Source organism: Kitasatospora sp. NPDC059599, from assembly GCF_042735125.1.
In the GTDB taxonomy this organism is placed as follows: Bacteria; Actinomycetota; Actinomycetes; order Streptomycetales; family Streptomycetaceae; genus Kitasatospora.
The window spans coordinates 57016-114183 of the sequence record NZ_JBHWCL010000009.1 but is presented as its reverse complement, the minus strand read 5'-3'; the positions used below and the strand labels follow the sequence as shown (position 1 = coordinate 114183).

The window sequence follows — 57168 nt, the reverse complement described above, 5'->3', positions numbered from 1 at the left end:
CGCGAGCCGCGGTACCGGGGCGGTGTCGGGCGCGGCCATGGCGGTCGCCGGACACACGGCGGCCAGCAGCGCGGCCGCGGCGGCGCCCGCGCCGAGCCTCCACGAGGCCGCGCGTCGGGTGGCGGTGCGGGACGCCCCGGGGTGGCGCGGACCGGGGGCGGAGCCGGTGGGAGGGGAGGTGCGAGTCACGCGAGAGCCCTTTCGTCAACGGGCCGGGCGGTCGTCCGCGCTCCTCGGTCGCGGCGCACCCCCGGCTCGTCCGACGGTTCCGCACCCCGCTGGCAATGCGCTGGCAGACCGCTGGCACCCCCGGGCAGACCCCTGGCAGACGACTGGCAGACCCCGGGCGGCGGGTCTGACGCCGTCCGGAAACGCGCCGGCAGCGCCCGTCGAACCGGGAGGTGTGGCGGCGGATCTGCCCGGCGCGGGGTCCGGTTCTCATCCCTGGCCGTTCGATCCACCGCGGTGTAACGTTTTGATCAAGCAGTCGTGGTTCCGAAGTTCTCGCCCGCGGTTACGTGCCGTGGGCGTTCTTGCTGTTCAGCGCGTCTCCGGACCAAGGCGATCACCTCCGGGCCCGCACCAGTGGAGCCCGATCAGTGCCCACGAAGGAGAAGCGCATGGCTACCGGCACGGTGAAGTGGTTCAACGCCGAGAAGGGCTTCGGCTTCATCGAGCAGGACGGCGGCGGGCCCGACGTCTTCGCTCACTACTCGAACATCGACGCCCAGGGCTTCCGTGAACTCCAGGAAGGCCAGAAGGTGGCCTTCGACGTCGTGCAGGGCCAGAGAGGCCTGCAGGCGGAGCACATCCGCCCTGCCTGACCCCGCGCACACGAACGGGCGCCCCGCACACACCCGTGCGCGGGGCGCCCGTCCGTCTCCACCGGCACGGAGGCCGCGTACCGCTTCCTCCGCGGCTCCCGGGTGCAGGGCGGTCAGCTCCACGTTCCGGACCTGCCGGACCTGCCGGACCTGCCGGACCTGCCGGGTCCGACGTGCCGGGTCCCGCTACGACGGCCGGCCGGCCGCCTCGGGACCGGCCGGCCTGGTGAGGAAGTGCTGCCGCACCCGGTCGGTGACGACCCGCCGCAGTGTCGGCTGCACCACCTCCGAGGTCGGGAGCGCCTCCCAGCTCGTGTACGGCCACCACCGATCGTGCGCGGCCAGCAGCATCCGTTCGCCGCCGGCGAGGTCACCCTCGACGGCGTACCAGCCGGCGAGCCACAGGCAGAGGTAGTACTGCTCCGGGAGTTCGCCGAGCGACCCGACCAGCGCGCGGCCGCGGGCGAAGTCGTTGGTTTGGGCGATCGCCTCCCAGGCGACCCGCTTCTCCCGCGGCTCCAGCGCCGCGAAGTCGCGGTCCAGCAGCCACTCGCCGATCACGCCCTCCCGGGGGACGAGCGGCCCGCCCCAGTCGTAGTGGCACGGCAGCAACTCCTCGACCGGCCGGTGATCGAGCTGCTCGGCCAGCCAGAGCAGCCGGTCCCGCAGGATCCGGCCTTCCGGGACGCGGTCGGCCGTGGCGCGCAGCCGGGGCTGTGCGGGCACGTCCGCGTACAGCTGGGCGACCAGGAACGCTTCGTCGAACGGCATGTCCTGGTCGCACAGGGCGCCGCCGCCCGGGCCTTGACGTCCGATCAGCAGCTCCGCCAGCTCGCCGGCCTCCGCGAAGCGGTCCTCCCAGCAGAGGATCTGGACGGCCGCCGCTCCGGCCTTCCACGCCGGGTCGGGTCGCGTGGCGGGATCGGTGGCCGATGCGAGCAGTTCGGGGAGCAGCTCCCGGTGTCCGCCGTGCCGCGCTCGGGAGATCAGACGTTCCGCAGATGTCACCGCACCACCCAAACACAGTCGGCTCCGGCCACCTGAAGCGCGTCCTCGGTGGCCGGCGTCCGAACCCGGCGGTCCTGCTCCGCGGGGGGTGCCGAGGCCGGGGGTCCGTCCGGTCGGACGGGCCCCGGACACCGGGATCAGCGCAGGACGCCGAGGTCCTTCGGGGTGGTGACGCCGTCGAAGGTCAGCAGGTGCCGGTCGGCGGGGACGGCGTACAGGTCGGGCTGTCCGTCGCCGTCGCCGTCACCCGGGGCGACCGGGGCGACCGGGGGCGGCACTCCGGTGACGGCCACTTCGGCGCTCCGAGCGGGGACCCCGAAGTCCGGCGGGACGGCATCGGTGCCTGATGAGAGGATCACCGGGGCGGTCTCCGGCCGCCCCCGTACGGCGCCGGGTGGCCCGGGCGGAGGACGATCGGTACACGGGAGCAGGGCACATCGTGCGGGGGCGCAACACGGAGCGGGACCGGATCGGGCGACTGCTGGCGGACGCCCGGCAGGGGACCGGCGGCGCGCTGCTGCTCCACGGCGAGGCCGGGATCGGCAAGACCGCCCTGCTCGACTGGGCCACCGGGCAGGCCGACGGCGCGCGCGTGCTGAGCGTCGAGGGCATCGAGTCGGAGATGGAGCTGGCCTACGGCGGGCTGCACCAGTTGTTCCTGCCCGTGCTGGACCTCGTCGACGCGCTGCCGGGGCCGCAGGCGGCCGCCCTGCGGGCGGTCTTCGGGCTGACGGCCGACGGCGTCCGCGACGGCTTCACCGTCGGCCTCGCCGTCCTCACGCTGCTGTCGGAGGCCGCCGCCGACGGCCCGCTGCTCTGCCTGGTCGACGACGCCCAGTGGGTCGACCAGCCCTCGGTGGACATGCTGACCTTCGCCGCCCGCCGACTTCGGGCGGAAGGCGTCGTGATGCTGTTCGCGGTCCGCGACGGGGCGCCGGGCGCGACCGTGAAGGGACTCCCCGGGCTGCTCGTCGAGGGACTGGAACGCACCGCCGCCGCCGAGCTGCTTCCGGGTCTTCCTCCGTACGTCGTGGACCGGGTGATCGAGGAGGCCGGCGGCAACCCGTTGGCCCTGATCGAGCTGTCGGCCTCGCTCACCCCGGCCCAACGTGCCGGTCGGATCGGCCCGTTGGCGCTGCCGGAGGCGGCCACCGGGAGGCCGAGCCGCATCCAGGACGGGTTCCTGGAGCAGATCCGGCGGCTGCCGGAGGCCACCCGGCAGGTGCTGCTGGTCGCCGCCGCCGACGACACCGGCAGTCTCGCCGTGGTGCTGCGGGCCGCCCGGGAGCCGGGCACGGCCCTGGACCATCTCGAACCCGCCGAACGGGCCGGGCTGGTGGTCCTGTCCGGGGAACTGCTGCGCTTCCGGCATCCGTTGGTGCGCTACGCCGCCTACCGGAGCGCCCCGCTCGCCCGGCGGATCGCCGCGCACCGGGCGCTCGCCGAGGCCCTGGGGGCGGTCGGCCAGGCCCACCGGCGGGCCTGGCACCTGGCCGCCGCGTCGACGGGACCGGACGAGCAGGTCGCCGAGGAACTGGAGCGGGTCGCCGAGTGGGCCGGGAACCGGCAGGCGATGGCGTCCGCGTCCGCCGCGTACGAACGCGCGGCGCAGCTCACCGCGGATCCGGACCGGCGGGCGCGCCGCCTGGTCCAGGCGGCCCGGAAGGCCGCCGACGCCGGCCAGGACGAGCGGTGCGGTGCGCTGGCCGACCAGGTGCGGCTGCCGCTGGCGGACCCGGGTGTGGCGGCGGACTTCGCGCGCGCCCGGGCGGTGGTCGAGCTGGGCTACCGCAGCCCGGACCGGGCCGCCCGGATCCTGCTCGACAGCGCCGACCCGACCGGTGTCGACCTGACCCGCGTCGACCCGACCGGTATCGACCCGACCCGCGTCGACCCGACCCGCGTCGACCCGACCGGTGCCGACCGCCCGGACGCGACGGCCTCACTGCTGACCGACGCGGTCCACGCGGCCTGGTCCGGCGGGAACGCCGCGCTGATCGAGGAGATCGCCTCCCGCGCCCCCGACCTGCCCGTACTGGCCGTGCCCGCCCGGCTGTTCGGCGGTGACGTGCCCGGCGCGCTCGACGCGCTGCGGCAGCTCGTGGAGCGCAGCCGGGACGCCGGCACCGGCGTGATGGACCGGCTGATGACCGGGATCTACTGTCAGCTGACGGGGGATCACCAGGCCGCGCGACAGGCCGCCGCCGGAGCGGTCGCCCACTGCCGGGAGCAGGGCATCAGCGGTTGGCTGCCCACCACGCTGGACCTGCTGGTCAGGGCGGAGCTGGCGCTCGGCCACCACGACGAGGCGACGGCCCGGGGCACCGAGGCGCTCGGGCTGGCCGAGTACTACGACCTCGCCCACCGGGCCGCCCACCTGCGCGCCGTCCTGGCGATGGCGGCGGCCCTCCGGGGCGAGGAGGAGCAGGTCCGTACGCTGACCGACGAGGCCCTGGCCTACGCCCGGCCGCGTGGCGTGGGCCGGGCCACGGCGGACGCCCGGTGGGCGCTGGGCCTGCTCGAACTCGGCCTGGGCCGGGCGGAAGCGGCCCTGGCGGAGTTGGAGGCGGCCCGGCGCGAGGTGGCCCATCCGCTGCTCTCGCTGCCCCTGCTGCCGGACCTGGTGGAGGCGGCCGTCCGGGCGGGCCGCCCGGAGCGGGCGGCGGACGCCGCGCGGCAGCTCGACGCGTGGGCCACCGCGCTGGGACGGCCCGCGCTCGCCGCCCTGGCCGCCCGGTGCCGGGCGCTGACCGGCCCCGACGGCGCGGCCGAGGAGCACTTCACCACGGCACTGGCCCTGCACGAGGGCGGCAGCGCGTTCGACCGGGCCCGTACCGCGCTGCTGTACGGGGAGTGGCTGCGTCGCCTGCGCCGCCGGATCGACGCCCGGGACCGGCTGCGCGCCGCCCGGGAGGACTTCGAACGGCTCGGTGCCCGGCCCTGGGCGGACCGGGCCAGGGCGGAGCTGGGCGCCGCCGGGGGAGAGACCGTGCTGACCACCCGCCAGGACGGGCCGATCAGCCTGCTCAGCCCGCAGGAGCGCGAGGTGGTCCGGCTGGCCGCGACCGGGGCGAGCAACCGGGAGATCGCCGCGCAGCTGTTCCTCAGCCCCCGCACGGTCGGGCACCACCTGTACCGGGCCTTCCCCAAGCTGGGCATCGGCTCCCGCACCGAACTGGCCGGCCTGCTGGCCTCGTGAGGCGGGCCGGGCCCGGCGCCGGGCCGGGGTTCAGGAGGCGGGGGCCGACTCCGGCGCCGACCAGATCAGCCGGGTCTGGGCGATCCGGTAGCCGGCCCGGGCGAAGGCGGCCGCCATCGGCGCGTTGTCGGTGTCCGTGGTGGCCGTGATCAGCTCCGCCCCCGCCTGCGCCTGCACCCGGGTGATCTCGGCCAGCACCTCGTCGACGTACCCCTGACCGCGCAGCTCGGGGACCACCCCGAGGTAGCCGACGTTGCGGTTGTACGGCGTCGCCGACGGGAGCGCCAGCCCGGCGACCTCGCCGTCGAGGGTGCGGGCCAGCCGCCACCACGAGCGCTCCCCGGGGCAGCCGAGGTAGAAGTCCATCTCCTCCCGGGCCGTGGCCTCGGCGCCCACCAGCGCGAGGGTGCGGCGGGTCTCGCCGTCCAGGCTGCCGACCGCGATCCGGCGGAAGACGTCGAGGAACTCCTCGTCCGTGCCCTCGGTGAAGACCAGCCGTCCGCCGGCGGTGGGCAGCCCGGCCTCCGGGGTCCACTCCAGGCGCAGCCGTTCCACCACGTCGGTGAGCCCGGCGGCCAGCGCGGCGTCGCGGCGCCAGTCGGTGGCGGCGACCACGGCCGGGTCCTCGCGCCGGCCCGGAGGCAGCGTCAGGTTGTAGAGCGGGGGCTTGGCCGCGCCCTGCTCGGCGAAGGCCCGCAGGCCGGCGCGGATCAGCCCGGCCCCGACCGCCGCCCGGTCGGCGACCGAGGGATCGACGTACAGGCAGTCCAGCGCGACGGGGTGCTCGCTGCTCGCCTGCCCCCACCACAGGGCGCGGGCCACCACCCGGCCGTCCTGCTCGGCGATCCAGGTCCACTCCGGGCGGTACATGCCCTCCCCGAGCTCCTCCAGGTAGCGGTCGGCGTCGATCCAGCCGACGGGCTCGTCCACCGTCACGGCGGTGACCCGGTCGAGGTCGGCTTCGGTGGTGGGGCGGAACAGCATCCGGGTCTCCTCGGTGTACGTGGTGACGGTGGCGCCGGTGTCGAAGACCCGGGAGTCGGTCAGGGTGAACCCGGTGGGGAGGAAGGGGGCCCGGGACAAGTCGAACCGGCCGTCGGGGCAGGCGATGTAGCCGTCGAGCGTGGTGTCGACGTAGGAGGTGAGCCGGCGCAAGGTCCTGCTTTCGTTCTGCTGCGGGGTGACGTCACCGACGCTACGGCGACGGCCGTCCGGCGGGCATCGGTCACCCCGACGTAATGTGACCGGTCACCGGCCCGCCGGTCACCGGTCATGGGGCGCCCACCGGCGGCCGCGCCGCCCTGCTCCGCGCCCCGGCGGCCTGACGCCCCCGGCCCGGCGGTCGGGCGGTCGGGCGGTCGGACGGTCGGACGGGCGGTCGGGCCCGACGCCTACCGCACCAGCGGAAGCGCGATCGCGAGCGCGACCCCGGCTCCGAGCACCGCGCACAGGACCGCGAGGCCGATGCCGACCCGCCGGACCCCGGCGAGGTCACGGCGGACGGCCTGCCGCAGGTCGGTCGGCATCGGCCGGGTGTGGAGCTGGGCGCGAGTCCGCCGGAGCAGGAAGCGCAGCACCTTCTGCGAGAACCCGGCGGGCCGGTGGTCGGCGTCGAGTGCGGCCCGCAGGGCGGGCCTGACCCGGTGCAGGACGCGCTGGGTGGAGCCCTGGCGCTCGGTCACCGGGGGCTCGCTCAGCACCAGCCGGAGGGCGGACTCGGTGGCCTTCCTCAGTGCGTGCGTGCCCTCCTCGGTCCTGATGAAGTCGTCCAGGAGGACGGAGTCCTCCCCCTTGAGCTGGTCGAGGTTGGCTTCCATCTGCTCGCCGTCGATCTCCCCGGCGAGGATGGCGGTGTGGAGCTCCTTCTCCCACCGCCGGCGCTCGGACGAGGAGTGCTCGATCAGGACGCGCAGGAGGTGGTGCGCCGCGTCGAGGCGTCCCCAGGTGAAGTCGGAGGCCCGCCAGGCCTCGTTGACGAAGGCGCCGAAGTGGTTGAGCCGCAGCCCGTACAGCTTGCGCGCGCCGATGTCGGCGTACTGGTCCTTCCAGAAGAGCGGACCGAGGTCGTCCGGGCCGAGCCGCAGGAACCTGAACCGTGGGGTGAGCGGCTCGACGACCCGGGAGACGGGGGCGAAGGCGTCGGTGAGCACCTCGACGGCCAGGCAGCAGGAGACCAGCTCCTCCGGCGTGTCCCAGCGGGTGTCGCCCATCAGCCGCAGGGCCTCGTGGTACGCGCGGGCGGCGGTCCGCACGGCCGCGCCGAGCGTCTCCGGGAGCTTCATCTCCTCGAAGACCCTGCAGACCTCGTCGGCGACGCCGACGTCGGAGTCCTGGGCGTGCGCGAGCTCGCAGAGGTCGGCCCGGACGGCATCCATCACCGCGAGGGTGATGCGCAGCTGCTCGCTGATCTCGCCCACCGTGGGGCGGAACCGGTCCTGCCGCTGCGGGCAGGCACGGACCCGGTCGTGCAGGGCGACCATCAGCAGCCGGATGACCCGCTCGGCCGGGCTGATCCCCCACCGCCAGTGGTCGTGGAAGGGCGTGGCGACGGCGTCCACGGGTTCGGCGCGGGCGGGCGGGAGCCAGCTGACGCACTGGTCCAGGACGCGTTCGGGGTTGGCCTGGGGCAGTGAGACCAGCGAGGTGGCACGCTGGGAGCTCGCCATCATCTGCCGGGCGTCCCAGATCACGGCTGCGGCCCGGCCGCGGCGGTACTCGTCGATGAGCGCGGAGGCGTGGTACAGCAGCTGATCGGCGAGTTCCCCGGCGCCCTGGCCGCTCAGGCGCTCGAACAGCCGGTCCTGGACGTCACCGACGCTGGTCCTCAGGCGGTTGGAGAGGTCCTCGGCGCTGGAACGGAGGTTGCTCTCGCGGGGGTAGGCCATCGCGTTCGTCGCGGCCTCGGTCCACAGGATGTCGTGACACGCCGTCTGGCCGATCTTCTCCTGCGGAACCAGTCCGGAGGAGGGGGCGACGTAGACCAGGATGCGCTCCACCTGACCGTCCATGCGGCGGGAACCGATGGCGTCCAGCACGGGCCGGAACGGCTCGTTGGTCAGCACCCCGCCGTCCATGACGCAACTGGTCGGGATGCCCTTGGGCTGCTCGCGGTACTCGCGCATCGGGAACTCGTGGACGGGGGCGAAGGCGACCGGGAACCCGGCGGTGGCGCGGGCGGCCTGCACCAGGGCGGAGTTCCGCTCGCCGATGTCGCCGGCGAAGTCCGTGCGCGGGCGCCTCTCGATCCGCCAGGCGCGGTCGGGCCCGCGCCGGTAGGTCAGCCACTGCGGGTCGTGCTGGAAGCGGTAGATCCGGCGGTGGTCCCGGACGTCGAACTCGCCGCCGTAGCCGTCGGCGTAGGTTTGCGGCCGGCCGTCCAGCGCGGTCGCGGTGAGGAAGAGCGTGACCGGCTCGGCCTGCCCGGAGTCCTGACCCATGTCCCGGACCACCTTGGCCAGGGTCTCCTCGATCACCTCGCCGCGCATCAGACTGCCGGAGGCGTCGGTGGCCAGCAGCCGGTCCAGCTCGGCCGCCTCGCGCCAGGTCTTGCGGAGGTCGGCCTGCCCGGCGCCGCGGCCGATCGAGGCGGCCAGCAGCATGCCGTTCAGCCCGCCGGCCGAGGTGCCGGCGATGACGTCGATCAGGACGCGCTTGCCCTTCTCCGCGGTGAGCCGCTGCCAGAGGAGGAACGACGACCGGTCCTTGAGGTCGACGGACTCCACGGGGTCGCCGCGGGAGGCCCGCCGCAGCAGGTCGAGCTCATGGGTCACACCGCCCATCCAGACGGCGAGGCTGACCCCGCCGTTGAGGACCAGGGCGAGGCGAACCTCTTCCGCGGTGCCGACCGTGTCGCTGCGCGTGTCTGCCATGGCGGACAGAATAGGGACCATCTGTCAACGAACTACCCGGCTGGCGCGTCGAACCGACCCCATCGGGTCACCGGACTGCTCCGATCGCCGCAGGTGGCGATCGGGGCGATAGGCCGGACGGGACCGGGAGGACCGGGAGATCAGGCGTTCCGCAGCTGCCACCGCACCACCCGAGCCCAGTCGGCTCCGGCCACCCGAAGCGCGTCCGCCGTGGGCGTCGCCCGACACCCCGGGCCCTCCGGTCGTCCACAGGGGCCGGACTGTCCGGAGATCGCTCCCCCCGCGGGGGGAGGCGGATCGTCCCGGCCGTCGATGCCGCACAGTGGCGGTCGGTGCGAGCTTCGAGGCATGACTGGTGATGGACGGACGTTGACGTGGTGGCAGGCATGGCCGCGGTGGGCCGGCCGGGCGACGGTGCTGTGGGCGAGGTCGAACGCTCACACCGCATCGACGCCGAGGAGTTCTACCGCATGCTCGCCGGTGTCGTCATCGACGACACCGGCGTCCTCAACGAGAAGCTCCGAGAATGGGAGGACTACTACAACTTCCAGACCGTTTCGTTCGGATCACATGCCGTCGGCTCCGGTCAGGACCGTGTACACCGGGCTACGGTCAGAGCTGCGGTTCATGCACTGGCCGGAAGGCCCGATCTGGATGCAGGGCGCGGCTCCTCGCCACAGGCCCTCCTGGCAAGGCAGCTCACATACGCGCAGGTCGTCGATCCGGTGCAGACGAAATCAGTTGACGGGGTCGGAAGAATGCCTGGCATGGGTACAGACATAAGTGGTTTCCTCGAATATCGGGCGCCGCAGGACACTCAGGAGCCGACCTGGTATACCGCACACGACCTCGGCTCCCTTTACGGGGGCCGTGACTACGATGCGTTCGGTTGTCTCTTCGGGGTCCGCAACTACGCGAACTTCCGTCCCTTGGCCGCGGGCCGGGGGCTGCCCGCCGACGCCTCGGCCACCGTGATTGCGCGGTTCGCGCAGCTGACCGAGTGGTACGGCGAGGACGGCTTTCACGGCGCCACATGGATCGCGTGGCACGAGGTGAAGGCGGTTGACTGGGACGAGCTCGCAGGGAAGCCTGACAGCCGGCTACACCAGTACCGCCAGACTCCGAACGGGCTCAGGATGACAGGCAAGGCTGCTTGGAGTCCTGCATTCGCCGACGCTGTCGGTCTTGAAAGAGGCGAAGACCGGGAGTGGCCTGAAGGAAGTGAGTGGCTCGTCGGGGACACGCTCTACAGATCGGTCACCATCCGCCGCAGAGACGCCGTCACCGAAACCGGCGAGTGGCAACCCGTCTGGAGAGCCATGAATGCACTCGCGGCACAGCACGGTGACGACAACGTGCGCCTCGTCGTGTGGTTCGACGACTGAGCGGGCTACTGGGGGTCTTTCATTCGGATCGCGGCTGCCTGTACATCGGCCGTGAATTTGCCTACATCGCAAGGGAGTTCGGCATCGGGCTCTCGGTCGGCGGTCCGCTGCTCCTGTGGTGGTGTGCTCCCTGGTGCCCGCCTGCTGCAGAACCTGATCCGCAGGCCCACCTCGTCGACGTTTCTGTGCGTGAGGCGGTCGGCTGCCGGGCTGTCTGCTGGAGGCTCGGGGTCTTCAGCAGGACACGGCGGCGGTGTTGGAGAGGCTGCCGCTTGATCCCCGTGCCGTCACCTGATGCGTCGTCGTCCCGCCGACGGGGCAGGAGACGGCGACGGTCATATCGATTGCCCCGGTCTCGTCGGCTTTGACGGGAGTCGTGTTTCCGCCCGAGGAGTCCGTGCCGTTTCCGAAGTGTGTCGTGGACTGGACCGTGACCTCGACGGATTCCAGGTTGGCGAAGTTCCTCCCTGAGACGCGGAGATCGTTGAACGGCCCCGGAAGGAAGGTCAGTTGAACATCGATGTGAGCCGTGGCGGGATGCCCGGGCTGTCCTTGCCCGCCGGGCACGGTGGCTTTGGGCTGCAGGGCGTTCAGGGTCTTGATGAGCTGGCTGACCAGCACCGGTTTCGGCAGGCCGAGTTCCTTCGCCAGGGCCCCGATGTTCCCGTCAGGGAAGTCGGGGAGCACTCCCTTGTGCCGGGCGTTGCTGATGGCGGCTCGCAGGCCGGACATGTCCCTCGATACCTCCTTGCTGGCTGCTCGTTCGGATAGGTGACTTCCGCTAGCGTGGGCTGACGAGGACCTGAACGAGACCCTGGCCGTCTGCCAGCGCGGTGAGCGCTTTGCCGACCACTGCGCCGAAGGCGCGTGCGGGTTCGGTGACCCGGCGGCAGTGGCCGCTGATCGAGGACGTGGTGAGGAGATCTCCAGGCCGGATCGGCGCGCTGTGGGCGTCGGCCATGCACCAGACCTTGCCCATCAGGGCGACGTGGGCGCTGTCCTCATGGCGGTCGAGGACGATCGCAGGCTTGGTCCCGCCGGCGCCGGACACGATGCCCGCGACCGCGTGGTCGTACTCTCGGTCGCACGGGTGGACCTCGCCGTCCGTGCCGAGTACGACGACGGCACCCGGAACCACGGAGCGGTCGGTCGTCGTGAGTGCTTCGGCGTAGTCGGCGCCGGTCAGTTCGAGTTCGCCGTTCACCTGGACTGTGCCGACGAATTGCGCGGCGAACGAGCCGCCCTCGGCGACCAGACCCGTTCCGAGTTTGCTGAGGGCCCGCACCCCGGCCTCGTGGTCGCACTGCCCGAGGACACCCGGGCCGAGGCCCGTATTCGTACCCACGACGCCGGCCCGGTGCTGGTCGGAGGTGAAGCCTTCGACGCCGTCGTGGCTGGTACTGACGCCCTTCACCCCGACACCGTCCGTGTTGACACCGATGACTCCACTGCGATCGACGTTCTTGCTGAAGCCCTCGACGCCGTCGTGGCTGGTACTGACGCCCTTCACCCCCACACCGTCCGTGTTGACGCCGATGACTCCACTGCGATCGACGTTCTGGCTGAAGCCCTCGACGCCGTCGGCGGTGGTGAGACCGTCCCCGCGAACGGCGGGGACTCCGGGGCCGTTCGACGTGCCTGAGACAGGGGTCGACATGTCCGTCTCCTCTCCGGCCTATTGCCGCAGGTTCTGGGATGACGGGTAGCTGGTCGTACCTCCAGTGTGACAAGGATGCAGTATGGCTGCCGCTCGGGCGGGTGCCGTGATGATGGGGTGACACCGACGGGGCACGGCGGACGCTGATGGACGCTCTGCCGGTATGGCAGCCGCTGGGCCCTGACCACTTGGCGCCTCTGGAGTGGGTGGCCGACCCCTGCTCTGGCCCTGCTGACCCCGGAACGGGGCCGTGAGCTGCCGTCCATTCCCAGGGGTGGGACAGGCGGGTGAGGCACCGAGCCGGTCGGTTCCGGGCCCCTGCCGAAAACGGCAATTCTGTGGTGTCCTGGAGATAGCCGAACATGAATGTGGAGAATCAGGGATCCACGTTCTACGCGAACCGGCTCGGACGCACAGTTGCGGTGACTGCACGAAGTCAGAACCCTGGACCGGCCTGGATTTACCTACTGTGCGTGATGGCGGGGGATCGGCGGAGCACCGAGGAATTATGATCATGTATCCGAAGAAGAGTGGAAGAACCTACCTGATGTTGACAGCGGCGGCCGCCATTGCGACGGTCACCATCCCTGCCGGGTCGGCATCGGCGCAATCCGCCCCGGCGCCGCCCTCGAACCTCAGGGTCACTCCGACGGCGAACAATACCTTTCTTCTCACATGGCAAGACAACTCGAACAATGAATCCGGCTTCGAGATCACCGACGGCATCTCGTTCCGCCTGGCCGGCGCGAATGCGACAGCAGACAACTGGCACGTCACTCCGAACACGTACAAGTGCTTCCGGGTTCGCGCGTACAACGCTGCCGGCGCTTCGGCGTGGTACCCGAGTGCCGCACCGTATTACGTGTGCGGAACAACACCTGCCTAGCGCCTCGCGCTCCGGTCGGCGGGCCACGCTGACCGGGTGTTCGGGCGCGGTTGTGGTCGACCGTGCCGTGTACGTGGCCGCTCCTTGCCGTGATCGCAGAGCCGTGAGCACCTGCTGGTGCGGGCGTCAGCGGTATGCCGGTGACGGCGAGCCGAGGTCCCGGTGTCCCATCAGAACGAAGTCGAGCAACCGCTCGTACCAGGAAATGGAGTTGGAGTCGGAGGGGAAGTGAGGGGAGGCGCCGCGCAGGCGCCGTCGTGACGACCGCCGACAAGCGGAAGGTGTCCTCACGACGCCGCCGGCCCCTGCCCGCGACGGAGCGAGTTCACACTTGCTCAGGGCATCCCGGTCGGATGCCCGTCGGCGCACCGGCTCGGCGGTCGCCGGCCGAACAATCGGCTTGCGGCGGGCGATGGCATTCGGACATGATCCTCCCCATGCGCGACCTCAACAGGAAGGGCGGCCACCGCCCGAGCAGGTGAGCCCCATCCGCCGTCGACGACCGGCGGCCGGCTCCCTCGCCACCACTCACCGGGCACCCGTAGCCGGCTCCGCCGCCACGGCCCGGCCGCCGCCCCTGTTCCGCGCGCCCTGCCACGGACAGCACCACGGTCGCGGCCGCGTGCACCACCGCGACCCGCGTGCGTGACCGTGCACGCGCCGGCGCCGCCGCCGGTCGCACCGGTGCCACGCACCCCGCCCCCGCACCCCGCACGCCCGTGGCCTGTGCCGGTCACCGCCCGCTGCCTCTGATCCCCGACGACGACACCGACCCACCCTGACAACCCGCCCCGGAGGAAACCCTGTGACGACGACCTCGCTCGACACCGCCTGGAGCCTCGTGGAGTCCGGTGACCCGGGCGCCGCGATGCGCGAACTGCGCTCGGTCGCACGCGACTTGCCGGCTGCCCAGGTGGCCCCGCTGGTCGAGCGGCTGGCCGCCGACGGCGGCTTCGACGACCTCGTCGAGGCCGCCCGCGCCCTGGCCGCCAAGCCCACCCACCCCGGCGCGCTCTACCAGTACGGCTACGCCTGCGTCGGGCGCGGCGCCGCCTTCCTCGCCGTCCCCGCCCTCACCGAGGCGCTGCGGGCGGCCGACGCACCGCCACGCGGCCTGCTCGCCAAGGTCCGCGGCCGCACCGACCAGCGGCTCCCGATCATCGCCGAACTCGCCATCGCCCTTGAGGACGAGGAGCGCCACGCCGAAGCCGCCGGCCTGCTGCGCGACCACGACGCGCTGCTCCGCGACTGGCCCGAACGCTACCTGCTCGCCTACAACACCCTGATGGCCGGCGACGCCACCGCGGCCCGCACCGCCTTCGACCGCCTGCCGGCCGAAGCCGGCCAGTGGCAACCGGCCGCCGACCGGCTGCGCCGCTCCCTCGACCGCGCCGCGTCCGTCGCCGCCACCGCGCAGCCCGGCGACCCCGACCCGCTCCACCACCAGGCCCTGCGCGCCTGGCACTTCACCCTCACCGGCGGCCTGCTCACCAGCCTGTCCCCGTACGGCTGGGACGCGGGCATGACCGGCCGCTACGCCTTCCTCCAGGACAGCTACGCGCTCTGCCGGCAAGGCCTGGAACGGCTGCGGCTGATCCTGGAGGCGACCGGGACACGCCCGCAGTCGGTCTCCCTGCTGCCCGGCCGCGCGGACCGCGCGCTCGGCCTGGCCGCCGCAGACCTGTTCGGCCTGCCCGCCCAGCCCTACCGCCCGGGCACGGCGAACACCGTGGTGGTGGCCTACGACCTGAGCGAGGCGGACGGCGACCTGCTCTCCCTCCTGAACGAACGCGCACCGGGCGAGGTGCTGTACGAGCACGCGACCTGCTGGACCGAGACGCCCGGCGTCACCGCCGACGTCTGCGGCGTGCTCGGCCAGACCGTCCTCGCGCCCTGGGAGCCGCTCGGCGGCGAGCCGGACGAGCGGACCGCCGAGGAACTGGCGGCCGACATCCGCACCGCCGACCCGACCCCGGACCCCGGCGACGGCGAGACCCCGGCCGACCCCGACGAGGCCCTGGCCGCCTTCGCCCGCGCGGTCGCCCCCCGCTGGCTGACCGGCCCCCGCGACCGCTGCCGCTCCGCCGGCCCGGTGCGCAGCTCCCGCTTCGCCTGAGCGACGGGAGGTCAGGCCTGGCAGCGGACGAGTGTCTGCCGGAGGCCTGGTGACGGCCCTGGTGTGACCGGGGCCGCCGCAGCCGAGCGGCGGCCCCGATCTGCCGGGCGGTGGTGCTGTGGGAGAGGCCGGGGGCGTGTCGGTCCGGCAGCCGTCCAGGACGAAGCCGCCCGCGACGCCGGGCCGATGGGGAGCCGTGGACGAATTTCGTGCGGGCCCGCTCGTCCGTTCCGGAGGTCGTCCGGCGCGCGTCAGTTCCACGGCTCCCGGTAGGGGTTCTCGCCCAGCAGCTTCGCCGCGGCCACGCAGAGGTCCTCGCCGTAGAGCTGGTTGCCGCCCCCTTCGGAGCCCCACAGGTCGGACGCGGCCTGGGCCACCGCGCGCCAGGAGTAGTCCTCATCGCATCGCCACGTGCGGATCTGATCAGCCATCTCCGGCGTGATCGTCGCCGGACCCACGGTGTCGTGTGTCATTCCGCCGACCCTAGGGACGTCGCAGGGACCGCGGCCACCGGATTACGCCCTCGTCTGCCCGTCCGTCGGTCCGCCCGTCGCACGGCCGCCCGCTCACCGTGATCCACCCGGCCGTCGCCGGCCCTTCAGTCCTGCTCGGGAAGCCGAGCGCTCCGGGTGACGGCGGATACCTGTGAGTGACGGCAGGTGGCGGTGGGTGACGGCGTCGTCGGTTCCCGGGGCAGTGTCGACGGCCGCCCCGCCGCCTCCCCACCCGACGGGGCCGGTCGGGGGACAAGCGTTACATTGGAGCGAAAAGAGGCACGATCGCCGACGGGGTGTGGCCGATGCACTCGATCACCGACTGGCTGCGCGGCCTGTCCGGCCCGGTCGTGTACGCGGTCATCGGTGGCATGGTCTTCGCCGAGGACGCCCTGTTCTTCAGCTTCTTCATCCCCGGCGAGACCGCTGCCGTCCTCGGCGGCTTCCTCGCCCACCAGGGCCGTGTCTCCCTCGGCTGGATGGTCCTGGTCGTGGTCTGCGCGGCCGTCCTCGGCGATTCCGCCGGCTACGAGATCGGCCGCCACCTCGGCCCGCCGATCCTTCGCACCCGCCCGCTGCGACGTCATGTCAAGCAGGTCGGCACGGCGCAGGACCTGATCCGTCGGCGTGGACCGGCCGCCGTCTTCGTGGGCCGGTTCGTCGCCTTCTTCCGGCCGCTGGTGCCCTCGCTGGCGGGGATGTCCCGTATGCCGTACCGCCGGTTCCTGCTCTACAACGCCCTCGGCGGGATCGCCTGGGGCGTCGGCTTCACCCTCCTCGGCTACTTCGCCGGGGCCGCCTACACCAGGGTGGAGGGCACGGTCGGCCGGGTCGCCGCGATCGCGATCGCCGTGATCATCGCTGCTGCCCTCCTGCTCTGGTACCTGCGGCGGCACCGCTCGCGGGGCAGTGAGCCGTCGGACGACGGCGACGGGCGGAATCCCTGAACCGTGCCGCCCCGACCGGCCGTACGGACGGAACGGTCCGTGCCGGGCCGACGGCCGTGGCTGCGACCTGTCCACCGTGCCGGGCGCCGTCGGCGTGCACCGGACCGGCGCCGTCACGGTCGTCAGGCGCTCCCGGCCCGCTTCCGGCCCGCTTCCGGCCCGCTCCCGGCCCCCGATCGGTCGCGTGCTGCTCCGCTCCGGCCGCCGCTGACCAGGCCAGCGGTGAAGTCCCGGGCCGCCCCGACACCGGGGGACTGGGCAGGCCCAGCGCGAGCGCCCCGCCCGCAGCGACGGCACCGCCCCCGCCCGGCGCGCCGCCCGTCTCCTCCGGGCGGCCGCGGGCCGGCAGCGGCCTGCGGGGCCGGTGCCCGTCGCGGAGGTGTTCCACGCCCTGGTCGTCGTCCACGGCGGGAGGCCGGGCATCGGCGGCGGAGGCCTGTGCCATCACTGGCCCCCGACCGTCGGCCACGCCGCCGCCCCGCCGGTACCTGGGCCGAACCCTCACCCTTCGAGCAGTTGTGGCCCGGTACCCGCGACGGCCGTCGCCGTCCGGGTCGGCTCCGCCCCGCCGTACCGCACGACCAGGAGTACGGCGACCGCCGTGCCCCACGCCGTGCCCCGCGCCACCCGCCGGCCCGCGACCCTCCGTGGCGCGGCGTGGCCGCAGGGTGAAGTGGACGAAGGCACGGGCAGGCACGGTGCCTCCACCGGGTTCGGTGTCGGGTATCGGGCGTCGGGCCGTCGGGTGGTCAGCTCCGGCCGACGTGATCGACCCGAGGCCGGGACGACCGGCTGCCCGCCCCCGTCCCCGTCCTACCCACCGGGCCCGCTTGGCCGTAGGTTGGGCCGATGACGGCCGAGTTCGAGACCTTCGCGCGCACCGCCACCGGCTTCACCCCCTACCCCTACCAGTCGGCGCTGGCCGCCGACGGACTGCCCACGCTGCTCGAAGCGCCCACCGGGGCCGGCAAGACCGTGGCCGCCGTGCTGCCGTGGCTGTACCGGCGGCTGATCGCCGAGCCGGGGGCCACGCCGCGTCGGCTGGTGTTCGTGCTGCCCCGGCACAGCCTCGCCGGGCAGGCCTTCGGCCGGATCGGGACGTGGCTGGAGCGGCTGGGCCTCACGGGTGAGGTGGGGCTGCACCTGCTCGCGGGCGCCGCGGCGCAGGAGGGCGGCTGGCGGCGGCGCCCCGAGCGCAGCGCGATCCTGGTCGGCACCCACGACATGGTGCTCAGCCGGGCGTTGATGCGCGGCTACGCGGACGCGCGGACGATGGCGCCGGTCTCGTACGCGCTGCTGCACACCGACGCCCAGTGGGTGTTCGACGAGGCGCACCTGCTCGGTCCGGGCCTGTCCACCGGCAGGCAACTCCAGCTCCTCAGAGACGAGTTGGGAACGGCGGCGGCGACCGGGACGATGTGGATGTCGTCGGTGCGGGGGCCGGGCGGTCTCGGCGGGAGGACGGTGCACGCACCGGACACGACCGGGACGGTGCGGCGCATCGGCCGTCTCGACCTCCCGCCCGGACGGTACGTCGCCGCCCTCGTCGAGGCCGTCACCGCCGCGCACGTGCCGGGCACCCGGACCGTCGTGGTGATCGACTCCCCGGCACGGGCGCGGGCCGTGCACGCCGGCCTGGCCGCCCGGGCGCGTGAGGCGCTGCTGCTGCACTCGCACTTCCGGGCCGCCGACCTCGACCGTGTCCTGGCCGCCGCCGAGGGCGGGAACGACCTCGTCCTCGTCGCCACCCCCGCCGTGGAGGCCGGGCTCGACCTTTCCAGCCGCACACTGGTCACCGAACTCGCGCCCTGGGCCTCGCTCGTGCAGCGCGCCGGTCGCTGCAACCGCCACGGCGAGCACCCGGACGGCGGCGACCTGCTGTGGTGCACGCCCCCCGAGGGCGGCGATGCGGCCACCGCGCGCTGGCTGACCGCCCACGAGGGCCGGGCCGTCACCCCCGGCGAGCTGCTGGCGGCCCGCGTCGACACGCCGCCCGCACTGGCCGTACCGCCCGCACCGGCTGGGCCAGGGCGCGAGGACCTTCTGGCCATCTTCGATTCACCTGCCGAGGACACCGTCGGCGGCACCGGCAAGGACACCGGCAAGGACACCGTCGGCGTGGACCATTGGATCTGCGACCCGTCGCAGACCGGCTCACTCCCGGCGCTGGTCGCCTGGCGCGCCTGGGACGCCGCCGGGCCGGGCGAGAGCGGGCCGGGCGGGGACGGGCCGGGCGAGGACGAGCCGGATCCGGGCGGCGCCGAACTCTGCCCGGTGCCGCTCGACGAACTCCGGCGGCTGCCCGCCGGGCGGGCCTGGCTGCGCGACACCCTGGACCGCCGGTGGCGCCCCGCGCGGCCGGGGGACCTGCGGCCCGGCGTCCGGCTGCTCCTGGACACCCGCACCGGCGGCTACCTCCCGGACCGCGGCTGGAGCCCGGAGAGTCCGGTCCCCGTGGCGTGCGAGGCCGCCGCCCCCGGGCGGCCCGCCTACGGCTGCACGGCCTGGGTCGGCCTCGACCAGCACCTCCAGGAGACCGCGCAGGAGGCGCAGTCGCTGCTCGCCGCGCTGCCCGCGCTGCCGACCGACCTGCGGGAGGCCGTCGTCGAGGCGGCCCGCTTCCACGACCTCGGCAAGTGCCACGACGCTTTCCAGGCCAAGCTGCGGGCCGGCCGCACCGACCCGCCCGGCGGTCTGCTCGCCAAGTCCAGGAACGGCGCAGACGCCGACCTCCTGCCGCCGTACCGCTCTCCGCGCCCCCACCTGCGGCACGAGTTCGTCAGCGCCCTCCTGCTCTGGCAGGGCGGCCATGACCCGCTCGTCACCTACCTCGCCGCCGCCCACCACGGCCACGTCCGGCTCACCGTGCGCCCGCGCGGCGACGAGGCCCCGCTGCTGCTCGGCGTCGCGGACGGCGACCGTACCCCGCCCGTCCGGCTGTCCACCGGCGAGCACTTCCCTGCCCGGACCCTGCACACCGCCGCCTTCCCGGCGGCCTGGACCGCGCAGGCCGTGTCCCTGCGTGACGCCCCCGGCCTCGGCCCGTTCCGCCTCGCCTTCCTCGAAACCCTGGTCCGCGTCGCCGACTGGCGCGCCAGCGCCCGCCATGACGGTCCCCTGGCCCCGGGGCCGGCCCCGGTGTCGGCCCCGGCGGGGTAGGCGGAAGCGGGGAGCAGGTCCTCGGCGGACGCCGCATGTCCGGTGCTGGAGCGCAGGCGACGGCGACCCTGGACGACGAGTGCATGTCCGCCGTGCCCGTCGAACCTCGCCCACTGAACGACTCCGAGCGAGCCGTACCGAGTCATGTCCGCTCGGCCGACTCCGTCGGCGCCGCGGCGCCGCGCGCCCGACTGGACCGAACCGAAGGGGGATCCGGCTCACGGCCGAGTGACGTCATGGCACCGGCACCGGCACCGGCACCACCGCTCGCCCGCTGCGCGCCCCGACATGCAGCACCCCCGAGGGGCTGCCCGGAAAGCCGTGCGCACCGACTCAGATGAAGGCGATGACGAGTACGACCGCCGCCAGCAGGAGGACCACCGTCAGCGCCGGCGCACCGGGGCGCCCGTCGGGGCCGGAAGTGACAGCGATCCACGAGACGAGGGGGACCGCCGGCGACAGGGTGGCCGCCAACCACCCCACCGTGCCGCTGGGAACCCCGGCGACCTCGGCCCACCAGACGGTCGTGAACATCACCACCAGCCAGGCGGTCGCGGTCAACACCACCCAGGCCGCGCGCGCGGTCCACCGCTCGACCCGGTCGGCCGCATGGAAGTTGGTGCGGGTCATCGTCAGGATCCGGGTCAGGTTCGCCACCGGACCATCCTGTCGAACAACACCGCCGGGTACCAGGACTCGACGTTCATCGCCGGCGGCGGTGGAGACCTGGGTAGCCACCCACCGAGACTGCCTTCGCATGCACGCCACCACGGCGATGACCGGGACCACGCCGTTGCCAACGACCGTCACGGCCGTCGTCGATCACCTGTCCCGCCGGGCACCCGGTCTGCTGCGCGTCCTGCGCGAGACGGATCCTGATCACGTCCTGCTCGACGGGACGCTCGCCGAGTGCGACCGGGTCGGCGACAGTCGGGCCGACTTCTCCCGGAAGCACCGCCGTCACGGCGTGAACGTGCAGGTTGTGGCCGATCCCACCGGCAAGGCTGTGGATCTCACCCGCCCTGCCCGGCCGCACCAACGACCTGACCGCGGCCCGCAGCCACCGCATCATCCGGATCTGCGAACGCCAGGGCGTTCCCGTGCTCGCCGACCGTGCCTACATCGGGGCCGGCCCCTGGGTAACCACACCCATCAGACGTCTTCCCGGCCAAGACCTCACCACAACCCAGCGGGCGATCAACCGAGCCCTGTCAGCGGCACGAGCACCGGTGGAACGAAGCATCGCGCGACTCAAGTCCTGGCAGATCCTCCGCCGGGCCCGCTGCAGCCCCAACCGGATGACTTTCATCGCCGCAGCCATCTTCACCTTGGAACGTCAATGCTGCTGAATCCCATTGCCGTTCCAGGGTGGGGACGGATTGGCCATGGCCGTCATCCGGTTGGGAGCCGTCTCACGACCAGACAAGTCGACCTTCGGTGAACCTACAGACCGGTGAGCTTCCATCGGCGATCCTCGTCAGCGTCTCCGCCACGGAGTCGAAATACTGGGCCATCGATTCGTACTCGCCCGTGACCGTGGGGTCACCCACGAACCAGCTGCCGACGCGCCCGTCCCGCACATCGACGAACTTTCCCATCCAGCCGTCCTGGTCCGACAGGAACGGGATCCACTCATTCCGCCAGAACGGGGAGTCCGGCTGGTCCGGAGGGTCGAATCCGCAGGACGTGGAGCGGTTCGCGTGGAGCCTCTCCATCGCCCGGATGCCCAGAAAGAAGCTTCCCTCGTCGGGGAACCCGTCGAAGCCGCAGCATGCCACTTCGTCGTCGACGTCTCCCTCGGGCAGATCCAGATTGTTCTGCAACAGCCACGTCCGCAGGTCCCCATGCAGGGAGATCCCCATCCGTTCCTCGGCTGCCGCGAGCATCTGCTCCGTAGCGGGCCCCGGCAGATCTGCGTGATCGGCCGGTGCGTGCTCCCGAAGAAGAGTCATCACACGCGACCAACTCTCAGTCACACTCATCGCCCTTTGCCCTCCGTCCTCTCTACAGGGATGTCTCCGCCCGACCACGCCACTGTGGGTTGGGAAGTATCGGCCGAAGAACCTTGCAGGGATGGTACTTCGAGCGTGTGTTCCTCCTCTCCCCATGATCATCTTCCCGTCCCGAAGTGCGGGGTCGGCCCCTCAGTGAAGTGACCGCCCGCGACTTTTCACAGACAACCCACTGTGTCCGGCGGGCCCAGCCGATGAGCTTCCAGGACTCAAGCGAGGGCCACGGCGTCACCCTGGGGTGGCGAAGCTGAAAACGCTCAGTCAGCCCTCCACGGAAAGTGAGCCAGAACCCGAGTTTCGACGTCACTGGGGTACTTGCGCGGGCAGCAGCGGGGTGCTCCCGCTGAAGGGGCCCTGGCCGATGCCGGGGTGCACGTGCTGGCGCGCGCCCTCGGCGGGCGACGGCACCGAATCTGACCGCCTCGGCGGCACGTATCAGGTGGTCGAGGCGATTGCTCGGGTGACGGCGGTGATCGCCGGGGTGGGGCGGCCGGGGAGTCGAGCCACGAGAACCCGGCGGATCTCGGGAGGTGCGCCTTCGACGTGCAGCAGGCTCACCCCGGGCGGCAGCACCGGCGAGAGCCGCGAGGGCACAGTTGTCACCCCGAAACCACTGGCAACCAGTTGGAGCTTCGTCAGCCAGTCGCGCGTGGAGTGGATGACGCGCGGCCGTCCGGGCAGGCCGGGCCAGACGCCGAGCAGTGGCTCGGCGTGCGACGCCGGGGTGGCGATCCACGGAGCGTCGACCAGTTCATCGACGTGCACCGTGGTACGGCCGGCGAACTCTCCGGTCGAAGAACCCGCCACGACCAGTTCGGTGTCCGCAACGGTCTCGACGTGCAGGCGCGGCGACTCGCCGTCCAAAGGCCGGTGGGGCGGACGGGACGTCAGTACGGCGAGGTCGATCGAGCCCGCGCGCAGTGCCCGGATCAGGGAGGGCGTGGTGCCCTCGGTGGTCGTGACCGTGATCTGCGGGTCGGTCGCCGCGAGGCGGGTGAGTGAGGGAGGCAGGATGGCCGCGCCCGCGCTCAGGAACAGCCCGAGCCGCACCAGTTCGGTCCGCGGGACGGTGCCGGTGAGGTCGCGCTCGGCCGCGGTCAGGCAGTCCAGGATCGTGCGAGCGTGGCGCAGCAGGGTCAGACCCGCGGGGGTGAGCCGCACTCCGTCCGGGCGGCGTTCGAACAGGGCGGTGCCCGCGCTTCGTTCGAGGGAGGCGGCCTGGCGCGAGACCGCAGACTGGGTGTAGCCGAGCCGGGTGGCTGCTGCGGTGAAGCTGCCGGACTCGGCGATCTGCCGCAGGACCCGCAGGCCTGTGCTGGAGATGTCCATGCGGCCTACGCATACCACGGATGCGTGATCGTCGCTTCCCGCATGTCCGCCGGGCTCCTAGGGTCGATCCCGTCGAGCACGGACGAACACGGAGGTCATCACGTGCGAGCAGCAGTTCTGACGCGGTTCGGCGCCCCGCTCACGGTGCGGGAGGTGCCCGACCCCGAGGCCGGCGGCGGTGAGGCGGTGGTCGAGGTCCTCGCCGCCAGCGTGGCGCCCTACGCGGCCGAGGTCTTCAGCGGCAAGCGGAACTACCCCCTGGTCCCTCCCGTCGTGCCCGGGATCGGCGGTGTGGGACGGGTCGTCCACGTGGGCCCGGACGCCACCCGGCTGCGCCCCGGCGATCTGGTGTGGTGCGACTGTACGGTGCGCTCGCGGGACGACGCCCTGACGCCCGACATCACGCTCCAGGGCTGGAGCTCTCGCGGTGAGGGCGGCGCGCGGCTCGCCCGGTACCTGCACGACGGATCGTTCGCCGAGCTCATGCGGGTTCCGACGGAGAACGTGTTCCCGCTGCCCGCGGCGGCGGGGGAGGACCCGGCCCGCTGGGCCGCGCTCGGCGTGCACGTCATCCCTTACGGCGGGCTGCTGGCCGGCGGGCTCGCAGCCGGTGAGACGCTGCTCGTCAGCGGGGCCACCGGCAACCTCGGCAGCAGTGCGGTCGCGGTCGCGCTCGCCATGGGGGCGGGCCGTGTGGTCGCCCCAGGCCGCAACCGGGCCGCGCTCGACCTGCTCGCCGACCGGTTCGGTCCGCTCGTGCGCCCAGTCCCGCTCACCGGGGACGAGGCCGGCGACCGCGCGGCGATGTCCGCGGCGGCCGACGGCCCGATCGACATGGCGATCGACCTGCTCCCGCCGAGCGCACCCAGCTTGGCAGCGCGCACGGCAGCCATGACCGTGCGCGAATACGGCCGCGTCGTCCTCATGGGCGGCATCGGCATGCTCGGTGGCGACGACCTCGCACTCCCGTATCCATGGATCATGCGCAACTCGATCACCGTACGCGGGCAGTGGATGTACCCGCGCACAGCGAACGTCGGCATCATCCGGCTCCTTGCCTCGGGCCGCCTCGACCTTGCCCCCGAACGGGTCCGGTCGTTCGACCTCGCTGCCGTCAACGACGCCATCACGTACGCCGCCGCGCACGCCAGCCCGTTCGACCGCACCAGCCTCACCCCATCGGCTCGCTGACAAGACCGACTGATCCCCACATGTCAGCACCACGCCCCCGCCATACAGCTATTGCCGTTTCTCGTGAACAACCACGAGTCTCAAGATCACCAACTGCTGCCCGCACGGACGAACAATCGCTGCTATGTGAAGCCGCCCCGGACGGCTCGCCCGGCGGGGAACCGGAGGCCTGACGCGTCCCCGGCCACACCGGCGGCGAGGGCACCACCGGGACCGCCCGGTCCGGCGAGCCGGACCGCCGGGCGACCTGGGTGCGGCGTCCGGTGAGGGCGGCCACCGTGCCGACCGCCGTCCCGGGCGCCCGGGACGGTGTGCGGTGTGTGGGGTGTGGTGTGACCCGCGGACCGTGATGTCAGACCCACTGCCTAGGCTGGGGCCAGGCCAGTGATCAAGGGGGCAGGACCGTGCGGATCGAACGTCACCAGGTGGACGCGGCGAGGGTGGAGAAGGCCCGTGAGGACTTCGTGAACCGGATCGGGAGGCAGGTCCACTCCTACTCCCGCGCCGGCCTGATGACCACCACCGAGTGGCAGCTGATCTCCGAGTCCTTCCTCGACTACCTCGGAGCCCTCTCCACGACCCGGCCCGACCTGGACTCCGCGGAGGCCAAGGCCGTCCTCAAGGACGCTGCCGAGGCCGCCGCCGGCGCCGTCACCTTCGCCGCCTACTACCCGCACGACCGCTTCCACGTCTTCCTCGACTACCCGAACTTCGGGATGAGCTACGACCCCGAGTACGGGCAGGAACGCGACCCCCGCCACCGGGTCACCGCCGGGGAGTGGCTCGACGCCTTCTGTCTCGCCATCGTCGCGGACAAGGTCTTCGCCCACGGCGAGGCCTTCTCCTGGGCCCGGCAGTTGATGCCCGACGGGCCGGTCACGCCCACCCGCGAGCTCGTCGACGGGTTCGCGGCGCACTTCTTCGAGGAGGTCGACTTCCCCGACCCCGCCGAAGCCGCCGCAGCCTCCAACGCCTCCGCAGCAACCGCAGCCCCCGCTGCCGGACCGCAGCCCGGCCTGCGGGCTCTGCGCGCCCTCACCGACGGGGACCGCGAGGCCTTCGACGCCGCCCTGCTCGTGCTTCTCCAGGACGGCCCGCACGGCACCGGACCCGACAGCCTCCTGCCGCTGGTCCCGATCGCCCTCGCCGCGCTCGCGTACCGCACCCACGGCTGGACCCCGGCGGTCGACACCGACTACCTCCCCCACGCCCTGGTCACCGGCTTCGAGACCCCCGGCCCGCGCGTCCACGGCCTCGGCCGCGACCCGCGCCCCGACGCCGTGGCCCGTCTCGCCGCAGGGCCCGTCGACCTCGACCGGCCGACCCCGGCCCGGCCGCTCAGCCCGGACAGCGAGGCACGGTTCGAACGGCGCACCCTGGAGGCCATCACGCCCAAGGAGGGCGAGCCGCTGGACGCGTGGGAGCTCACCGGCGCCCTGCGCTACCAGACGTACCTCCTCTCGGCGCGTGCCTCGGAGACCTCCGACGCCACCGACGCCCAGCTCGCCAACCTGCGGCTCGGTTCCGGCCTCGGGGCCGCCGCGTTCCGGGCCGCCCTCGCCGAGCCGGGCACCGAGGTCGAGGTGACGATCGACGGCCGCCCGCTCCGCTTCCCGGCCTGCCGGGACACGGACTTCGGCCCGGTCTTCTGGGAGACGGCCCTCTCGTACGCCCTGATCACCGGAAGCTCCGAGGACCTGGAGCCGCTCGTCCTGGCCGGCCCCACGATCGCCGCCGAGGACCGTTCCGCGTTCGCCTCGTACCGCACCGCCCTGCACGACCACCTGCGCGGCGCCGACCCGCTCCCGGCCACCGAACGGGCCCTGAAGGCGGTGGAGCGGGCCAGGGACCAGGGCTTCCTCCCGCCCCCGGTCGTCCTGTTCTCGCAGCTCGTCGAGGGCGACGAGACCAGCTTCAACCTCGCCCTGCTGGACGCCCTGGAAGCCCACCGCGACCACCACTGCGTCGCCGACCGGGCCACCGACACCACGGCCGCGCTCAGCCTCGACATCCTCGCCCTCGCCTGCCACGCCCGCCGCACCCGCGGCTGGGCCGTCCACGTCCGGTCGCCCTACCTCCCGCCGCGCCTGCTCGCGGCTGCCGGGCGTGCCTGAGGTCGACGGACGGCCGCTCCGTCGCCGTGGCGCCCCCGTGGTCGGGCCGGCCGCCGCGCTGCGCCCTGCTCGCGCTCCCGGAGCGCGGGCAGGGCGGGTGATCGGCTGAGGGCAGTGCCCTTGCCCCGGGTGTGCCGGGGTGGTGCGGTACCGGGGTGGTGCGGTCACTCGGCCGGGGGCGGGACGACCGGAGTGAGGATCAGAAGGCCCGCGGTTCCGACCGCGCGGGAGACGAAGTCGAGCTTCGCCTGGTAGACGGGGCCCATGGTGCGCACGGCCCAGAGGTCGTTGGCGTTGGCCCAGGAGACCTCGCGGGCCGAGGAGATGCTGAAGGAGGAGACGAAGTGCTTGAGGCTCTCGGCGTCCTTCGTGGCGAGCTTGACGACCTGTAGCTCGAAGTCGGCCCGGATCTCGGCCTCGACGCTTGCGAGCAGGTCGTTGACCTTCTCGTAGTCCTCGTGGACGGGTGGGGTCCGGGGCGAGGTGTGCCGCTCCTTGCAGGTCTCGACCACGGCCACGGCGAGGTCGTGGTTGATGTGCGCGTTCATTCCTGCCAGGGCGAACTGGATCGGCCAGATCGTCCGGTTGCCGCGCCGTTCGAAGAGCGGCTGCCAACAGGGCTCCACCGACCGTCCGGCCTTCGCGGCGTCGATGTCGGCGAGGTAGAGCCCGGCGAAGATCACGTCCATCCGCTCAAGGAACTCGCTGTCCTTGAAGGTGCCGGCGGTGACGTGCTCCTTGACCAGTTTCGTCACCTTCAGGTACACGCGGTTGAAGCAGGCGACGCCGTCGTGGGGGTCGAGTTCGGCGTCGATCTCCTCCATGCGGTCGATCACCGCGTCGATCGTTCCGGGCAGTTGAGTGGTCATGACGTCCTTCTTTCGCGACTCGGGGTGGCGTGGGCGTGCGCTTGTGCGCAGGGGAGGCCCCGTGGACGACAGGCCTCCCGTGCGCGGCCTGTCGGCTCGGGCCGGTTCGGGCCGTGACGTGGATGCCGCCGCGGGCGGTGGCACCGTCCGCGTGGGGGACTTCCTCGTGTTCGGCGACGTGGGCGGAGCCGGGCGCGGAGACCGTCGACCGGCGGTCGGAGACGCACCGCCCGGTGCTGAGCACCGGCCGGAGACGTGTCGGCCGGAGACGTGTCGGCCGGGGAGCAGCAGCCCGGCTGGTGAAGCGTTGCGATGCCGGCGGGGCGTTGCTCGCGGTACCCGGGCCCTTCCTGCCCGACGGGCGGGAACACGGCCCGGCGCGCATGCCTTCGGGGCAGCGCGGGCGGGCGGAACCGGCCCGCTGCTCACCACCGGTGTCGGCGGCCGACGGCCCGGAAGGTCCGCGCCCCGACGACATTGTCTGCATGCAATCTTGCGGATGTCCACGCGGAGAATCGCACTGCGTCACGGACCCCGGCCTGCGCGCGCCGGACCGGGACGTCGGCGGTGCCGCACCGCCGGGCCGCCGCGTGCGCCGTCGACACCGGCAGGCCGGGAGAGAAGGACACCGCCGCTGTCGAACCCGCCGCGTCGAGCGGAGCCGCGTGGGTGCCGCACCCGTCCGGGTGGCCGACGTACGGGGCGTGATCGACGCGCGGGGCGTGATCAGCGCTGGGGGAGGGGGCGGATCGTCGCGCTGTCCTGCCCGCTGACGAACGCCTTCTCGCCGACGACCACACGCACGGGGGTACGTCGATGCCACGGGCTCCCACGGGCCGGCCGCGTTCGTGACCCCCGCCCCCCGACGGCAGGACCGCTCCGGCGGAGGCCCCACCGCCTGCGCCGCCCCACCCGACGCCGAGTCCCGGGTCGGGCCGTTCATGAGAGGGTCCGGTGGCCCTCGACGGTCTGGATCATCGGCCACGGAGACACACGGACTCGGAGGTCTCCTCCGCCGTCCGCACGGCCTGGCGGTGGGTTGCGGCTGCCAATAGGAGGGCCGGACCGCCGGCGCTACCCGGCGAAGATGCCCAGCGCGTTGGGGACCGGTCGTTCCTGGCCGTGGTCGAGGTGGTTGCGCACCGTCAGTTCGCCGGTGGCGCGGTCGCGGGCGACGAGTGTGGCGGAGGCGCCGCCGTCCAGGTAGACGCCGTCCGGGCAGCCCAGATCGCGCACCGCTTCGGCGAGTTCCGTCAGCGTCAGGCCCGTCGAGGTGCCCTCGCGTCCGTCCGTGGACAGCAGCGTCAGTACCCGCCCGCCGTCCGCGAGGCCGACCGCGCTGCGCGGTTCGACGGCCGTGGTGTCCAACCCGGCCGGCGCCGCCCCGCCGCGCAGCAGCCGGTAGGCGCCCAGCGCGAAGCGGAAGGGTACCGGCTCGTCCGACGCGAGACGGTAGTCCACGGCGACCGGCGTGCCGACGGGCAGGCCCGCCAGCACGCGGGCACCCGCCTCGCGGCCGAGCAGCACCGTGCTCCCCGCGGGGATCGGACCGGTGCCCGGGGTGGCGGAGACCGCCGCCACCCTGCCCCGGCGGACCGTCACCTCCCACGTGTCCGCGGTGCAGGGGGCACTGCGGGACTCGTCGTTCCCGCACGCGGCGCGGGCCCGCGAGACCTCGCCCCAGTCGGAGGTGAACACACCGATCGAACCGACCGGGAGGGCGTACTGGTTCAGCCCGCCCAGCGGCCACACACGGCCCGCGGCCAGCAGATCGCCCCGCAGCACCAGGCGTCCCAGGCGGGCCACGCCGTCCACCCCGACCCCGAGCACGTCCTGGTCCGTGTCACCGGGCGGCGGCCACCATCCGAACCGCTGTGCCTGCGGCACCGCCGCTTTCAACGCCCGCCCCCGGTACACGGCAGGACCGGAGGCCGCCCCGGTGGCCGCCACACCCGGGTGCTGCTCCTCGCTGATGTCGAAGAAGTCCCCGTTCACCGCCGCCACCGCACCGTGCGCGCCGGCCAGCCGGGTCAGCGGGGCCCGGGCCGCCACCGCGCCGGGGAAGAGCAGGTCCGCCAGCACGCCGGGCCCGCGCAGGTCGGCGCGGACGGCGTACACCCGCGCGTCGCCGTGCGGGGTGCTCACCGTGAGCTCCCGGTACCCGACCCCGGGCGCGAGTTCCGCCCAGCCCGGGGCGGCCTCGGCACGAACCGGCGAGGCGACCAGACCCGCCGGGCCCACGGCCAGCACCAGGGCGACCGCACACCGCAGAACAGTCTTCATGCCCACCATGCTGACGACCCCCACCACGGCACCCCCGCAGCGCCGTCGGCGCGTCGCACCGCCGTCACGAGATGTGACGCGCCGACCCGTCATCCGTCCAGGACGTCCCTCCGGACGTTGCCGCCTCGGCCCGGATCCGGAACCACGTCCGCAACGACGCGGTCGCATGACGAAGGCCGTCGTGCGGAGTCGTGACCCACCCCGGCTCCCAGCCGTCGTGGTCGTGGAGCAGCAAGAGCAGCACCGGATGTCGATGGCCGCCGACGCCCTGCGCGACTCGACCCCGGCGAGACGGCGAGCAACGAGACGCACCAGGACGGCGGGTACCCGGCCGCGCAGTTCAGCCTCCGGGAGGCCGTCGGGGAGCCTTCCGGACGATCGTCGGCCTCAAGCCGCCGCTGGACGCGCTCGCCGCTCGGCTGGGCCCGAGCGTGCAGCGCAGTCGGGGGCAACTCGGCGAGGTGGACGCCGCGTTGTCCACGATCGACCGGCGGCACTTCGCGCTCGGCCCCATGCCGTACGGGCAGAGCGAGACCTGAGGGAGGCTGCAGACGGAGCCCACCGGGGACCGCTTTCCCGTGCACGGGAAAGCCGTTGGCCGGCGAGGCCTGCTTCAGGCGGGCCGGCCGCTGCCGTGGTACTGGGAGCCGTGTCCGGGCCGCCGCTGAACACCACGGGCGGTGTCCCGCCGGGCCTTCGCGGCGCGCGGGCACGGGTGACCGGTACCGGTCTCGGGCCTCCGGATTCCGGGAGTTCGCGCGGGTCCAGGTGGTGACAGGGACTGAAGCGACCGGGATTCGGGAGCGGGCTGCGCCCCGGATGGCCGGGGGCCGCTGGGTACCTGATCCGTCCTGGCTGAGTAGTCGCGCTCATGTGTGGTCCGGCTCGGCACGGTGGGATCGGTCCATGGACAACACCCCGGCCGTTCCCGCATCGTCACCGCACGACCGCCACGCGTGGAGGTTTCCGCTCGCCGCGACGGTGCTGCTGGCGCTCTGCCGGATCCTCTACTGGTTCTGCGTACTCGTGCGCGCGGTCGAGGTCGACCAGTGCGTGCCTCGGGGTTCCTGCGGGCGGGACTGGGGTCCGCAGTACGACGCCGCCTACGGCCTGATGGGCGCACAGGTGGCGCTCGTCGCGGCTGCCTGGGTCCTGCCGCCCCGGATGCGCTGGGCGCCGTGGCGCTTCGTCGCATCCGCGGTGAGCGTGATGTGTGGTCTGGCGTGCAGTGTGGTGATCCAGAACTTCGGCTGAGGGCGCGTCCCACCGCCTGGTCCGTCGGCCGTCGGCGTCCGGCCGCGGTGGTCTCGACCAGGAGCACCCGAGCAGGGGTGCCTGAGCGACACGCGCCGAGTAGCATGTGGCGCCACGGCAGAAGAGGGGTTGCGACCATGGGGGGCGGCGTGACGGAGTCCACGGGGTTCGGGTGTGCGGCGTGCTGCGCCGAGGACGCCGTGGTGGCGAGGGCGCACCACCAGAGTCACACCGGGGTCCGGGTCGAGCAGATGATCCAGGACGACTCGCATTTCATCGTCTCGGTCCAGCGCTGCGGCCTCTGCTCGCAGGCCTTCGTCAACGTGTTCACCGAGTACGTCGACTGGGTCGCCTCGCGGGACGCGCAGTACCGGACCGTGCTGCCGATCACCGACGCCGAAGCGGAGGAGCTGAAGACGGGGCGGTTGAGCCCGCACCGCGCCGGGGCCCTGGGGCACGGTCGCCGCCACCTGCAGAGCGACTGGCCGAGCGAGGCCGGCGAGCCGTCCGTGTACTGGGACAGTGGCGTGTTCGAGGTGCGCGAGGGGCGCTGACCCGGCCGGGCTCCGCGAGCCGGACGCCTGCACCCGGCCGGGCGGTCCGCTGGCGCTCCGGCGTCCGCGACGGTGAAGTCGGGTGCAAGGCGGCGGAGTTCGTCCGGAATCCCACCGGTGATGTCGGACGGACCGCGGATCCGACACCGTGGTGGGACGCCTCGGTGGTGGACCGCCGACGTCCGACCGGTGAGTTCCGGCGGTGGTGCGGTGCACTCTTCGACGAAGGAGCGCACCGTGCGCACGGTCATCGTCGTCCGGGGCAGGTCCTGCTCGGCGGACGAGCACTGCCTGCCCCGGGGACGGGAGCGGCCGGCGTGGGGGGACCGCTACGGGGTCGGAATGTAGTCGAAGCAGTCGGTGTACCAGCGCGGCTGGCTGTACGTCATCTCCCACAGGGCGCCACCGGTCTCCCTGCCGACGACGCCGTCGATGTCCAGCCGGCCGTGCGCCCGCTGGAAGTCCTCCACCAAGCCCTTGGTGGCGGGCCCGAACTTGCCGTCGACGGCGATGCTGTGCCCGAGTCCGGCCCGGTTGAGCAGGATCTGAACGCACTCGACCCCGTGACCGGAGGACCCGTACCGCAGGGTGGGGGCCATGTGGTCCGCCTGCGCGGTCCCGCTGAGGCCGATCACCGTCGTCACCGAGAGAGCCAGGACCGCGGCAACCCGCGCGGTCCTCGAACCGATCTTCACGTAGGACACCCACCCTTGAGTCTGCATCGAATGCGGTGATGGAGGCGCGACAGCGCCCACCACCGGCGCCCGTGGCCGCCGGCTGCGGGAGCGACGTCAGCCGGCAGACCCGGGCCGACGGAACCTCCGCCGTCCTGTCCGACCAGCGCCTGCGCTACGACGGCCAGGCGTACGGCGCCGCGCCCACCAAAGGCGACGTCACGCTCGCCCAGACGCTCAAGTCGCAGACCGGCAACAGCGCGGCCTTCCTGGACAACGCCTTCGCGTACGACGTCTACGGACGCACCCTGACCGCCACCACCCTGGCCTCCACCACGGTCGTCGACGTCACGGGCGCGACCGGCCCGGTCACCACCGCCTCGCCGGAGGCCCGGACCACCACCACGGCCTCCACCCCGGCCACCGGCCGACCCACCAGGACCGCGGTGACCACCCCGCCCGCCAAGGCCGGGGACGCCACCACCGCCCGGACCACCACCACCGACCACGACCTGCTGCGCGGCCTGACGACCGACACCCTCGACGCCGACAACCGCCGCACCGACATCCAGTACGACGCCCTCGGCCGCACCCTCAAGGTCTGGCAGCCCAACCGGTCGAAGACCGCCGGACAGGTCCCCAACCACGCGTTCGAGTACACCGTCGCGGAGGGCAGGATCGTCGCCGTCGCCGCCAAGACGCTCAACAGCGACGGAAGCCAGCAGACCGGCTACACGCTCTACGACGGACTCGGCCGCGCCCGGCAGAGCCAGGACCCGGCGGACAACGGCGGCCGCGTGCTGACCGACACCTTCTACGACGAGCGCGGCCAGGCCGTCCTCGGCTACACGCCGTACTACGCCACCGGCGCGCCGTCCACGACCCTGCGCGACGTCGACGACACCACCGGGGTGGAGACCCAGACCGCCACCGCCTACGACGGCCTCGGACGGGTCGTCAGCACCACGGCCCTCGCGGGCAACGGCGTCGGCACCCCGCTCTCCACCACGACCACCGAGTACGGCGGCGACCGGGTCACCGTCACCCCGCCCACCGGCGGCGCCCCCACCACCACCATCAGCGACGCGGCCGGCCGCACCACCGAACTGCGCCAGTACACGTCGGGGACCCCGACCGGCGCCTACGACACGACCGGCTACGGCTACGACCCCGCCGGCAAGCTCACCAGGCTGACCGACCCGGCCGGAACCACCTGGACCTGGCTCTACGACCAGCTCGGCCGGCCGACCAAGGCCGTCGACCCCGACAGCGGAACCACCGTCAAGACGTACGGCAACCGCGGCGAGCTGACCAGCACCACCGACGGCCGCGGCAGGACGATCGCCAGCGTCTACGACAACCTCGGCCGCCTGACCGAGACCCGGGAGGGATCGGCCACCGGCCCGCTGCTGACGTCGCAGGCCTGGGACCCGTCCGGCAACAAGGGCGTGCCGGCCTCCAGCACCCGCTACAGCACCGTCGGCGGCACCACCTACCGGTACAAGACCGCCTACTCGCTGTTCGACGCCCTCGGCCGCTCCACCCGGACGACCGTCACCGTCCCGTCCGTCCCCGGTCAGGAGGGCCTCGCCGGCACCTACGTCAGCGGCAGCATCTACCGCCTCGACGGCCTGCCGCAGAGCATCAGCTACCCGGCAGCCGGCAACCTGCCCGCGGAGTCCGTCACCATGACGTACGACGCGCTGCGCCGGCAGACCGCCGTCGAAGGCCTGGGCAAGTACCTCACCGACCAGACCTACAACCTCACCGGCAAGCCGCTGCAGTCCACGCTCGGCAACGGCACCGCCGGCAAGGACGTGTACGTCACCAACGCCTACGAGTGGGGCACCCAGCGCCTCGCCTCCAGCCGCACCGACCGGTACGGCGTCACCGGGGCCACCCGTGCCACCGGCTACACCTACGACCAGGCCGGCAACGTCACCTCGGTCACCGACACCTCGCGGTCCGGCACCGACCGGCAGTGCTTCCGGTACGACCGGCTGGCCCGCCTGACCGAGGCCTACACCCCCGGCACCGGCACCTGCCCGGCCCCCGGCGGCACCCAACTCGGCGGCCCGGCCCCGTACTGGACCAGCTGGACGTACAACACCAACGGCACCCGGGCCACCGAGACCCGGCACGACCCGGCCGGAAACACCGCCCAGGACGCCACCACCACCTACGCCTACCCCGCCGCCACCGCGGCCCGCCCGCACACCCTGACGTCCACCAGCACCGTCACCGGAACCAACGGCACCCCCGTACCGGAGAGCTACGACTACGACGGCGCCGAGGCCGGCCACGTGACCGTGGTGCTCTCGCGCGGCGGGCTGGTCAGGTCAGCTGGTTGCACAGGAGGCCCAGTGCGACGACCGCACCGAGGAGCAGCCAGCCGCTGGAGGAGACCTGGGAGCCACCGAGGAAGAGGGTCGCGGCGACCACCGCCGCCAGGCCGGTGGCTCCGCCGACCACGGCGGACGCACGCCGGACACCGCGTACCGGCACGGGCCGACGCACCGCGAGGAGCACGGCCGCCGCGGTGACGGCGGCCAGCAGGTAGAGCGTCGCGTCCACCCACCAGGCGGGTGCCCATGATCTGCCGCGCCAGAGCACCAGTGGGCAGAGCAGCAGCGGGCACTCGGCCATCAGCCCGAGCAGCACGGTCGTGCTGCGGTCGGCGTGCTTCGATCGAGCCTTGTCGTTCATGTCGGACCCCCGTCTCGGCGCGTCACTATACAGAGCCGGAGCGGGCCCGTTGCGGGGCTGACCGCAGCCACCGGGGTTCCGTCAGGCCGGCGCCTCCTGCGGGGCCGAGTACGGTCGTCGGGTGCCGGCGGCGGCTTGTGTCACGCCCGTGGGAGTCGTGTCGTCGACCGGTGGTGTTGTCGGGTCGAAGCGGTTCACGGACCGGCTGCGCCACCTGTGGCCGGGCAGCCGGCCGGGCGGGACGATTCCATCCGAACCGGGCAGGCCACGGTCCGTCAGGGACGTCGGCGGCCGGCGCATCGCTCGCCGGCCGAGGCCGGAGCACCCGACGGCCGGCCCGATCTCGCAGGTCCCGAGGCGCACCTGTCCGCCGGGCCCGCCGGCGGTCACCTGGTGATGTCGCCGTCCGGCAGGTCCCGGACGGTGACCGCCGTGCGCGGCCGGCCCAGCAACCGGGCCACGACGTCGCCGATCCGCTGCGCGTCGCCCGTCGGCTCGGGAGCCGAGCCATCGGTGTACCGCTCGATGGCCTTCTCGAAGTACGAGGGGTTCCAGGCCCCGACCGCCCCACTGACGTCGACGGCCTTCACCGGTCGACGACCGACGGCGCGTGCGACGGCGGGAAGGATCTCGTCCGAGCTGTACTTCCCCGGGACCTGGAACAGGCTCGCGTGGCCGCCGACCTTTCCGCCGTCCCGGAGGTAGACCGTGACGACCAGGCAGCTGGTCACCGCCGGGTACGTGATCGTCCCGTGCGGACCCACCTCGCGAACCTCGCCCTCCGTGATCGAGACGCCCGTCGCGGTGGACGCCTGCCGCACCGCCCCGGGCGTCCCGTCCGGCACGGCCCCGGCCGGCGGACCGGGCACCCGGTCCGTCAGATCCGACGCGGTGCCGAACGCGACGGCGACGGAGTCGGCCGCGTCGGTGCGGACCGTCCCGTGCGTCGCCCCGCCGGACCCCGCTCGGCCGGTCGACACTCCGCCGCCGCCACCCGCTGCACAGGCCGCCAGGAGCAGTGCGGCGCCGACGGCCAGACCTGCCTTCCCCGCGCGCTCGGACACCACGAAGCCCATACCCCACACCCCAGGAGACCGGATCTGCGCGCACCCGTTCGACGCGCGGCCGCGCGCGTGCGCGGCGACACATGGTCCCGAGTACGAACGATCCCGTCAACTCCGGTCCCTGTGACCACCCTGAAGGGCTGTCACCCGGCTGCGGGGGCCGCGGCCGACGCGAGAGGTCCGATCACCCGGGACATGAGCGGGTGCACCCCGCAGCCGCCCGGACCCATCGGCATCCTGCAGGCGCCCGCAGAAGGGGGATCCACACCGGGACGAACCCGGCCGAGGCCGGGCCTGGCCGCCCCAACCCGACGACCGGCACGGCGAGTTCGACCTGATCAGTCGATCAGTCGATCAGTCGATCAGTCGATCAGTCGACCAGGTGGCGGTTGGCCCGGCTCCATGCGACGCGGGCCCGGAGTTCGTCCAGGTGCCCTTCCGCGACCCAGGTGGCCATGGGCTCGTGGCCCTGTTCAGCCAGGCGCCGGACGGCGTCGACGCCCTGCTCCTGGACGGTGAGCACGGCATCGACCAGGCCCGCCGTGTCACTGAGGCCGTAGGCGGCGGCGAACACCTCGAGGCGATGACGCCGGTCGGGCGGCCGCGGGTAGCGCAGCCACCGCAGGCACTGGGCGTCGTCGCGGAACGGCGCCGCGTATTCGAGCGCGTACGCCACGTCGTACAGCCGTGGTGCCGGACGCGCGTGATCCCAGTCGATGATTCCCGTCGGCCGGGCACCGCGCCACACGGTGTTCCACGGGCCGAAGTCGCCGTGACAGACCACCTCGTCGCCGACCGGTCCGGCGGTGGTGGTGGACCAGTACGTGGTGTCCGGGGGCCGGTAGCCGGCCACGGCGTCGTGGTAGTCGCGCAGGAGGCGGGCGAAGGTGATCAGGCCTCGGTCGTCGACGACCTTGGCCCAGCCGTCGGGACCGGATTCGCCGCTGATCCAGGTCAGTACCTCGCGGCCCTGGTCATCGAAGCCGAGCACCCGGGGCGCATGGTCGTAGCCGACGGCCTCCAGATGGCGGAGCAGGCCGTGAACCGCCGGGGTCCACGGTCCGGTCGGCCGGTGCACCGTGTTGCCGATGCGCTCGACCCGACCGAACTGTCGTGTAGTCACCGGGCAACCGTGACGGGGAGACTGCCGTGACGCAACCGGTTATCGGGCCGGGACAGGTCGGGGCGCGGCCGGGCCGAGGAGTCCGCACGGACTCCGCCGCACAGCGGACGCGTCCACCGGGGTCGTCCCGGACCGGACCGGCCCGCCCGCCGACGGGAGCGGCTCCGGTCCAGGTCCGCTCCCGGGTCAGGCCGGGGCCGGCTGCGGGCGCTCGGGCGGTCGCAGCTGGACGGTGCGGGCGTACACGGCGGTCACGCAGGCCTCGAAGGCGGCGACGGCGAGCAGCGCGGGCCCGGCGCCCAGCCGCAGCAGCAGGGCGCCGGCCGCCCCGCCGGCGAACATGCCGAGGACGGTGGCACTGCGCCGGGCCCGGACCAGCACCTGGTGCGGTGAGGGTGCGGCGTGGATCGACAGCAGGTCGGCCAGCAGCTTGACCAGGGTGATCTGCGCGACCGTGGTCGGCATGTCGGGCACCCCGGCCTCCAGCATCCCGCGGCTGCGCCAGCCCATGGCGCCCGCGACCAGCGCGGCGACGAGGGCCTCGGAGCTCCCGGGCAGTGCGCCGGTGCCGCCGACCGCGGTGGCGTATCCGCCGGCGGCGGCGAGCACCGCGGCCTCGGCGACGAGGACGCGGACGAACCAGCGCCGCCCCTTTCCGCGCGCCCGGGCGATGGCGGTGTTGGCGGCCGCGGCCCCGACCACGAACGCGGCCACCGCCTCGGCGGGGCGGGCGACCGGCACCCCGGCGGTCCCCACGGCCCCGAAGCCCAGCAGCAGGACGTTTCCGGTGGCGAGCGCCGCGAAGGCGTGGCCGAGGCCGAGGAAGGTGACGGCGTCGACCGCGCCGGCGCTCACGGTCAGGGCGGACATGACCAGGCTGATGCGGACCTGACCGCGGGTGGGATCGGCGGACACGCCGCCAGTGTGCCCGGGGCGCCGGCCCCGCACGGTTTGTGACACACCGTCGGCCGCCGGCGCGCGGCCGGGCCGATCGGGAACCGCTCGACGGGGGCTGCCGGAAGGCGACGGTGGCTTCCTGCCCGGTGCCGCGCGGGCCTCGCGTCAGGGTGCGGTGGCGTTCGGCCGGCGGGCGACGCCGTCGAGGGCCCGACGGCGTCGCGCCCGACCGACGCCGCCTACGCCACGGTTCCCGTGGGGCCGGCCGCCGTTCCGATCCTGTCGGTCTGCGCGGCGGAGACCTGGGCGACCAGCAGGATCGCCAGGACCGCGGCGGCGACGTCGACGAGCAGCCTTTCCTGATCCGCCGTCCGCTATCCGAGGGTGCGCATCGCTTCGGCGAGTTCGTCGATCGCGGTGTCGGGGATCGCGGTGGCGGCGTGTTCGAGGACGAGCAGTCGTGCCTGGGGGATGGCGTGGGCGAGCGCTTCGCCGTTGCCGAGGGGGAAGAACGGGTCGTGACGGCCGTGGGCGACGAGGGTGGGGATCGCGATCCCGGGCAGGCGTTCGCGCCAGCGGGGTGCGCAGTCGAGTACGGAGAAGACCGTGCCGATCTGGTTGGCCAGGTGGACCAGGGGTGTGGCGTCGTCGGGGGTGCGGTCCCAGATGCGGGCCGCGGTGGCGCGCGCGGTGGCGGGGTCGTTGCCGAGGATCCGTGCGCCGGCGGCGGCGTGGTCCGCGACGGCTTCGCGGTCGGCCCAGTCGGGCATCGTACGTGCGAACAGCCGGTTCATCGTGGCCCGGTCGTGGTCGGGGAGGTCGTCGTCGGGCGGGCCGGGGGCGACCGGCCGGGTGCCGACGAGGGTGAGTGCGCGGAACGCGTCCGGGTGGTCGAGTACGGCGACTTGGGCGACCGTTCCGCCGGCGCCGATTCCCGCGAGGTGGGCGGGCCGCCCGCCGAGGGCGTCGGCGAGGGCCGCCGCGTCGGCGGCGAGGTCGCGCAGGGTGTAGGCGGGTGCCTGCGGGTCGGCGGTCGTGGATTCCCCGCTGTCGCGCAGGTCGTAGCGCACCACGCGGCGTCCGCCGGCGGCGAGGCGCTCGCACAGCGCGTCGGGCCAGGAGAGCATCGTGGGTGAGCCTGCGAGCAGGACGAGCGGCGCGTCGTCGTCGCCGAAGGATTCGATGCCCAGGGTGATCCCGTGGACGGTGACTTTGCTCATCGGATTGTCGGCTTTCGTCGGAGGTCGGGTGTGCCGCGGTTCGCGGTACCCCTTCGAGAGTGCGCCGCGTCGTGCCGGGGTGCGCGGCGCTTCGGCGGTGACCGGGGTGTGTCGGGGTGGGCCCCGGTGCCCGGCCCGCCGAAGCGCCGGTGCCATGGCGCGGTGGTCTCAGCCGTCCTGCCCGAGGCCGCGGTCGGGCGCGTTCATGTCGCCGGTGGTGGGGGTGCCGTCGGCGAGCCCGTAGCGCAGGTACACCGTGCCGTTGGGGCCGGCTGCCGGGGGCTGGAGGAGCGTGACGTTCGTGGGCACCGCGCCGTCCTCGAACACCTTCTTCCCGACGCCCAGCACGATCGGGTGCACCCACAGGTCGAGCCGGTCGAACAGCCTCTCCCGCAGGAGGGTCTGCACCAGGTTCAGGCTGCCGACGACCTTCACGTGCTCGTGCCGGTCCCGGACCTCCCGCACCGCGGCCGCCAGGTCCGGGCCGAGCAGGGCGGACCCGGCCCACGGCAGCTCGGGCGTGCTACGGGAGGCCACGTACTTCGGGATCCGGTTGAACAACTCGGCGAACCCGCCCTCCTGGTGCGGCCAGTGGGCGGCGAAGATGTCGTACGTCCGCCGGCCGAGCAGAAGGGCGTCGGTGCCCTCGTACGCGGCGGCGATCTGCGCCCCGGTGGTCTCGTTCAGCAGGGGTACCTGCCAGCCGCCGAACGGGAACCCGACCGGATCCTCGTCGGGGCCGCCGGGCGCCTGCCCGACCAGGTCGAGGGTGGTGAACAGCTCGATGTGGATGAGGCCCATGTCTGTACTCCCGATGAGTCGGCCGTACCTGTCGGGATGTAGACCGGCCGGGGCCGCAAAACTCATCGCCCCGCGGGCACCCGGCTTTCGCACCTGACGTCCGCCTCGCCCGGAACACCGCCGCACGGGCCCGCACCCCTCACGGAACGAGCGCCGTTCGCAGGCCTTCCACCAGGAGCAGGGCCGGTCGCGCGGTCCCACGACCCGGCATCGATCAGCTCACGGAGCGCCGCCGCATCGTGGTGCCGAACTCGGGGCGGACCGGCCGTCCCGTCCGCAGGGGAAGGGGATCGCGCAGCCTGGCCACGTACCGCCGGAACGCCCGCACCTCGGCCGAGACGCCCTCCACGGCGGCGAGGCGGTCAGGGAACATCACTCCTCCCGCGTGCAGTCGGGCATCCGTCCCGAACCGGTTGCCGTGCAGCCGGCCGGTCACCAGCCGGCCCTGGGTCCGGGGAAGCACCTTCGACCGGCCCGCCACCACCGGGCCGCGGTTGACCTGGAACCAGACTTCGCGCCGGTTGCCGAACAGCACGACACTCTCGCGCAGATCACGCACGTCGGTGTACACGTCGAAGTCCCAGTCGCCCGGAGCTCCCCCCGAGCCGTAGCACCCACGAAGGTGGTGCAAGAACCGGGGCAGGCCGACCGGGGCACCGAACGGAATCACCGCGTCGGCAAAGGGCTCACCGGCGATGAAGTAGATCCTGAACTCCAAGCCGTACAGGCGCCCGCGGACCTTGCTCCTGATCCACAGCGAGAACGTCTCCGCGTCGCCGTAGCCGGACCGGTCCTCGGCGCGGACATGCTGGCTCAGGTGCCTGAACGACAGCGTCTCCGGATCGGCCACCAGGCCAGGGATCCGTTCGACCGAGCCGTGCAGCAGATAGAGGCACATCAGGTCCACCGGATGCGTGTCGTGCGCCAGCCGGGTAAGGAATCCGTCGGAAAAACTGTCCCGCAATGGTGTCTCCAGCCGTCCCGCCCTCTGCCACATCGTGGGCCCGGGGTGAATCTACGGCCTTCGGGGCCGGCGGAACAGCAGGTATCGGCACACCGTGGACTCCCTCTGACGGGAACGCGCAAGCCGTCGCCGGACTCACCGCCCACGATCGCTGGTTGTCGTCACTGCAGGTCCGCGTTGCGTGGGAGCCCGCGGGGGGTGCTAGAAATCCCTGGTGGATGTTTCCCCCGAGTCGCCGACGTTGCGTGTGTTCGTGGCGTTGGCACCGCCCGATGACGCCAAGGAGGAGTTGGCCCGCGCCCTGCAGCCCGCGTACACGATGTATCCGGGGCTGCGGTGGAACCGGATCGAGGACTGGCACATCACCTTGGCGTTCCTCGGTGAACTGCCGCGTACGGCGGTGCCGTTGCTGCAGTCCGTGCTGGCGGGCCAGGCGTCGTCGCGCCCTGCTCTGCGGCTGGGCCTGCGCGGGGGAGGCCACTTCGACGGGCGACTGCTGTGGAGCGGGATCGGCGGGGACCTGGAGGGCCTGCACCTGCTGGCCGCCGACGTCCGGAAGCTGGTCCGGTCCTGCGGGATCGACTTCGCCGAGCGCCCGCTGCGCCCGCATCTGACGTTGGCGCGGTCGCGCCGTGAGGATCCGGTCAGCGTGCCGCGGGCGGCGGCCGGGCTCGCCGGGTTCGTGGGTCGGCCGTGGCCGGCGGAGCGCCTCCACCTGGTCGGCAGCAACATCGCCCGGGGCCCGGGGCCGATCCGCTACCGCGACATCGAGGCCTGGCGGTTCGGCACCGCGGCGCGCGCCGCGGACGACAACGCCTCCGCGGGGTCGTAGCCCGCGGACGGGCCCCCTAGCCCGCCTCGGCCCGAGCCCGATCCGTTCGGCGCGGGCCCGGACGCCGGCGGGCCGTGTGCGGCACGGGGCGCGGGGGCTATCCGATGGCGATGACGGGGTGGTCGGCGGGGTTGATCCAGCGCATCGTGCGGTTCATGAAGACGGCCGGGACGGCGACGCAGCCGGCGGTGGGGCCGGCCTGGGGGCCGAGGTCGTGGAGGAAGATCCCGGCGCCGCGGCCCTTGACGGCGGGGGAGGTGTTGAAGTCGATGACCAGGGCGTTGTCGTACTGGACGGGGTAGTTGATGAGGTGTTCGCTGCCGAGGGGGCCTTGTTCGGTGAGGTGGAAGCCGCCCTGGGTGTCGGTGCGCATCTGGTTGTAGTGGGCGGAGGTGGGGTCCTGGACCCACCAGTCGTGGGCGGTGACCTGGTGGTAGGGCATGGTCGTGCCGGGGTCGGGGGCGATGCCGAAGGCCTGGGTGAGGGTGTAGGTGCCGGTGGGCGTGGTGCCGGTGCCCTGGACACGGGTGAGGCCGTCGTGGAGGCCACCGGAGCCGACGCGTGCGTCGGTGGTGGAGTCGAGGGAGTGCCAGAGGCCGTCGCGTCGTTCCCAGAGGGTCACGGTGGCCCGGGTGCCGTCCGCGTGGACCGTGATCACCTGGTCGGCCGGGCCGGCCGCCACGGGTACGGGGAACGGGGCGTCGTCGGCCCACGCCCTGGGGGCGGTGCCCGCGCTGCTTGCCGTGAGGGCGATGCCGAGCGAGAGGGCCACGCTCGCGCAGCGGAGTGCCGTGGCACGACGGGCGGCGGACGGTGTCCGGGAGACGGCCATGAAGGGGTCCTTACCTGGTGCGGACGACGGGGGCGAGGGGGTGCGCGGGCCGGCGGCGGGCGGCAGGTGCCATCGGTCGGTGCACCGACCGGCCGACCCGGCTCGGGGCGGGGCGGGGCCCCGGCACCGGCCGGTACGGACCGTGCCAGCGCCATGATCGGCTTGCCGGGGCAGCGGTGCCAGTACCGACACCACCGGGCCCGGGCGCAGTGTCCACCGTCGACCCGCAGCCCCGGCACGGCCACGGGACCCGCACCCACCGCCAGGACGGATACGGGGCCCACCCCGCCCTGGAGCCAGGGACCACGATCTGCACCGATGCCGCGCTGACCCCCGGTCACGGCGACGACCACCACGAGGCCACCGCCGCACCCGGCCGGGGCGGACGCGGAGCGAGCGCGGTCGTGGTCACGGCCTGCGAGTCGTGAGCGAGGGGCGGCAGGTCGGCGGCGCACAGGATCAGCAGCGGGGTGGCGGGTAGCCTGGACGCTCGTTCGATGAGGAGTATGGCGAATGACGTTCTGGAACCAGTGGCGGGTGGTCGTCGACGAGGCCGACCGGGCCCAGTGGGTGTGGGAGCCGCTGAAGAGTGTGGGCCCGCTGCGGTTCGGTATGGCGCACGACGACGCCACGCAGGCAGTCGCGGGCTACCTGGAGCCTTCCCCGCGCAGCACGAACCACTACGGCGACGTGGGGAGTCACGAGTTCGCCCTCACCCACGCTCCGGGCGGCCCCGCGCTCACGGCCTACTACGACGCGGGCCGCCTGACCTGCGTGGCCGTCAACGCACGGCGCGGGCCCCAGGTCACCCTCGACGGGCTCCGGCTGGTCGGCCGCGTACCGTCCGAACTCGAAGCCGCCTTCATCGAGTACACGACCACTCACGGCCACGAGCTGCGCTACGGCCCGCACGCGGACCCCGGTACCGAGACGCTCGGGGTGGTCCTCCGCGCCCAGCGCGCCGGGGATGTCGTACTCAGCCGGCCCGTGTTCGTCGCCCACGACTGGGCCGATCGATGCGTTCACGTCCCGGAAAGCCGCATCCCTGACAGCGAATGGACCGACCGCCACTACTGACCGGGCCCTGCCCGGGATATGGGCGCTGCCCGGAGCCGAGCACCGGTGGGCGACGAGGGCCGGGACATCGGCCGCCGTGCCGACGACCTCACCAGCGGGTGATCACCCGGCCGCCCCGTACCCTCAGGCGGTGCCGACGGTCTCGGTCCGGACGTCGTACGGGCGCAGGCCCCGGTTCTCGTAGTTGCGCAGGGCGTTCGGGTGATCGTCGGTGTCGGTGTGCAGCCAGACCCGCCGGACGGACTCGGCGCCGAGCGGTTCGGTGGCCCATGCCTGGCGCAGCGCGAGCGTCAGCGCGTAGCCGCCGAGGCCGCGGCCGACGTGCTCCGGGACGAGCCCGAAGGTGGTGATCTCCACGTCGCCGTCCGGGTGCGGCTCCAGGTTGGCGACGCCGGCGGGTTCTCCGTCGTGCGTCAGCAGCCAGTACTGGCGCCGGGGGTGCTCGGTCAGGTGTGACGCCCAGTCGGCTGCGGTGCGGGCGGTGCTGCGCCAGCCGTGCGGCGCCCCGACGCGTGCCTGGACGGCCTGTACCTCGGGGGACGAGCCGTCGGCCGGGACGAGGGCCAGCGCGGCGACCGGCCGGGACGGGCGCAGTTCGGCCGGGTCGGTCATCTCCAGGTACGTGACGGTCTTCTCCATGCGGCGAGACTACAAACCCCGGCCCGCCCTGCCTGTCGGTGGGTCAGCGGACGCGGCCGCCCGGGCCCGGGGGCGCACCGTTCCACCACGCCGCCCGGTGTGGCCGGGGCACGGCAGGCGGGCGTTCAGCCGGCCGCCGAGCGGGCCGTACCGGAGGTGAGCCGCCAGAGCCCGGCCACCTCGTAGTAGATGCCGTTCACCACCTGCAACAGCAGCAGCGTGACCGGCCAGAGCAGCGCGCCGAGGCCGGGCACCACGTCCACCGGCAGGGAGTAGGCCATCACGACCCGCGCAGCCGCATCGAGCAGCATCGCCACGCCCCAGATCGCCGTCGACACCCGCCAGATCCGCCGGAAGGCCGGCTCGCGTTCCCACAGCACGTCCCAGGAGGTGCCGTCGGAGCGGAACCGACCCTCCAGCAGGGGCCGGCCGCCGTGGAAGACCAGCGGGCGCCTGGCCCTGATCGAGATCAGGAACCAGAGCCCGGCGACGCCGGTCAGCCAGCCGTCCTTGGCCAGCAGGAACCGGGGGCTGCCGCCGACCAGTGCGGCTGCGACGCCGAGCAGCATGGTCCCGGCGACGAAGCCCGCCATGCCCTCCAGGCTGCGCGTGCGCAGCCACTGCACCGCCGTGGTGAGCGCCGGCAGGAGGGCCCCGGCCAGCAGCGCGACGAAGACGCTGACACCGGCGGCGCGCAGGCCGTAGTACAGCGCGATCGGGACCACGACGTCCCGGACGACACCGAGCAGCAGACGCCGGCCGCTCGGCTGCGGCGGAACCTCCGGGGTCGTCACCGCCGGCACCGCCGTGTGGTCATGACGTCCTCCGGGTCGCGAGAGGGGCCGGGGCGGTGGCCGCTCGGACGGAGTCGTCCACGTCGGGGCGGGGCGGCCGTCGCCGCTCCGCCCGGCCGGGCCGCCGGGCCGGTTCCGGACGCCGTCCGGACGGCACCCGGACGGCGGCGACTGCCGTGTGTCACCTGCACAGGTTGCTTCTTCCTCGCCGGACGACGGCTGAAGGCCGCGACCCCGCCGCCGTGTCCGACGATCGCGGTGTCCGCGGCGACGTTCGGAGCGGGAGCGGGAGCGGGAGCGGGAGCGGGAGCAGGCGCGGTGCCGGGAGCGGGAGCGGTCAGCTGGTCTCCGCCCCCGGCACGGGAGGGTTTCCGATCGTCACGTCGCCCATCCGCCCCGCCGCCACCGCGTGGTCGTGGGCCGCCACGTTGCCGACGGCGATCCCCCTCCCGGAGGCCGAGACGCCGCCCACGCCGGCCTGCCCGGCGGAGGCCACCAGCTCCCGCAGGCCGACGGCCACCGCATCGCGCTCGGCGCCGCCGGTCTCCTCCAGCAGGTCGCGGAACCGGGTCTGCCACGCCAGGGCCGCCCGCTCCCGCAGTTGCTCCAGCTCGCCAGGACCGGCGTCCGTCACCTCCGCGGCCGTACGGTCCAGCCGTTCCAGGACCACGGCCGAGGAGTCCGCCCCGGCCCTGCCGCGGCCGAACAGCCGCGCCACCCGGCCGCGGAAGCCGGTCCACGCATCCGTTCCGGCTGCCTGTGCCACAGCCGTTCCGGCAGCCGTCGCCAACGTGATCAACGCAGCATCCACCGACGCCCCCGAGGTAGCTCTCCGGCGGACACGCCCGTCCGCCCGTCACGTCGCAGCGTAGTGACGGCGCACACCGCATGCGGCAGATCCGGCGGATATGACCCGCCCGCCCGGGTGTCGGGTGTAGGGAACCGGCCCGGCCTCCGCCGTCGCGGTCCGGGCGGGGCCGACCCGTCCTGCCCGGCCGGTCAGTCCTGCATGCGCAGGTAGTCCTCCAGGGCGACTTCGCTCATGCTCTCCGTGAGGATCGGCCGGAGCAGCGCGGCGGTTGCTCCGGCGACCGCTCCCAGTGGCGCCACCAGGGAGCGGTCGACTCCCGACAGGTCACCGGTGCAGAGGTACGCACCCGCGATGGCGCTCGTCAGGACGTCCTTGGGGTCGACCGCGGGGGAGCCGGAATCCGCCGTGTCCGGGACCACCGAGACGATAGCCACGGCCAGCGGACTCGCATCGGGCCGCCCCGCGATCTTGGCAGCCACGTCGGCTGCGGCGCCGTCACCCAGAAAGACGAGTCGGACGAATTCTCCCAGCTCGTCGACCTCCTGCTCGCCGAGCGGGCCGATGGCCCCGAGCCGGAGCAGGTGGTAGCGAATCCTGTGGATACCTGCGTCCTCCATGAAGAATTGCCTGGACTCGTTCACGGCCTGCCCGGCGTCCCTGAAATCAGACATCTTTCGCACTCACTTGGGAAATGGCCTCCGGGGCCGTTCGCCTCCGGAGGCCGTCCGGGGTCGCCCCGCCTCGCGACAGGACGACCATTCGGGTATTCGGGTCGGACTCACCCGATTGCGTAGATGACCCGGTAGTGGAGATCGTTCGGCCAGTCGCTTCCGTCGGTCCTCTTGATGGAAATACGGAAAGCGATCTGACCGTTCACCGGAACCACGTTGTGGACTGTCATGACAGCATCTCCGGCCTGCGGTATCCCCTCGAAGCCCAGCTCGCAGATGGAGGCGACGATACCCTTGGCAGGGTTGGCATTGGATTCGTTGAAGTTCTGCCAGAACTCACCTCGCCCGGTGGAGTCCGCAGAATTGAAGAAAACCATGGGTACCTCCCGGATGAAACCGGCCGAAACCCGCAGAGCACGCAGGGGGTGGCACCTTGCGTCACAACGTATCCGCCGGATCCTTGACGCGGTCGGGCCTCGGAGGGTTCGACCCTGTGGGGATCGCTCTGCTTTCGGCGCCTGACATAACAGTAGTCCTGCGTCTTGCCGCTCCGCTAGTATCTTTCTCCCCCGGGAGAAAGCGCCGAGGATTCTGTGACCCGGGCCCGGTGACGGTCTGTAGGGCATTCCGTGTTCGCCGCGCGGAAGGTGCGCGCGGTGCCGGTCCACTCCCGGTGACCGGTTTCCGACAATCCCGGTCCACGACCGCTGGGGCTGCCCGGCGAGGTCCGGGACGGTGACGGAGGGTCGGCGCGCGGCCGGCGACCGGACGGTCACGGCGAGTGGCAGCAGGGCCCCGACGGGACCGCGACGGCAGCCGGGCGAAGCGGGCCCCTCGGGTCCGGCGCTGCGCGGAACAGGTGCACGTCGAGCAGTGCGGCCGAGCAGCCTCATCGGGCCCGTGCTCGCGGCGCTGCCCGGAGACGGGCCGGCTCCTGCTGTCGATCCAGCTCGCCGTCCCGGACCGGCGCGGTGTCGTGCAGCACGTCACCCTGTACTCCAGGCCACCGACCTGTACCTCGTCGGGTTCAGCCCCGGCTACTCGCGCAACGCCTAGATGTTCAACGACCGGCAGGAGGACACCTACGCCAACTTCCTTCCGCCCGACCACACTCCCCGCAATCTCCGGTTCGGCGGGACGTACAACTCGTTGACCAACGTCGAGGGCGCCGACACCCGCTACACGATGCGGATCGGGTACGACAACATCTGGGACCGGATCCTCCACCTGGCCACGACGCCGGAGGACGAGTTCGTCGGGACGAACGCCCGGACCAACGCGCGGACCGCCTCGGCACTGCTCCAGATGATCAACATGTTCTCGGAGGCGGCCCGCTTCCCCGACGTCCAGCGGCACTACCACGACGCGTTCCGGAACCGCGACGCCGTCACCCAGGGCCTCACCCCGTTCGAGCAGGAAGCGGAGAACGGCTGGGGAGGCCTCTCGAACACGTTCTTCCGGCTCAACCAGGACCCGACCGCCTCGTACACGCTGAGGGTGGGACTCACCTCGGTCGTGTCCAACAACCGGGCCCGGATCCGCGCACTGGTCGCCCTGCCGACCGGATCCACCAGGATCATCGGAACCCGGTTCAACAAGAACCGGAGCCAGGTCTGAGAGACCGCCGGGACCGGTCCGCACCCCCGAACGGGCAGCGGGCCGGTCCTCCGGCGTCCCGGCCGGGCCGGGACGGTCGCACGGTTCAGCGGCTCCTGGCGGTCACGCGGGCCGGCTCGCCCTGCCGTCCAGCCAGAGCGTGTCGGAGGCGTCGCGGTGAGAGCCCGTCGTGCCCACGTGCTTGGCGTCGATCTTCGCGCCGTGCTTCAGGACGTGGACGAGGGCCATGCCGTGTCCCCGGCCCAGGCCGTAGTCCTCCTTGAGCCACGAGAGGATCACCCCTGCCTTCGTGGACGGGTCGTCGAAGCCGCGCTGTTCGGCCAGTGCGATGAACTCCCTCGGCGTCAGACCCGTCTTGGTCTCGATCGTGTCCAGGTATGCCTGAAAGGACATGTGCTCTCTCCCATGCGTCGTGATGCTCCGGGTGTTCGGGGTGTAGACCGGAACGCGGAGCAGAACTCATCGCTCCACGGCCGAGAAGATTCTGCGGGCGGGCGGGACGACGGGGCCAGCAGCACCTGCGGCTGACCGTCGACCGCGCGCGCCGTACGCCGCCGGGACGGTGAACGAGCCGCTGCGGCGGGGCCGTCTGCGGGGGCGCGCCCCCGCACCGTGTTACCGATTGCTCCGGGGCCGCCCCCGCCGGGGCCGCTCGGACACCTCAGGATCGGAGTGCACGTCATGGAATCGAACGTCGGTCTGCTGGCCCGCATCGAAGCCCGGCCGGAGCATGCGGACGCCGTCGAGGCGCTCCTGCGCGGAGCCCTGGACGCGGCCCGCGCCGAAGCGCAGACCGTGACCTGGTTCGCGTTCCGGGAGAGCCCGACCGTCTTCGGGATCTTCGACACCTTCACCGACGAGGCCGGCCGCACCGCCCACCTGAACGGACCGATCGCCGCCGCCCTCATGGAGATCGTTCCCACGTTGCTGGCGGGCGCCCCGGACATCCGCCCCGTCGACGTCCTGGCCGTCAAGCCCGTGTGACACCGCGGACGCGGACGTCCTGCGCCAGGGCGGTGCCGCCCGGCCGGGCGCACGAGGGGCGACCGCGCCCGCGCGGGGCCGCGTCCCGAGCGTCGGGCTCAGCTGCGTTCCTCGGGTCCTGGCGGGTGCCCGCCCGGCACGCTTCGAGCGGGACGGGCCGGTAGGGCCGGACGGGCCGCCCGCAGCGGTCGCTGCGAGCGCCGCGGCCATGGCGAGCGGGGCGACGAGCAGGACGACGGTTGTGTTCACGCGCGCCTCCGACGACGAGGGAACCCGGGACGACGGGTCTCCTGCCCCGGGGCCCGCACCCCGTGCTGCGGCGCACCCGAACAGCCGACGAGGTGTCCGCCTCGCCGGCGTGCGCCTCTCCGGGACGTGTCCCTTCCGTGCGCGCGGGACGCGTCAGGACACGGCCGGGCCGTGCTGCCCGTCCGCCTCCCGCAGGAGTGTGCGCAGGGTGTCGAGGCAGGCGGTGATGGCGGGTTCGTCCGCCGTGTCGTGGCGGGTGGCGATCCCGATCGTGCGGGCGAGGGCGGTGTCGGTCACCGGCAGCGCGGTGAGGGCGGGCGGCAGGTGGGCGGCGGCCATGCGGGGGGCGAGGACGGTGTGGCCCCCGCTCGCGGCGAGGGCGATCATGGCGGTGAAGTCGGTGCAGACGTGTCGGACCCGGGGAGTGAACCCGGCGGAGCGACAGGCGTGGAGTACGGCCTCTCCGCACGCGCTCTGCGCCGGGGCGGTGATCCACGGCGTGTCGGCGAGCTCCGCCAGGTCGACGGGGGCGCGGTCCGCCCGGACGGCCGGGTGGTCGCGGGGCAGGACCGCGACCAGCGGGTCGGTGCACAGCGTCCGGGTTGCCACGCCCGGGAGCGGCGGAGCGGCCAGGTTGTCGTACCGGTAGACGAGGGCGGCGTCCGCGCGGCGCTGGAGCAGCAGGCGTAGGGCGGCCTCGGGTTCGGCCTCGGTGATGTGGAGCCGCAGGTCCGGGTGGGCGGCTTCCAGGGCCGTGGCGAGCGGGGCGGCCACCGGGGCCAGGGCGCTGGGGAAGCACGCGAGGCGCAGGGGACCCGCGGGGTGCCGGGCCGCGGCGAGCAGGCGGACGCGGGCGTGTTCGAGTGCGGCGAGCACGTGCTCGGTGTCGCCGGTCAGCCGACGGCCCGCGGCGGTGAGGTGGACCGAGCGGCCGGTGCGTTCCAGCAGGCGGGTACGGGTCTCCTCCTCCAGGAGCCGCAGCTGCTGCGAGACGGCGGAGGGGGTGACGCCGTGGAGGTCGGCGACGGCGGTGACCGTGCCGTGCACCTCCAGGTCACGGAGCAGGACGAGGCGCCTCACATCGAGCATCAGTCCATCTTAAGGCCAGGTTGTAGGAGATGTAGCTGGACGCGGGTGTCCCCGCCCGGCGACCCTGGCTGTCGTCTTCCCCGTCGTCGAGCAGTGCCAGGAGTGCCTCGTGCGTGCCACCGTCATCCACGGCCCCCGTGACGTCCGGATCGAGGAGGTGCCGGACCCGGTGCTCCGGCACCCGACCGACGCAGTGGTGCGGGTGGTGAGCGCCTGCATCTGCGGCAGTGACCTGTGGGCCTACCGGGGTGTGGCGTCCCGGGTGGCCGGCCAGCGGATCGGCCACGAGTTCCTCGGCATCGTCGAGGAGACCGGCTCCGAGGTGACCGGGGTCACCCGCGGTGACTTCGTGGTCGCGCCGTTCGTCTGGTCCGACGGTGTCTGCGACTACTGCCACGACGGCCTGCACACATCCTGCCCGCAGGGCGGTTTCTGGGGCGAGGTCGGGTCCGACGGCGGCCAGGGCGAAGCCGTCCGCGTCCCGTTCGCCGACGGCACCCTGGTCAAGCTGCCGAAGGAGGCGGCCGGCGAGGAGAAGCTGCTGCCCGGCCTGCTCGCGCTGTCCGACGTGATGAGCACCGGCCACCACGCCGCCGTCACCGCCGGTGTCCGGCCGGGCAGTACCGTCGTGGTGGTCGGCGACGGCGCGGTCGGCCTGTGCGGGGTGCTCGCCGCGCAGCGCCTCGGCGCCGGCCGGATCATCGCGCTGGGCCGCCACGAGGCGCGCACCGCGATCGCCCGGACCTTCGGCGCCACCGATGTGGTGGCCGAGCGCGGAGAGGCCGCGGTCGAGGCGGTCAGGGAACTGACCGGCGGTCAGGGCGCGCACGCCGTCCTGGAGGCGGTCGGCACCGAGGAATCGATGCGCACCGCGATCTCCGTCACCCGTGACGGTGGCGCGGTCGGCTTCGTCGGCGTGCCGCACGGCGGCAGTGCCGGAGTCGACATCTCCCGGATGTTCGACGGCAACATCTCGCTGCGCGGCGGCGTGGCCCCCGCCCGCGCGTACATCCCGGAGCTGCTGCCCGACGTGCTGTCCGGCGCCATCGATCCCGGTCTGGTCTTCGACCGCACCGTCGGCCTCGACGGAGTGCCGGACGGCTACCGGGCGATGGACGAGCGAACCGCGCTGAAGGTGCGCATCACCTTCTGAGGGCCGGACACCGGGCGCATCGGCGACCCGGGGCGTCCCGACACACCGCGCCGGGTGCGATCCGGCCGGTGCCCGGGTGGCGTGGTGGACGTGCAGGCCGGGCCGTCGAGCGGGTGGCCTCCGGGTGCCGATGTGGCGGTGGGCAGGCACTGCTCGACCACCGGTGGTACCCGGCCGGCGCGGCCGGGGCACGGCTCATGGGACCGTACGGCCTGCGTGACGCCGACGGGTTCCTCGGGGAGGAGCCGGGCGACGAGCCCGGCACGGTGATCCGGCAGGTCGTGGCGGACACACGCTGAGCTGTGACCGACGCCACCGGCGAACCGGCGAACCGGCGCAGGCGTGTGCAGGCCCGCCGGGGTGACGCCGGTGGTGTGTCAGGCCACGTGCGACCGGCGACCTGCGCTGCCTGGCTCAGGGTGGAGGCGGCAACTTCCTGCCGACAAGGTCCCCCTCCTCTTCAGGGAGCAGATTGTGACGTCCACACTGCCGCCAGCCGGCGGTCAGCCGGGCTCGGGCGCAGGCGTGCCCGGCACCGGTTCGGTGGCCCGCCGGAGCCGGGCACTGGCCATCGCGGCCGGCCTGTTCTGTACGGCTGGCATCGCTCCGCTGGCGCTGACCGCGCCCGCCCACGCGCAGGGCACCTGCACGGTGTCCGGCCCCACCACCACCTGCACGTTCGTGTTCACCGGCGCCGAGCAGACGTTCACCGTCCCGGCCGGTGTCACGCAGGCCGACGTCACGGCGACCGGTGCCGCCGGCGGCCTGGAGGACAACGGCGTCGGCGGCGGCCGGGGCGCTCAGGTGTCCGGCACGCTCACCGGGCTGGCCGGCGGGCAGACCCTCTACGTCGAAGTCGGCGGCGCCGCCAACACCGCCTCGTGCACCGGCGGCGCGCAGTGCACCGGCGGCTTCAACGGCGGCGGCAGTACCCACTTCGGCGGCGGAGGAGGCGGCGCCTCCGACGTCCGCACCCAACCCGGTACCACGCCGCTCACCACCACCGACTCCCGGCTCATCGTGGCTGCGGGCGGCGGCGGAGCCGGCTGGGCCGGCCAGTGCACCGGAAGCAAGGGCGGAGACGCCGGCCAGCCGGGCACCGACGCGACCTGCAACGGGGGCGCGGGTGGCGGTGCGGGCACGTCCACGCACGGCGGGGCCGGCGGCACCGGCGGGGGCGGGTTCTACGGCGGTGGGCCCGGCACGCTCGGTGCCGGCGGCACCGGCGGCGGCCCGGGTGCTTCCCTGACCGGTGGTGCGGGGGGCGGCGGCTACTACGGCGGTGGCGGCGGCGGCAACATCAACCCGTTCATCAGCCCGAGCGGGGGCGGAGGCGGCGGAGGCGGCGGCTCGTCCCTGGTCCCCGCCGGCGGCACCGGCCCCACGGTGACGAGCGCCGCCGCGGGCATCACCATCAGCTACACCACTCCGGGCAAGCCGGTGAACACGCGTCTGATCGCGCTGCCCCCGCAGGTCCGGCTCGGCCGCCCGGTGGTGCTCGACGACCTGGTCTGCCCCAGCGGTACCGGCGCCACGACCCCGCCCACCGGGACGGTGACGTTCACCGACACCACGACCGGCACGCCCCTGGGCACGGCACGGCTGGTCCTCAACCTCGGGAACTGCGGGGCCGCTGGGCGTGTCGTCTTCTTCAGAACCCCCGGAGTGCACGTCGTCACGGCCGTCTACAGCGGCGACTCGGTCTACCAGAGCGGCAGCCCGGAAACCGTCTCGGTGACGGTCTCCTGATGCTCTCCTGACGGTTTCCCGACACCGTGACGGTCCCCCTGCCGGACGCTCCGGCAGGGGGACCTCTGCCGCTGTCACGGGCCGCTCCGTGCGGTGCGCGACGGCCGGCCCGGCACGCTCGGCCGTGCAGTCGCGCACCCGCAGCGGCTACAGGGCCTGGGAGAGGCGGTCGGTCAGGAGCCGGGTGAAGCGGGCCGGGTCGGGCAGGTCGCCGCCCTCGGCGAGCAGGGCGCTGCCGTGGACGAGCTCGGCGGTGTCCGCGAGCGCCGGGTCCTCGGGCTTCGTCCGGTGGGCCTGGTGGAGGGCGGTGATGAGCGGGTGGCCGGGGTTGAGTTCGAGGATGCGCTTGACCGGCGGCAGCTCCTGGCCCATGGCCCGGTACATCTTCTCCAGGGTGGGGGTCAGGTCGTGGGCGTCGCCGACCAGGCACGCGGCGGAGGTGGTGAGCCGGGTGGACAGGCGGACCTGCTTGACGTGAGCGGCCAGGGTGGTCTGCAGCCACCCGAGGAGGTCGGCGAAGTCCTGTTCGCGCTGGGCCTTCTCCGCCTTCGCCTCGTCACTGACGTCGCCGTCGGCGTCGTGGTCGAGGTCGACCTGCCCCTTGGCGATGGACTGGAACCGGTGGCCGTCGAAGGCGGGGACCTGGTCGGTCCAGACCTCGTCCACGGGGTCGGTGAGGATCAGGACCTCGTAGCCCTTGGCGGCGAAGGCCTCCATGTGCGGGGAGCTCTCCACCGTCTGGCGGTTCTCGCCGGTCAGGTAGTAGACGGTATCCTGGCCGTCCTTCATCCGCGCGACGTACTCGCGCAGCGTGGTCGCCTTCTCCGGGTCGTTCGTCGAGGCGGCGCGGACCAGCTCGAGCAGCGCGTCGGTGTTGTCGCGGTCCTCCAGCAGGCCTTCCTTGATCACCCGGCCGAACTGCTCCCACAGCTCGGCGTAGGCGTCGGCCTTCGTGGTCTGCATGGTCTTCATCGCGCCGAGGACCTTCTTGACGAGGCGCCGGCGAACCGCGGTGATCTGGCGATCGTGCTGCAGGATCTCGCGTGAGACGTTCAGCGAGAGGTCGTGGGCGTCGACGACGCCCTTGACGAAGCGCAGGTAGTTCGGCATCAGCGCGTCGCAGTCGTCCATGATGAACACGCGCTTGACGTACAGCTGCACGCCCCGCTTGGTGTCGCGGGAGAACAGGTCGAACGGGGCGTGGGCGGGGATGAACAGCAGCGCCTCGTACTCGAAGGTGCCCTCGGCGCGCATGTGGACGGTCTCGGCCGGGGGCTGCCAGTCGTGGCTGATCTGCTGGTAGAACTCGCTGTACTCGGCCTCGGTCACCTCGCTGCGCGGGCGGGCCCACAGGGCCTTCATCGAGTTCAGCGTCTCCGGGCCGTCCGCGGCCGCTTCCCCGTCGCCCGGGTCCGTGTCCGCACCGGCGGCTTCGGCGGCCATCCGGATGGGCCAGCGGATGAAGTCCGAGTACTGCTTGACGATCTGACGGATCTTGCGTGCCGCCAGGTAGTCGCCGAGCCCGTCCTCGCTGTCCGCCGGCTTGAGGTGCAGCGTGACCGAGGTGCCCACCGGCAGGCCGTCGGCCTGCGCGATCGTGTAGGTGCCCTCACCGTCGGACTCCCACGCGGTGCCCTGCTCGGTGCCGGCGCGGCGGGTACGCAGGGTGACCTTGTCGGCGACCATGAACGCCGAGTAGAAGCCGACGCCGAACTGCCCGATCAGGCTCTGCGCCGCCTCCGCGTCCTTGGCCTCCTTGATCTTGGCCAGCAGGCCGGCGGTGCCGGACTTGGCGATGGTGCCGATCAGGTCGACGACGTCGTCGCGGGTCATGCCGATGCCGTTGTCCCGCACCGTCAGGGTGCGGGCCTCCTGGTCGACTTCCAGCGTGATGTGCAGGTCGGACGTGTCGACTGCGAGGTCGGTGTCGGTGAGGGATTCCAGACGGAGCTTGTCGAGGGCGTCGGAGGCGTTGGAGATCAGCTCGCGCAGGAAGATGTCCTTGTTCGAGTAGATCGAGTGGATCACCAGCTGCAGCAGCTGGCGGGTCTCCGCCTGGAACTCCAGCGTCTCGGTCGGGCTGGCCACGGGAGGCGTCTCCTTCGGGTGTGCGTACGGGAAAGGGTTCGGGTCGGGTCGGGTCAACGGCCGGATCCGGACGGGTGTGCCGGGTCCGGACCGGGGTCTTCGGATGTGGTCGAGGGGCTGGTGGGACGGCTCGGGCGGCAACGGTCGCCGGGCGTGGCGCGGCTGGCACGGCCTGCTCGACCAGGGCCACCGCAGCGGGCCCGCCGGTCAGCTCCGGCACCGTCTCGCGCGCTGCGGGCCGCGGCCCGGCGGGCTCGCGGTCACGGGCCGACGGAGGGTCTGCGGCGCCGCCGGTCACTGTCGGTGCGCAGCTGCTCGGTTCGGGCGGTGAGCGCGTCGAGGCGGTCGGCGATCGTCGGGTGGTCCGCCTCCAGGAGGGGCCGGGTCCCGGCGAGCGGGGCGAGCAGGCGGGCGGGGTCGTGGTGGCCGAGTGCGTCCAGCAGGCGTTGTACGGCGGGTGCCGCCGAGGTGGCGAGGCCGTCCAGGGCGCTGATCTGTCCGGCGAGACGGCGCAGGTCCGCGGCGTTGTCGCGGGCCCAGGTGGCCACCGCGCGGTCGGCGGCGCGCCGGTCGCGTGCGGCCCGGACGCGCTGCTCGCCGGTGCTGCCCACCTCGGTGCCGGCGTCGCTGTCGGGGCGCATGCGCAGGTAGCGGCGCTCGGCGGCCTGTCGACTCCGCACGCCCATCGGTTCGGCGAGGTCGGTCCAGGTGGCGCCGGCGCCGCGGGCGGTCTCGATCAGGCCGGTCTCCCAGCCTGCGAGTTCCTCGCGGAGGTGGCGCAGCATCAGGAGCGCGGACAGGGCCTGCTGCGGGTCGCGCTGGTCCGCGGTGTCCGCAGGCGCGTGGCGGGCCGTGCGGGCGGTGGCGTCCATCGTGCCCAGCGCGGCGGCGGCGGCCAGGAACGAGGCCGGCCCTGTCCCGGCCGTGCCGGTGTCCCGCACCGTCATGCCGTCACCCTTCCGTTGACCGGTCCGCTGTCATCGCATGGACGACATGCTACAACGCGGTGTCGCGCCGTACGGTCCCTGCAGCCCGGAACCGGAGCGATGTGCATGCGCGTGGGGATCACGCCCGTCGACCGAATGAACCGTGTCTGCCGACGCGTCATCTCACCGCCGCCCTCGACCTGTTCGCCGCCCTCGACGCCGACGCGTCCACCGCCTGCCGCCGCTGCGGGACCGCCTCCCTCGTCCCGGTCGCCACCGCCTCGGCCGCCGGGCCGGTCGGCCCCTGGGGGACGGACGCCTCGTCGTCACACGAAATTCACGGGCCGGGGTCTACTCGCATAGACGGTGGTGGGTCATCCTGGTGCGGCACCGGTCCTCGAAGCCCGCTCCTCACGCAGGATCTGCGGGCGGGGGCGCAGCGCGGATCGTCCCTCGCGCCGGAGCACTGCCGCGTCACCGCACGTCGCACGATCCCGTGGTCCGGACCGGTCCTCTTTCGTCCGGTGCCGGGCCACCCGTCCGCCTGCCGAGGCCCGCCCGGATCCGGGGGCCGGGTCGGAGGTCCACCATCGTCACCGGGAGATGCAGATGAAGCCACGCACCGCAGCCACCGTCGTTGCCCTGGCCCTGGCCGGCCTCGCCGTCTCGGCGCCCACGGCCGGCGCCAGCGGTACCAAGCTGTCGCAGTCGACGGCCGCCGGTCAGTTCAGCAGCGCCGGCATCACGTGGAGTTCCAGCGGGGGATGTACCACCAGGTCCAACTCCACCTGCACCTCGTTCGAGCAGATCAACTCGGGCACGGTGAGCGCCATCATCACCCTCAAGCGGGCCAGCGGCTGTGCCATCAACATCACGGGCGGGACCGAGGTGGGCCACGCCTCCGGCACCTACAGCCACTACAACGGCTACAAGGTCGACATCGCCCGCAGTTCCTGCATCGACGGCTACATCCAGAACAGCTTCACCTACATCGGCTACCGGGGCGACGGCTACCCGCAGTGGAAGGCCGCCTCGGGCAACCTGTACTGCAACGAGGG

The 57168-nt window shown here is 73.2% G+C and carries 50 protein-coding genes and 1 pseudogene (2 of these 51 cut by a window edge); 21 read left to right on the top strand and 30 right to left on the bottom strand.

Annotated features, from left to right (window positions below):
- A protein-coding gene (locus tag ACFV04_RS05570) for an alpha/beta hydrolase (protein WP_380527015.1) crosses the window boundary here: on the bottom strand, positions 1-189 show its 5' portion. 1440 nt of this gene lie to the left of the window's left edge; only the first 189 of its 1629 coding nucleotides appear in the window; its start codon is at positions 187-189; the stop codon falls past the left edge of the window.
- A 431-nt stretch (positions 190-620) separates the two neighbouring features.
- Between ACFV04_RS05570 and ACFV04_RS05565 the strand changes: the two genes are divergently transcribed.
- Positions 621-824, top strand: coding sequence for a cold-shock protein (locus ACFV04_RS05565; protein ID WP_360268486.1), 204 nt, complete (start codon positions 621-623; stop codon positions 822-824).
- 186 nt (positions 825-1010) lie between these two features.
- Here the strand turns inward: ACFV04_RS05565 and ACFV04_RS05560 are convergent, their stop codons facing one another.
- Positions 1011-1832 (bottom strand): hypothetical protein, encoded by an 822-nt coding sequence (locus tag ACFV04_RS05560; RefSeq protein WP_380527014.1) that lies wholly within the window; start codon positions 1830-1832, stop codon positions 1011-1013.
- A 137-nt stretch (positions 1833-1969) separates the two neighbouring features.
- The gene (locus ACFV04_RS05555) at positions 1970-2125 is read right to left on the bottom strand and encodes a hypothetical protein (protein ID WP_380527012.1); all 156 of its coding nucleotides are present in this window, start codon (positions 2123-2125) and stop codon (positions 1970-1972) included.
- Positions 2126-2271: 146 nt separating this feature from the next.
- Between ACFV04_RS05555 and ACFV04_RS05550 the strand changes: the two genes are divergently transcribed.
- On the top strand, positions 2272-5031 hold the full coding sequence (locus tag ACFV04_RS05550) for a LuxR C-terminal-related transcriptional regulator (protein ID WP_380527011.1): 2760 nt from the start codon (positions 2272-2274) through the stop codon (positions 5029-5031).
- 30 nt (positions 5032-5061) lie between these two features.
- Here the strand turns inward: ACFV04_RS05550 and ACFV04_RS05545 are convergent, their stop codons facing one another.
- Both ACFV04_RS05545 and ACFV04_RS05540 read right to left on the bottom strand, forming a co-directional pair.
- Positions 5062-6186 (bottom strand): GNAT family N-acetyltransferase, encoded by a 1125-nt coding sequence (locus ACFV04_RS05545; RefSeq protein ID WP_380527009.1) that lies wholly within the window; start codon positions 6184-6186, stop codon positions 5062-5064.
- Between the two features lie 236 nt (positions 6187-6422).
- A complete protein-coding gene (locus tag ACFV04_RS05540) occupies positions 6423-8900 on the bottom strand; it encodes a DUF3376 domain-containing protein (RefSeq protein WP_380527007.1) in 2478 nt (825 codons plus the stop codon).
- 386 nt (positions 8901-9286) lie between these two features.
- Between ACFV04_RS05540 and ACFV04_RS05535 the strand changes: the two genes are divergently transcribed.
- Positions 9287-10285, top strand: a complete 999-nt coding sequence (locus ACFV04_RS05535; protein WP_380527006.1) for a hypothetical protein — start codon at positions 9287-9289, stop codon at positions 10283-10285.
- A 234-nt stretch (positions 10286-10519) separates the two neighbouring features.
- On the opposite strand, the gene ACFV04_RS05530 is transcribed toward ACFV04_RS05535, so the two are convergent.
- Complete coding sequence (locus ACFV04_RS05530; protein WP_380527005.1) at positions 10520-11017, bottom strand: hypothetical protein; 498 nt, start codon at positions 11015-11017, stop codon at positions 10520-10522.
- Positions 11018-11066: 49 nt separating this feature from the next.
- A complete protein-coding gene (locus ACFV04_RS05525; RefSeq protein ID WP_380527003.1) occupies positions 11067-11942 on the bottom strand; it encodes a hypothetical protein in 876 nt (291 codons plus the stop codon).
- A 514-nt stretch (positions 11943-12456) separates the two neighbouring features.
- On the opposite strand from ACFV04_RS05525, the gene ACFV04_RS05520 reads away from it, so the two are divergent.
- Both ACFV04_RS05520 and ACFV04_RS05515 read left to right on the top strand, forming a co-directional pair.
- Complete coding sequence (locus ACFV04_RS05520; protein ID WP_380527001.1) at positions 12457-12828, top strand: fibronectin type III domain-containing protein; 372 nt, start codon at positions 12457-12459, stop codon at positions 12826-12828.
- Between the two features lie 805 nt (positions 12829-13633).
- The gene (locus ACFV04_RS05515) at positions 13634-14944 is read left to right on the top strand and encodes a hypothetical protein (RefSeq protein ID WP_380526999.1); all 1311 of its coding nucleotides are present in this window, start codon (positions 13634-13636) and stop codon (positions 14942-14944) included.
- Positions 14945-15195: 251 nt separating this feature from the next.
- On the opposite strand, the gene ACFV04_RS05510 is transcribed toward ACFV04_RS05515, so the two are convergent.
- Complete coding sequence (locus ACFV04_RS05510) at positions 15196-15375, bottom strand: hypothetical protein (protein ID WP_380345165.1); 180 nt, start codon at positions 15373-15375, stop codon at positions 15196-15198.
- A 368-nt stretch (positions 15376-15743) separates the two neighbouring features.
- On the opposite strand from ACFV04_RS05510, the gene ACFV04_RS05505 reads away from it, so the two are divergent.
- A complete protein-coding gene (locus ACFV04_RS05505) occupies positions 15744-16385 on the top strand; it encodes a DedA family protein (protein WP_380345167.1) in 642 nt (213 codons plus the stop codon).
- A gap of 849 nt (positions 16386-17234) precedes the next feature.
- On the top strand, positions 17235-19544 hold the full coding sequence (locus tag ACFV04_RS05500; RefSeq protein WP_380526996.1) for a CRISPR-associated endonuclease Cas3'': 2310 nt from the start codon (positions 17235-17237) through the stop codon (positions 19542-19544).
- 333 nt (positions 19545-19877) lie between these two features.
- On the opposite strand, the gene ACFV04_RS05495 is transcribed toward ACFV04_RS05500, so the two are convergent.
- Entirely contained in the window at positions 19878-20282 is a 405-nt protein-coding gene (locus tag ACFV04_RS05495) for a hypothetical protein (RefSeq protein WP_380526994.1), read from the bottom strand.
- 67 nt (positions 20283-20349) lie between these two features.
- Between ACFV04_RS05495 and ACFV04_RS05490 the strand changes: the two are divergent.
- Positions 20350-20893 (top strand): annotated as a pseudogene (locus ACFV04_RS05490) (transposase family protein); the annotation flags it as partial.
- 63 nt (positions 20894-20956) lie between these two features.
- Here the strand turns inward: ACFV04_RS05490 and ACFV04_RS05485 are convergent.
- A complete protein-coding gene (locus ACFV04_RS05485) occupies positions 20957-21496 on the bottom strand; it encodes an SMI1/KNR4 family protein (RefSeq protein WP_380527033.1) in 540 nt (179 codons plus the stop codon).
- 495 nt (positions 21497-21991) lie between these two features.
- Positions 21992-22885: a LysR family transcriptional regulator gene (locus ACFV04_RS05480; RefSeq protein WP_380526992.1), complete on the bottom strand. Its 894-nt coding sequence runs from the start codon at positions 22883-22885 to the stop codon at positions 21992-21994.
- 102 nt (positions 22886-22987) lie between these two features.
- Between ACFV04_RS05480 and ACFV04_RS05475 the strand changes: the two genes are divergently transcribed.
- On the top strand, positions 22988-24076 hold the full coding sequence (locus ACFV04_RS05475; RefSeq protein ID WP_380526990.1) for an alcohol dehydrogenase catalytic domain-containing protein: 1089 nt from the start codon (positions 22988-22990) through the stop codon (positions 24074-24076).
- Positions 24077-24480: 404 nt separating this feature from the next.
- On the top strand, positions 24481-26190 hold the full coding sequence (locus tag ACFV04_RS05470) for an immunity 49 family protein (RefSeq protein ID WP_380526988.1): 1710 nt from the start codon (positions 24481-24483) through the stop codon (positions 26188-26190).
- A gap of 164 nt (positions 26191-26354) precedes the next feature.
- Here the strand turns inward: ACFV04_RS05470 and ACFV04_RS05465 are convergent, their stop codons facing one another.
- Positions 26355-27059, bottom strand: a complete 705-nt coding sequence (locus tag ACFV04_RS05465) for a DUF5995 family protein (RefSeq protein WP_380345180.1) — start codon at positions 27057-27059, stop codon at positions 26355-26357.
- A 1074-nt stretch (positions 27060-28133) separates the two neighbouring features.
- Positions 28134-29342, bottom strand: a complete 1209-nt coding sequence (locus ACFV04_RS05460) for a phosphodiester glycosidase family protein (protein WP_380526986.1) — start codon at positions 29340-29342, stop codon at positions 28134-28136.
- 906 nt (positions 29343-30248) lie between these two features.
- On the opposite strand from ACFV04_RS05460, the gene ACFV04_RS05455 reads away from it, so the two are divergent.
- A complete protein-coding gene (locus ACFV04_RS05455; RefSeq protein WP_380526984.1) occupies positions 30249-30596 on the top strand; it encodes a hypothetical protein in 348 nt (115 codons plus the stop codon).
- 149 nt (positions 30597-30745) lie between these two features.
- Positions 30746-31150 (top strand): hypothetical protein, encoded by a 405-nt coding sequence (locus tag ACFV04_RS05450; RefSeq protein WP_380526982.1) that lies wholly within the window; start codon positions 30746-30748, stop codon positions 31148-31150.
- Positions 31151-31479: 329 nt separating this feature from the next.
- On the opposite strand, the gene ACFV04_RS05445 is transcribed toward ACFV04_RS05450, so the two are convergent.
- The gene (locus ACFV04_RS05445) at positions 31480-31854 is read right to left on the bottom strand and encodes a peptidoglycan-binding protein (protein ID WP_380345186.1); all 375 of its coding nucleotides are present in this window, start codon (positions 31852-31854) and stop codon (positions 31480-31482) included.
- A 29-nt stretch (positions 31855-31883) separates the two neighbouring features.
- Here ACFV04_RS05445 and ACFV04_RS05440 point away from each other — a divergent pair, with 29 nt between their 5' ends.
- Positions 31884-34367: a hypothetical protein gene (locus tag ACFV04_RS05440; protein WP_380526980.1), complete on the top strand. Its 2484-nt coding sequence runs from the start codon at positions 31884-31886 to the stop codon at positions 34365-34367.
- A 549-nt stretch (positions 34368-34916) separates the two neighbouring features.
- Here ACFV04_RS05440 and ACFV04_RS05435 read toward each other — a convergent pair.
- The 6 genes from ACFV04_RS05435 to ACFV04_RS05410 form a co-directional block, all read right to left on the bottom strand.
- Entirely contained in the window at positions 34917-35606 is a 690-nt protein-coding gene (locus ACFV04_RS05435; RefSeq protein WP_380526978.1) for a hypothetical protein, read from the bottom strand.
- A gap of 358 nt (positions 35607-35964) precedes the next feature.
- Positions 35965-36717 (bottom strand): aminoglycoside phosphotransferase family protein, encoded by a 753-nt coding sequence (locus ACFV04_RS05430; RefSeq protein ID WP_380526976.1) that lies wholly within the window; start codon positions 36715-36717, stop codon positions 35965-35967.
- Positions 36718-36903: 186 nt separating this feature from the next.
- Complete coding sequence (locus tag ACFV04_RS05425; protein ID WP_380526974.1) at positions 36904-37632, bottom strand: DUF1275 family protein; 729 nt, start codon at positions 37630-37632, stop codon at positions 36904-36906.
- A 356-nt stretch (positions 37633-37988) separates the two neighbouring features.
- Entirely contained in the window at positions 37989-38834 is an 846-nt protein-coding gene (locus tag ACFV04_RS05420; protein ID WP_380526972.1) for an alpha/beta fold hydrolase, read from the bottom strand.
- A 168-nt stretch (positions 38835-39002) separates the two neighbouring features.
- A complete protein-coding gene (locus ACFV04_RS05415) occupies positions 39003-39635 on the bottom strand; it encodes a dihydrofolate reductase family protein (RefSeq protein WP_380345198.1) in 633 nt (210 codons plus the stop codon).
- A 214-nt stretch (positions 39636-39849) separates the two neighbouring features.
- Positions 39850-40599: a hypothetical protein gene (locus tag ACFV04_RS05410; RefSeq protein WP_380526970.1), complete on the bottom strand. Its 750-nt coding sequence runs from the start codon at positions 40597-40599 to the stop codon at positions 39850-39852.
- 214 nt (positions 40600-40813) lie between these two features.
- Between ACFV04_RS05410 and thpR the strand changes: the two genes are divergently transcribed.
- Positions 40814-41431: an RNA 2',3'-cyclic phosphodiesterase gene (gene thpR / locus ACFV04_RS05405; RefSeq protein ID WP_380345202.1), complete on the top strand. Its 618-nt coding sequence runs from the start codon at positions 40814-40816 to the stop codon at positions 41429-41431.
- Between the two features lie 97 nt (positions 41432-41528).
- Here thpR and ACFV04_RS05400 read toward each other — a convergent pair whose 3' ends face one another.
- On the bottom strand, positions 41529-42263 hold the full coding sequence (locus ACFV04_RS05400) for a L,D-transpeptidase family protein (RefSeq protein WP_380526968.1): 735 nt from the start codon (positions 42261-42263) through the stop codon (positions 41529-41531).
- Between the two features lie 209 nt (positions 42264-42472).
- Here ACFV04_RS05400 and ACFV04_RS05395 point away from each other — a divergent pair, with 209 nt between their 5' ends.
- Together ACFV04_RS05395 and ACFV04_RS05390 are read left to right on the top strand one after the other, a co-directional pair.
- Complete coding sequence (locus tag ACFV04_RS05395) at positions 42473-42691, top strand: hypothetical protein (protein WP_380526966.1); 219 nt, start codon at positions 42473-42475, stop codon at positions 42689-42691.
- 85 nt (positions 42692-42776) lie between these two features.
- Complete coding sequence (locus ACFV04_RS05390; protein ID WP_380526964.1) at positions 42777-43340, top strand: hypothetical protein; 564 nt, start codon at positions 42777-42779, stop codon at positions 43338-43340.
- A 123-nt stretch (positions 43341-43463) separates the two neighbouring features.
- Here the strand turns inward: ACFV04_RS05390 and ACFV04_RS05385 are convergent, their stop codons facing one another.
- From ACFV04_RS05385 to ACFV04_RS05365, 5 genes are all read right to left on the bottom strand, one after another.
- Positions 43464-43979 (bottom strand): GNAT family N-acetyltransferase, encoded by a 516-nt coding sequence (locus ACFV04_RS05385; RefSeq protein ID WP_380526962.1) that lies wholly within the window; start codon positions 43977-43979, stop codon positions 43464-43466.
- 125 nt (positions 43980-44104) lie between these two features.
- Positions 44105-44773 carry a VC0807 family protein gene (locus tag ACFV04_RS05380; RefSeq protein WP_380345212.1) on the bottom strand — a complete coding sequence of 223 codons (669 nt, stop codon included), beginning with the start codon at positions 44771-44773 and terminating at the stop codon, positions 44105-44107.
- 337 nt (positions 44774-45110) lie between these two features.
- Positions 45111-45539 (bottom strand): hypothetical protein, encoded by a 429-nt coding sequence (locus tag ACFV04_RS05375; protein ID WP_380526960.1) that lies wholly within the window; start codon positions 45537-45539, stop codon positions 45111-45113.
- Between the two features lie 233 nt (positions 45540-45772).
- On the bottom strand, positions 45773-46255 hold the full coding sequence (locus tag ACFV04_RS05370; protein ID WP_380526958.1) for a hypothetical protein: 483 nt from the start codon (positions 46253-46255) through the stop codon (positions 45773-45775).
- A gap of 107 nt (positions 46256-46362) precedes the next feature.
- Positions 46363-46632 (bottom strand): hypothetical protein, encoded by a 270-nt coding sequence (locus ACFV04_RS05365; protein WP_380345218.1) that lies wholly within the window; start codon positions 46630-46632, stop codon positions 46363-46365.
- A gap of 679 nt (positions 46633-47311) precedes the next feature.
- On the opposite strand from ACFV04_RS05365, the gene ACFV04_RS05360 reads away from it, so the two are divergent.
- Complete coding sequence (locus ACFV04_RS05360) at positions 47312-47872, top strand: ribosome-inactivating family protein (protein WP_380526955.1); 561 nt, start codon at positions 47312-47314, stop codon at positions 47870-47872.
- A gap of 102 nt (positions 47873-47974) precedes the next feature.
- Here ACFV04_RS05360 and ACFV04_RS05355 read toward each other — a convergent pair whose 3' ends face one another.
- Positions 47975-48265: a DUF4287 domain-containing protein gene (locus ACFV04_RS05355; RefSeq protein ID WP_380345221.1), complete on the bottom strand. Its 291-nt coding sequence runs from the start codon at positions 48263-48265 to the stop codon at positions 47975-47977.
- Positions 48266-48553: 288 nt separating this feature from the next.
- Between ACFV04_RS05355 and ACFV04_RS05350 the strand changes: the two genes are divergently transcribed.
- On the top strand, positions 48554-48856 hold the full coding sequence (locus tag ACFV04_RS05350) for a putative quinol monooxygenase (RefSeq protein ID WP_380345223.1): 303 nt from the start codon (positions 48554-48556) through the stop codon (positions 48854-48856).
- Between the two features lie 402 nt (positions 48857-49258).
- Here ACFV04_RS05350 and ACFV04_RS05345 read toward each other — a convergent pair whose 3' ends face one another.
- Positions 49259-50194 carry a LysR family transcriptional regulator gene (locus ACFV04_RS05345; protein ID WP_380526953.1) on the bottom strand — a complete coding sequence of 312 codons (936 nt, stop codon included), beginning with the start codon at positions 50192-50194 and terminating at the stop codon, positions 49259-49261.
- A gap of 109 nt (positions 50195-50303) precedes the next feature.
- Here ACFV04_RS05345 and ACFV04_RS05340 point away from each other — a divergent pair, with 109 nt between their 5' ends.
- Complete coding sequence (locus ACFV04_RS05340; RefSeq protein ID WP_380345227.1) at positions 50304-51347, top strand: zinc-dependent alcohol dehydrogenase family protein; 1044 nt, start codon at positions 50304-50306, stop codon at positions 51345-51347.
- A 474-nt stretch (positions 51348-51821) separates the two neighbouring features.
- Positions 51822-53096, top strand: coding sequence for an Ig-like domain repeat protein (locus tag ACFV04_RS05335; protein WP_380526951.1), 1275 nt, complete (start codon positions 51822-51824; stop codon positions 53094-53096).
- 147 nt (positions 53097-53243) lie between these two features.
- Here the strand turns inward: ACFV04_RS05335 and htpG are convergent, their stop codons facing one another.
- Positions 53244-55184, bottom strand: a complete 1941-nt coding sequence (htpG, locus tag ACFV04_RS05330; RefSeq protein ID WP_380526949.1) for a molecular chaperone HtpG — start codon at positions 55182-55184, stop codon at positions 53244-53246.
- Between the two features lie 260 nt (positions 55185-55444).
- Complete coding sequence (locus ACFV04_RS05325; protein ID WP_380526947.1) at positions 55445-56131, bottom strand: type III effector protein; 687 nt, start codon at positions 56129-56131, stop codon at positions 55445-55447.
- A gap of 582 nt (positions 56132-56713) precedes the next feature.
- Between ACFV04_RS05325 and ACFV04_RS05320 the strand changes: the two genes are divergently transcribed.
- Positions 56714-57168, top strand: partial view of a hypothetical protein gene (locus ACFV04_RS05320; RefSeq protein ID WP_380526945.1) — the 5' portion only. 28 nt of this gene lie beyond the right edge of the window; 455 of the gene's 483 nt are visible here — the first part of the coding sequence; the start codon lies at positions 56714-56716; its stop codon lies beyond the right edge, outside the window.

Bases quoted from the DNA above. Each gene is read 5' to 3' on its own strand.
- ACFV04_RS05370 (WP_380526958.1), bottom strand. From the start codon at position 46,255: ATGTCTGATTTCAGGGACGCCGGGCAGGCCGTGAACGAGTCCAGGCAA.
- ACFV04_RS05540 (WP_380527007.1), bottom strand. From the start codon at position 8,900: ATGGCAGACACGCGCAGCGACACGGTCGGCACCGCGGAAGAGGTTCGC.
- ACFV04_RS05365 (WP_380345218.1), bottom strand. From the start codon at position 46,632: ATGGTTTTCTTCAATTCTGCGGACTCCACCGGGCGAGGTGAGTTCTGG.
- ACFV04_RS05565 (WP_360268486.1), top strand. From the start codon at position 621: ATGGCTACCGGCACGGTGAAGTGGTTCAACGCCGAGAAGGGCTTCGGC.
- ACFV04_RS05385 (WP_380526962.1), bottom strand. From the start codon at position 43,979: ATGGAGAAGACCGTCACGTACCTGGAGATGACCGACCCGGCCGAACTG.
- ACFV04_RS05465 (WP_380345180.1), bottom strand. From the start codon at position 27,059: ATGACCACTCAACTGCCCGGAACGATCGACGCGGTGATCGACCGCATG.
- ACFV04_RS05355 (WP_380345221.1), bottom strand. From the start codon at position 48,265: ATGTCCTTTCAGGCATACCTGGACACGATCGAGACCAAGACGGGTCTG.
- ACFV04_RS05480 (WP_380526992.1), bottom strand. From the start codon at position 22,885: ATGGACATCTCCAGCACAGGCCTGCGGGTCCTGCGGCAGATCGCCGAG.
- ACFV04_RS05415 (WP_380345198.1), bottom strand. From the start codon at position 39,635: ATGGGCCTCATCCACATCGAGCTGTTCACCACCCTCGACCTGGTCGGG.
- ACFV04_RS05510 (WP_380345165.1), bottom strand. From the start codon at position 15,375: ATGGCTGATCAGATCCGCACGTGGCGATGCGATGAGGACTACTCCTGG.
- ACFV04_RS05325 (WP_380526947.1), bottom strand. From the start codon at position 56,131: ATGACGGTGCGGGACACCGGCACGGCCGGGACAGGGCCGGCCTCGTTC.
- ACFV04_RS05500 (WP_380526996.1), top strand. From the start codon at position 17,235: ATGACGGCCGAGTTCGAGACCTTCGCGCGCACCGCCACCGGCTTCACC.
- ACFV04_RS05520 (WP_380527001.1), top strand. From the start codon at position 12,457: ATGTATCCGAAGAAGAGTGGAAGAACCTACCTGATGTTGACAGCGGCG.
- ACFV04_RS05400 (WP_380526968.1), bottom strand. From the start codon at position 42,263: ATGGCCGTCTCCCGGACACCGTCCGCCGCCCGTCGTGCCACGGCACTC.
- ACFV04_RS05350 (WP_380345223.1), top strand. From the start codon at position 48,554: ATGGAATCGAACGTCGGTCTGCTGGCCCGCATCGAAGCCCGGCCGGAG.
- ACFV04_RS05420 (WP_380526972.1), bottom strand. From the start codon at position 38,834: ATGAGCAAAGTCACCGTCCACGGGATCACCCTGGGCATCGAATCCTTC.
- ACFV04_RS05485 (WP_380527033.1), bottom strand. From the start codon at position 21,496: ATGACTCTTCTTCGGGAGCACGCACCGGCCGATCACGCAGATCTGCCG.
- ACFV04_RS05455 (WP_380526984.1), top strand. From the start codon at position 30,249: ATGGACAACACCCCGGCCGTTCCCGCATCGTCACCGCACGACCGCCAC.
- ACFV04_RS05525 (WP_380527003.1), bottom strand. From the start codon at position 11,942: ATGTCGACCCCTGTCTCAGGCACGTCGAACGGCCCCGGAGTCCCCGCC.
- ACFV04_RS05505 (WP_380345167.1), top strand. From the start codon at position 15,744: ATGCACTCGATCACCGACTGGCTGCGCGGCCTGTCCGGCCCGGTCGTG.
- ACFV04_RS05530 (WP_380527005.1), bottom strand. From the start codon at position 11,017: ATGTCCGGCCTGCGAGCCGCCATCAGCAACGCCCGGCACAAGGGAGTG.
- ACFV04_RS05535 (WP_380527006.1), top strand. From the start codon at position 9,287: ATGGCCGCGGTGGGCCGGCCGGGCGACGGTGCTGTGGGCGAGGTCGAA.
- ACFV04_RS05390 (WP_380526964.1), top strand. From the start codon at position 42,777: ATGACGTTCTGGAACCAGTGGCGGGTGGTCGTCGACGAGGCCGACCGG.
- ACFV04_RS05435 (WP_380526978.1), bottom strand. From the start codon at position 35,606: ATGGGCTTCGTGGTGTCCGAGCGCGCGGGGAAGGCAGGTCTGGCCGTC.
- ACFV04_RS05360 (WP_380526955.1), top strand. From the start codon at position 47,312: ATGTTCAACGACCGGCAGGAGGACACCTACGCCAACTTCCTTCCGCCC.
- ACFV04_RS05345 (WP_380526953.1), bottom strand. From the start codon at position 50,194: ATGCTCGATGTGAGGCGCCTCGTCCTGCTCCGTGACCTGGAGGTGCAC.
- ACFV04_RS05440 (WP_380526980.1), top strand. From the start codon at position 31,884: ATGGAGGCGCGACAGCGCCCACCACCGGCGCCCGTGGCCGCCGGCTGC.
- ACFV04_RS05460 (WP_380526986.1), bottom strand. From the start codon at position 29,342: ATGAAGACTGTTCTGCGGTGTGCGGTCGCCCTGGTGCTGGCCGTGGGC.